At 73.0% G+C, this 56,747-nt stretch carries 49 protein-coding genes and 4 pseudogenes (2 of these 53 cut by a window edge); 35 read left to right on the top strand and 18 right to left on the bottom strand.

The window, feature by feature from the left end; genetic code table 11:
* On the bottom strand, window positions 1-682 hold the 5' portion of the coding sequence (locus ACIPXC_RS20155) for a SigB/SigF/SigG family RNA polymerase sigma factor (protein ID WP_401619829.1). It extends 209 nt beyond the left edge of the window; 682 of the gene's 891 nt are visible here — the first part of the coding sequence; its start codon is at window positions 680-682; its stop codon lies off the left edge, out of view.
* Window positions 683-1,133: 451 nt separating this feature from the next.
* Between ACIPXC_RS20155 and ACIPXC_RS20150 the strand changes: the two genes are divergently transcribed.
* The 4 genes from ACIPXC_RS20150 (at window position 1,134) to ACIPXC_RS20135 (ending at window position 7,986) form a co-directional block, all read left to right on the top strand.
* Window positions 1,134-1,646 (top strand): DUF6328 family protein, encoded by a 513-nt coding sequence (locus tag ACIPXC_RS20150; protein ID WP_401619826.1) that lies wholly within the window; start codon window positions 1,134-1,136, stop codon window positions 1,644-1,646.
* A 182-nt stretch (window positions 1,647-1,828) separates the two neighbouring features.
* Window positions 1,829-5,845, top strand: coding sequence for a Pls/PosA family non-ribosomal peptide synthetase (locus tag ACIPXC_RS20145; protein ID WP_401619823.1), 4,017 nt, complete (start codon window positions 1,829-1,831; stop codon window positions 5,843-5,845).
* A gap of 96 nt (window positions 5,846-5,941) precedes the next feature.
* Entirely contained in the window at window positions 5,942-7,264 is a 1,323-nt protein-coding gene (locus ACIPXC_RS20140) for a M1 family metallopeptidase (protein ID WP_401619820.1), read from the top strand.
* Between the two features lie 233 nt (window positions 7,265-7,497).
* Window positions 7,498-7,986, top strand: coding sequence for a hypothetical protein (locus tag ACIPXC_RS20135; RefSeq protein WP_401619817.1), 489 nt, complete (start codon window positions 7,498-7,500; stop codon window positions 7,984-7,986).
* Window positions 7,987-8,255: 269 nt separating this feature from the next.
* Here ACIPXC_RS20135 and ACIPXC_RS20130 read toward each other — a convergent pair.
* Window positions 8,256-8,420: pseudogene (locus ACIPXC_RS20130) on the bottom strand (serine/threonine protein kinase); the annotation flags it as partial.
* 194 nt (window positions 8,421-8,614) lie between these two features.
* On the opposite strand from ACIPXC_RS20130, the gene ACIPXC_RS20125 reads away from it, so the two are divergent.
* Together ACIPXC_RS20125 and ACIPXC_RS20120 are read left to right on the top strand one after the other, a co-directional pair.
* Window positions 8,615-10,489 (top strand): VanW family protein, encoded by a 1,875-nt coding sequence (locus ACIPXC_RS20125; RefSeq protein ID WP_401619814.1) that lies wholly within the window; start codon window positions 8,615-8,617, stop codon window positions 10,487-10,489.
* 182 nt (window positions 10,490-10,671) lie between these two features.
* A complete protein-coding gene (locus ACIPXC_RS20120; protein ID WP_401619811.1) occupies window positions 10,672-13,305 on the top strand; it encodes a SpoIIE family protein phosphatase in 2,634 nt (877 codons plus the stop codon).
* Between the two features lie 84 nt (window positions 13,306-13,389).
* Here the strand turns inward: ACIPXC_RS20120 and ACIPXC_RS20115 are convergent, their stop codons facing one another.
* Complete coding sequence (locus tag ACIPXC_RS20115; protein WP_401619808.1) at window positions 13,390-15,492, bottom strand: SpoIIE family protein phosphatase; 2,103 nt, start codon at window positions 15,490-15,492, stop codon at window positions 13,390-13,392.
* A 371-nt stretch (window positions 15,493-15,863) separates the two neighbouring features.
* Here ACIPXC_RS20115 and ACIPXC_RS20110 point away from each other — a divergent pair, with 371 nt between their 5' ends.
* Window positions 15,864-16,217 (top strand): hypothetical protein, encoded by a 354-nt coding sequence (locus ACIPXC_RS20110; RefSeq protein ID WP_401619805.1) that lies wholly within the window; start codon window positions 15,864-15,866, stop codon window positions 16,215-16,217.
* 58 nt (window positions 16,218-16,275) lie between these two features.
* Here ACIPXC_RS20110 and ACIPXC_RS20105 read toward each other — a convergent pair whose 3' ends face one another.
* Window positions 16,276-16,533 (bottom strand): hypothetical protein, encoded by a 258-nt coding sequence (locus ACIPXC_RS20105; RefSeq protein WP_401619803.1) that lies wholly within the window; start codon window positions 16,531-16,533, stop codon window positions 16,276-16,278.
* Window positions 16,534-16,575: 42 nt separating this feature from the next.
* Complete coding sequence (locus ACIPXC_RS20100; protein WP_401619800.1) at window positions 16,576-17,103, bottom strand: flavoprotein; 528 nt, start codon at window positions 17,101-17,103, stop codon at window positions 16,576-16,578.
* An 86-nt stretch (window positions 17,104-17,189) separates the two neighbouring features.
* Between ACIPXC_RS20100 and ACIPXC_RS20095 the strand changes: the two are divergent.
* The 9 genes and pseudogenes from ACIPXC_RS20095 to ACIPXC_RS20055 all read left to right on the top strand — a co-directional run.
* A pseudogene (locus ACIPXC_RS20095) lies at window positions 17,190-17,384 on the top strand (SgcJ/EcaC family oxidoreductase); the annotation flags it as partial.
* 746 nt (window positions 17,385-18,130) lie between these two features.
* On the top strand, window positions 18,131-18,775 hold the full coding sequence (locus tag ACIPXC_RS20090; RefSeq protein ID WP_401619797.1) for a DUF4360 domain-containing protein: 645 nt from the start codon (window positions 18,131-18,133) through the stop codon (window positions 18,773-18,775).
* 48 nt (window positions 18,776-18,823) lie between these two features.
* Window positions 18,824-19,507, top strand: a complete 684-nt coding sequence (locus ACIPXC_RS20085) for a DUF4360 domain-containing protein (RefSeq protein WP_401619794.1) — start codon at window positions 18,824-18,826, stop codon at window positions 19,505-19,507.
* A gap of 248 nt (window positions 19,508-19,755) precedes the next feature.
* Window positions 19,756-20,295: a GNAT family N-acetyltransferase gene (locus tag ACIPXC_RS20080; protein ID WP_401619791.1), complete on the top strand. Its 540-nt coding sequence runs from the start codon at window positions 19,756-19,758 to the stop codon at window positions 20,293-20,295.
* Between the two features lie 210 nt (window positions 20,296-20,505).
* Window positions 20,506-21,597, top strand: a complete 1,092-nt coding sequence (locus tag ACIPXC_RS20075; RefSeq protein WP_401619788.1) for a hypothetical protein — start codon at window positions 20,506-20,508, stop codon at window positions 21,595-21,597.
* A gap of 260 nt (window positions 21,598-21,857) precedes the next feature.
* Entirely contained in the window at window positions 21,858-22,688 is an 831-nt protein-coding gene (locus ACIPXC_RS20070; RefSeq protein WP_401619786.1) for a class I SAM-dependent methyltransferase, read from the top strand.
* 177 nt (window positions 22,689-22,865) lie between these two features.
* Window positions 22,866-23,300 (top strand): Ig domain-containing protein, encoded by a 435-nt coding sequence (locus ACIPXC_RS20065; RefSeq protein WP_401619783.1) that lies wholly within the window; start codon window positions 22,866-22,868, stop codon window positions 23,298-23,300.
* Between the two features lie 59 nt (window positions 23,301-23,359).
* Entirely contained in the window at window positions 23,360-23,983 is a 624-nt protein-coding gene (locus ACIPXC_RS20060) for a nucleoside/nucleotide kinase family protein (protein ID WP_401619854.1), read from the top strand.
* A gap of 138 nt (window positions 23,984-24,121) precedes the next feature.
* The gene (locus tag ACIPXC_RS20055; protein WP_401619780.1) at window positions 24,122-24,661 is read left to right on the top strand and encodes a hypothetical protein; all 540 of its coding nucleotides are present in this window, start codon (window positions 24,122-24,124) and stop codon (window positions 24,659-24,661) included.
* Window positions 24,662-24,787: 126 nt separating this feature from the next.
* Here ACIPXC_RS20055 and katG read toward each other — a convergent pair whose 3' ends face one another.
* Window positions 24,788-26,977 (bottom strand): catalase/peroxidase HPI, encoded by a 2,190-nt coding sequence (gene katG / locus ACIPXC_RS20050; protein ID WP_401619777.1) that lies wholly within the window; start codon window positions 26,975-26,977, stop codon window positions 24,788-24,790.
* 316 nt (window positions 26,978-27,293) lie between these two features.
* Between katG and ACIPXC_RS20045 the strand changes: the two genes are divergently transcribed.
* Window positions 27,294-27,740 carry a Fur family transcriptional regulator gene (locus ACIPXC_RS20045; RefSeq protein ID WP_401619851.1) on the top strand — a complete coding sequence of 149 codons (447 nt, stop codon included), beginning with the start codon at window positions 27,294-27,296 and terminating at the stop codon, window positions 27,738-27,740.
* A gap of 128 nt (window positions 27,741-27,868) precedes the next feature.
* Here the strand turns inward: ACIPXC_RS20045 and ACIPXC_RS20040 are convergent, their stop codons facing one another.
* The gene (locus ACIPXC_RS20040) at window positions 27,869-28,093 is read right to left on the bottom strand and encodes a hypothetical protein (protein WP_401619775.1); all 225 of its coding nucleotides are present in this window, start codon (window positions 28,091-28,093) and stop codon (window positions 27,869-27,871) included.
* Between the two features lie 62 nt (window positions 28,094-28,155).
* Here ACIPXC_RS20040 and ACIPXC_RS20035 point away from each other — a divergent pair, with 62 nt between their 5' ends.
* The gene (locus ACIPXC_RS20035) at window positions 28,156-28,755 is read left to right on the top strand and encodes a 2'-5' RNA ligase family protein (RefSeq protein WP_401619773.1); all 600 of its coding nucleotides are present in this window, start codon (window positions 28,156-28,158) and stop codon (window positions 28,753-28,755) included.
* Between the two features lie 270 nt (window positions 28,756-29,025).
* On the opposite strand, the gene ACIPXC_RS20030 is transcribed toward ACIPXC_RS20035, so the two are convergent.
* Window positions 29,026-29,220: an antitoxin gene (locus ACIPXC_RS20030; RefSeq protein WP_401619770.1), complete on the bottom strand. Its 195-nt coding sequence runs from the start codon at window positions 29,218-29,220 to the stop codon at window positions 29,026-29,028.
* Between the two features lie 265 nt (window positions 29,221-29,485).
* Here ACIPXC_RS20030 and ACIPXC_RS20025 point away from each other — a divergent pair, with 265 nt between their 5' ends.
* The gene (locus ACIPXC_RS20025; protein WP_392579253.1) at window positions 29,486-29,722 is read left to right on the top strand and encodes a hypothetical protein; all 237 of its coding nucleotides are present in this window, start codon (window positions 29,486-29,488) and stop codon (window positions 29,720-29,722) included.
* A gap of 228 nt (window positions 29,723-29,950) precedes the next feature.
* Here ACIPXC_RS20025 and ACIPXC_RS20020 read toward each other — a convergent pair whose 3' ends face one another.
* On the bottom strand, window positions 29,951-30,397 hold the full coding sequence (locus ACIPXC_RS20020; RefSeq protein WP_401619848.1) for a C40 family peptidase: 447 nt from the start codon (window positions 30,395-30,397) through the stop codon (window positions 29,951-29,953).
* A 334-nt stretch (window positions 30,398-30,731) separates the two neighbouring features.
* Here ACIPXC_RS20020 and ACIPXC_RS20015 point away from each other — a divergent pair, with 334 nt between their 5' ends.
* The 5 genes from ACIPXC_RS20015 to ACIPXC_RS19995 all read left to right on the top strand — a co-directional run bounded on the left by ACIPXC_RS20015 (window position 30,732) and on the right by ACIPXC_RS19995 (window position 37,220).
* Window positions 30,732-32,222, top strand: a complete 1,491-nt coding sequence (locus ACIPXC_RS20015) for an MFS transporter (protein WP_401619767.1) — start codon at window positions 30,732-30,734, stop codon at window positions 32,220-32,222.
* Window positions 32,219-33,427 (top strand): anhydro-N-acetylmuramic acid kinase, encoded by a 1,209-nt coding sequence (locus tag ACIPXC_RS20010; protein WP_401619764.1) that lies wholly within the window; start codon window positions 32,219-32,221, stop codon window positions 33,425-33,427. Before ACIPXC_RS20015 ends, ACIPXC_RS20010 begins: the two co-directional genes overlap by 4 nt.
* On the top strand, window positions 33,412-33,966 hold the full coding sequence (locus ACIPXC_RS20005) for a YbaK/EbsC family protein (protein ID WP_401619761.1): 555 nt from the start codon (window positions 33,412-33,414) through the stop codon (window positions 33,964-33,966). The genes ACIPXC_RS20010 and ACIPXC_RS20005 overlap by 16 nt, the downstream gene beginning before the upstream one ends.
* 381 nt (window positions 33,967-34,347) lie before the next feature.
* Window positions 34,348-35,547 (top strand): serine hydrolase domain-containing protein, encoded by a 1,200-nt coding sequence (locus tag ACIPXC_RS20000; RefSeq protein ID WP_401619759.1) that lies wholly within the window; start codon window positions 34,348-34,350, stop codon window positions 35,545-35,547.
* A 143-nt stretch (window positions 35,548-35,690) separates the two neighbouring features.
* Window positions 35,691-37,220: a glutamate synthase subunit beta gene (locus ACIPXC_RS19995; protein WP_401619756.1), complete on the top strand. Its 1,530-nt coding sequence runs from the start codon at window positions 35,691-35,693 to the stop codon at window positions 37,218-37,220.
* 108 nt (window positions 37,221-37,328) lie between these two features.
* On the opposite strand, the gene gap is transcribed toward ACIPXC_RS19995, so the two are convergent.
* On the bottom strand, window positions 37,329-38,327 hold the full coding sequence (gene gap, locus ACIPXC_RS19990) for a type I glyceraldehyde-3-phosphate dehydrogenase (protein ID WP_401619753.1): 999 nt from the start codon (window positions 38,325-38,327) through the stop codon (window positions 37,329-37,331).
* A gap of 118 nt (window positions 38,328-38,445) precedes the next feature.
* Entirely contained in the window at window positions 38,446-39,402 is a 957-nt protein-coding gene (locus tag ACIPXC_RS19985; RefSeq protein ID WP_401619750.1) for a GlxA family transcriptional regulator, read from the bottom strand.
* Window positions 39,403-39,512: 110 nt separating this feature from the next.
* Between ACIPXC_RS19985 and ACIPXC_RS19980 the strand changes: the two are divergent.
* Window positions 39,513-40,289: pseudogene (locus ACIPXC_RS19980) on the top strand (FAD-dependent monooxygenase); the annotation flags it as partial.
* Window positions 40,290-40,469: 180 nt separating this feature from the next.
* Here the strand turns inward: ACIPXC_RS19980 and ACIPXC_RS19975 are convergent.
* The 6 genes and pseudogenes from ACIPXC_RS19975 to ACIPXC_RS19950 all read right to left on the bottom strand — a co-directional run.
* A pseudogene (locus ACIPXC_RS19975) lies at window positions 40,470-41,174 on the bottom strand (acyl-CoA dehydrogenase family protein); the annotation flags it as partial.
* A gap of 564 nt (window positions 41,175-41,738) precedes the next feature.
* Window positions 41,739-42,311, bottom strand: a complete 573-nt coding sequence (locus ACIPXC_RS19970; protein WP_401619747.1) for a PadR family transcriptional regulator — start codon at window positions 42,309-42,311, stop codon at window positions 41,739-41,741.
* Between the two features lie 91 nt (window positions 42,312-42,402).
* Window positions 42,403-43,779, bottom strand: coding sequence for a carotenoid oxygenase family protein (locus tag ACIPXC_RS19965; RefSeq protein ID WP_401619745.1), 1,377 nt, complete (start codon window positions 43,777-43,779; stop codon window positions 42,403-42,405).
* 85 nt (window positions 43,780-43,864) lie between these two features.
* Window positions 43,865-44,377 carry an SRPBCC family protein gene (locus ACIPXC_RS19960; protein WP_401619742.1) on the bottom strand — a complete coding sequence of 171 codons (513 nt, stop codon included), beginning with the start codon at window positions 44,375-44,377 and terminating at the stop codon, window positions 43,865-43,867.
* A gap of 30 nt (window positions 44,378-44,407) precedes the next feature.
* On the bottom strand, window positions 44,408-45,913 hold the full coding sequence (locus ACIPXC_RS19955; protein WP_401619739.1) for an MFS transporter: 1,506 nt from the start codon (window positions 45,911-45,913) through the stop codon (window positions 44,408-44,410).
* An 82-nt stretch (window positions 45,914-45,995) separates the two neighbouring features.
* Window positions 45,996-46,562 (bottom strand): TetR/AcrR family transcriptional regulator, encoded by a 567-nt coding sequence (locus tag ACIPXC_RS19950; protein ID WP_401619736.1) that lies wholly within the window; start codon window positions 46,560-46,562, stop codon window positions 45,996-45,998.
* Window positions 46,563-46,669: 107 nt separating this feature from the next.
* On the opposite strand from ACIPXC_RS19950, the gene ACIPXC_RS19945 reads away from it, so the two are divergent.
* Window positions 46,670-47,002: a hypothetical protein gene (locus tag ACIPXC_RS19945; RefSeq protein WP_401619733.1), complete on the top strand. Its 333-nt coding sequence runs from the start codon at window positions 46,670-46,672 to the stop codon at window positions 47,000-47,002.
* 38 nt (window positions 47,003-47,040) lie between these two features.
* Window positions 47,041-48,009: an alpha/beta fold hydrolase gene (locus tag ACIPXC_RS19940; protein WP_401619730.1), complete on the top strand. Its 969-nt coding sequence runs from the start codon at window positions 47,041-47,043 to the stop codon at window positions 48,007-48,009.
* Between the two features lie 267 nt (window positions 48,010-48,276).
* Here ACIPXC_RS19940 and ACIPXC_RS19935 read toward each other — a convergent pair whose 3' ends face one another.
* On the bottom strand, window positions 48,277-48,525 hold the full coding sequence (locus ACIPXC_RS19935) for a hypothetical protein (RefSeq protein WP_401619728.1): 249 nt from the start codon (window positions 48,523-48,525) through the stop codon (window positions 48,277-48,279).
* Here ACIPXC_RS19935 and ACIPXC_RS19930 point away from each other — a divergent pair.
* The 8 genes from ACIPXC_RS19930 to ACIPXC_RS19895 form a co-directional block, all read left to right on the top strand.
* Window positions 48,512-50,503, top strand: coding sequence for a DUF6777 domain-containing protein (locus ACIPXC_RS19930; RefSeq protein WP_401619725.1), 1,992 nt, complete (start codon window positions 48,512-48,514; stop codon window positions 50,501-50,503). The two genes, ACIPXC_RS19935 and ACIPXC_RS19930, sit on opposite strands and share 14 nt — an antisense overlap.
* A 230-nt stretch (window positions 50,504-50,733) precedes the next feature.
* Window positions 50,734-51,168, top strand: coding sequence for a hypothetical protein (locus ACIPXC_RS19925; RefSeq protein ID WP_401619722.1), 435 nt, complete (start codon window positions 50,734-50,736; stop codon window positions 51,166-51,168).
* 450 nt (window positions 51,169-51,618) lie between these two features.
* The gene (gene sigK, locus ACIPXC_RS19920; RefSeq protein ID WP_401619719.1) at window positions 51,619-52,221 is read left to right on the top strand and encodes an ECF RNA polymerase sigma factor SigK; all 603 of its coding nucleotides are present in this window, start codon (window positions 51,619-51,621) and stop codon (window positions 52,219-52,221) included.
* Entirely contained in the window at window positions 52,218-52,970 is a 753-nt protein-coding gene (locus ACIPXC_RS19915) for an anti-sigma factor domain-containing protein (RefSeq protein WP_401619716.1), read from the top strand. The genes sigK and ACIPXC_RS19915 overlap by 4 nt, the downstream gene beginning before the upstream one ends.
* A gap of 144 nt (window positions 52,971-53,114) precedes the next feature.
* Window positions 53,115-54,380, top strand: a complete 1,266-nt coding sequence (locus ACIPXC_RS19910) for an NAD(P)/FAD-dependent oxidoreductase (protein ID WP_401619713.1) — start codon at window positions 53,115-53,117, stop codon at window positions 54,378-54,380.
* Complete coding sequence (locus ACIPXC_RS19905; RefSeq protein ID WP_401619845.1) at window positions 54,374-55,123, top strand: DUF1365 domain-containing protein; 750 nt, start codon at window positions 54,374-54,376, stop codon at window positions 55,121-55,123. Before ACIPXC_RS19910 ends, ACIPXC_RS19905 begins: the two co-directional genes overlap by 7 nt.
* Complete coding sequence (locus tag ACIPXC_RS19900; RefSeq protein ID WP_401619711.1) at window positions 55,120-56,469, top strand: class I SAM-dependent methyltransferase; 1,350 nt, start codon at window positions 55,120-55,122, stop codon at window positions 56,467-56,469. Before ACIPXC_RS19905 ends, ACIPXC_RS19900 begins: the two co-directional genes overlap by 4 nt.
* Before the next feature lie 61 nt (window positions 56,470-56,530).
* A protein-coding gene (locus tag ACIPXC_RS19895) for a DUF1295 domain-containing protein (RefSeq protein WP_401619708.1) crosses the window boundary here: on the top strand, window positions 56,531-56,747 show its beginning. 608 nt of this gene lie beyond the right edge of the window; the window shows 217 of its 825 coding nt (coding positions 1-217); its start codon is at window positions 56,531-56,533; its stop codon lies beyond the right edge, outside the window.

Below are 56,747 nucleotides of genomic sequence, written 5' to 3'. Positions count from 1 at the left end.
GCTTGAGCGTCTCCAGGTCCTCGATGCGTTCGTACGCCGCCTCCTCCGTGCCCAGGGAGCGCGGCGGGGAGCCCCCGTCCGCGTCCTGCCCGCCGGTGGTGCTGAGGGACTCGGCGACGTAGCAGTTGGCGGCCTGCCGGCCCTCGGCCAGGGCGTCGTCACTGACGCCGAGGTGTTCGGCGAGCTCGTGGTCGGTCGGCCGGCGGCCCAGGTCCTGTTCCATCGCGTCGCAGGACTTCGCCATGTCCAGCCGGAGTTCCTGGAGGCGCCGGGGCACCTTCACGGACCAGCTGGTGTCCCGGAAGAAGCGCTTCATCTCGCCCGTGATGGTCGGCACGGCGAAGGTGGCGAACTCGACCCCGCGCTCGACGTCGTACCGGTTGATGGCCTTGATCAGGCCGATCGTGCCGACCTGGACGATGTCCTCGAAGGGTTCGCTGCGGTTGCGGAACCGCCGGGCCGCGTACTTCACCAGGCTGAGGTTCAGCTCGACCAGGGTGTTGCGCACGTAGGAGTACTCCGGTGTGCCCTCGGCCAGGGAGCGCAGCCGGTGGAAGAGCGCCACGGACAGGCTCCGGGCGTCGTCCGTGCTGACGGCGAGGGGGTTCTCGGGAATCTCGATGGTGTCCGCCGCAGACCGGGTACGGACGGGGTCCGCGGTGTCGCGGGGCAGGGGGGTCATCAGTTTCCTCCGACGGGTCGGGGAGCCGCGCGCGGGGCGCGACGGGGCCGTCGTGGGTTACCCGTCGGGTTATATACCCGATCGGGGCGCCCTGACCCTTTCGGGGACCGGAGGGGGAACGTGACGCCGTCGCCCTCCAGGACGTCGGGCGCCGATGGGGCCGGGCACGGCCGGGGTGCGTGCGGGGCAGGAGGCGTGACCGGGTGCTCCCGGGGTAGGCGCCGGACGAGCCGGGCCCCCGACGCTCCCGTATACCGTCCGGGCCCGCCGACCCTCCGAGAGACGAAAGGACGAACCGCGCCGCCGAGCTGCTGCGCGAGCTCGACCCCAGGGGCCGGCGGGTGCTCCTGGTGACGTCCACGAGCGCCGACGACCGGGGGCGCCGGCAGCAGTACTCGGGCACGTGCGTCAGGGCCACCCGGCCCGCCGCACACGAACCCAGGGAGACAGCATGCCCGACGCCATCGCCGAGCGGGACGAGAACCAGAACGAGGACGAGAACCAGAACGAGAACGAGAAGGAGCGCGCCGACCGGCAGTGGCAGGAGCTGATCCAGGAGATCCGCGTCGCCCAGACGGGCGTACAGATCCTCTTCGGCTTCCTGCTGACCGTGGTCTTCACCCCGCTCTTCCACGACCTTCCCCAGACCGACAGGACGATCTACATCGTCACCGTCGTCCTCGGTTCCCTGGCGACCGGTGCCCTGATCGGTCCCGTCGCCTTCCATCGCGTCGTATCGGGACGGCAGATCAAGCGCGAGGCCGTGGCCTGGGCCTCACGCCTCACCTTCGTCGGCCTCGTGCTGCTGCTGGCCACGTGCACGGCGGCGCTCCTGCTCGTCCTGCGGGTGGCCACCCACGACGCACTCGTGCCGTGGCTGGTGGCCGGAGTCGTGGCCTGGTACCTCCTGTGCTGGTTCGCCCTGCCCCTGTGGGCGCGGGTCCGCTACACGGTCGAGAAGTGAAGGCTTCCGGTCCCCGGCGGCCGGTCGGCCGTCGTCAATCGGCCACACCCGAAGCTTCGACGGGAAAATTCTTGACCGCGCACTAGGCTGTTGGGTTGTTCGGCTACAGACCGGGACAAACGGGGTGAATCCGGTCTCAGCCGAAGAACCGGACCAACTGCCGGAACGACACGCGAGGGCCGATGCCAGCCACACCCGATCGCACTGAACTCGCTCTCCTCGACGACCGCGGCACCCACACCGCCCCGGACGGAGGAACGGGAACGCACGAGGAGCCCGGCAAGTCCGCCCGCTTCCGTGCCGGACCCGCCGCCCCGCCCCGCACCCTCCTCGACATCCTCAAGGCCTCCGTACGGGCGTACCCCGACGAGCCGGCCCTCGACGACGGCACCACCCGCCTCACCTACCGCGCCCTGGCCGCCGAGACCGACCGCGGCCGCCGCGCCCTCGCCGCCGCCGGGGTCGCGGCCGGGGACCGGGTCGGCGTACGCGTCCCGTCCGGCACCAACGAGCTGTACGTGGCGATCCTGGCCGTCCTCGCGGCCGGCGCCGCGTACGTGCCCGTCGACGCGGAGGACCCCGACGAACGGGCCGACCTGGTCTTCGGCGAGGCCGGAGTCCGGGCGGTCCTGGGCGCCGGCCTGCGCATCGACACCGTCGACCCCGTCGACGCCGTCGACCCCGTCACCGCTGTCGACCCCGTCACCGCCGTCGACGCCGTCGGCCTCCCCGGGACCACGTCCGGCCGCGGCGGTGCCGACAGCCCCGCACGTCCCGGCCCCGAGGACGACGCGTGGATCATCTTCACCTCCGGCTCCACGGGCAGGCCCAAGGGCGTCGCCGTCACCCACCGCAGCGCCGCCGCCTTCGTCGACGCCGAGGCCGCGCTCTTCCTCGCCGAGGAGCCGATCGGGCCCGGCGACCGGGTCATGGCCGGCCTGTCCGTCGCCTTCGACGCCTCCTGCGAGGAGATGTGGCTGGCCTGGCGCTACGGAGCCTGCCTCGTGCCCGTCCCGCGCAGCCAGGTCCGCAGCGGCGCCGACCTCGGTCCCTGGCTGGTGGAACAGGAGATCACCGTGGTCTCCACGGTCCCCACGCTGGCCGCGCTCTGGGAGCCCGAGGCCCTCGGCGAGGTCCGGCTGCTCATCTTCGGCGGCGAGGCCTGCCCGCCCGAACTGACCCAGCGCCTGGTCACCGAGGGCCGCGAGGTCTGGAACACCTACGGCCCCACCGAAGCCACCGTCGTCGCCTGCGCCGCACTCCTGACCGGCGAGGAACCCATCCGCATCGGCCTCCCGCTGAACGGCTGGGAACTCGCCGTCGTCGACGCCTGCGGAGACCCGGTCCCGATGGGCGGCAGCGGCGAACTCGTCATCGGAGGCGTCGGCCTGGCCCGCTACCTCGACCCCGCCAAGGACGCCGAGAAGTACGCCCCTCTCCCGTCCCTCGGCTGGCAGCGCGCCTACCGCAGCGGCGACCTCGTCCGCGCGGACGAGGAAGGGCTCGTCTTCCTCGGCCGAGCCGACGAGCAGATCAAACTCGGCGGACGCCGCATCGAACTCGGCGAGGTCGACGCCGCCCTCCAATCCCTGCCCCACGTGGCCGGCGCCGCGGCCGCCGTCCGCACCGCGCGCAGCGGCAACCAGCTGCTCGTCGGCTACCTGGTCACCCAGGACGGCTGGGACCGCGCAGCGGCCGTCGAACGGCTGCGCGCCGAGCTGCCCGCAGCCCTCGTACCGCTCCTCGCACCCGTCGCCGAGCTGCCCACCCGCACCTCCGGCAAGGTGGACCGCGACGCCCTGCCCTGGCCACTGCCCGACCTGGAGACCACCGGCCCCACCGAAGAGCTCCACGGCACCGAGGCCTGGCTCGCCGAGCAGTGGCGAGAAACCCTCGGCGCGGCCGTCACCAGCGCCTCCGACGACTTCTTCGCGATCGGCGGCAACAGCATCGCCGCCGCACAGCTCACCACCCGGCTGCGCACCCGCTACCCGAGCGCCGCCGTCCTCGACATCTACCAGCAGCCCACCCTGCGCAAGCTGGCCCGCCGCCTGGAGAAGTCGGCACCGGACGGCGGCCCGGCCCGACCGGTGGCGCCCGTTCCGCTGCGCTCCCAGGTCCTCCAGGCGCTCCTGCTGCTCCCGCTGCTCACCGTGCTCGGCCTGCGCTGGACGGTCGCCCTCCTGGCGCTGGGCAACGTACTGCACCGGTTCGGGCCCTACCCGTGGGCGCCGACCGCCTCCTGGTGGCTCGTCGCCGCCGGCGCCGTCCTCCTCTTCAGCCCCCCGGGGCGCCTGGCCGTCGCCGCCGGCGGCGCACGCCTGCTCCTGCGCGGGGTGAAACCCGGACGGCACCCGCGGGGCGGCAGCGTCCACCTCAGGCTCTGGACCGCCGAACGGCTGGCCGAGTACGCGGGCGCGACCTCCCTGACCGGATCCTGGCTCGAACGCTACGCCCGGGCCCTCGGCGCCAAGGTCGGCCCCGAGGTCGACCTGCACGCGCTGCCCCCCGTCACCGGCATGCTCAAGCTCGGCCGCGGCTGCGCCGTCGAGTCCGAGGTCGACCTGTCCGGGCACTGGCTGGACGGGGACCAGCTGGAGATCGGCCCCGTCAGGGTCGGCGCGGGAGCGGTCGTCGGCACCCGCAGCATGCTCTTCCCCGGCGCACGGATCGGCAAGCGGGCCGAGGTGGCCCCCGGCTCCGCCGTGGTCGGGACCGTCCCGACCGGCCAGCGCTGGGCCGGCGCCCCCGCCGTCAAACTCGGCAGGGCCAAGCGGAACTGGCCCGAGGAACGCCCACCACGCGCGGTGCACTGGCGGGCCATGTACGGCGCCACCGGCTTCGGCCTCACGGCGCTGCCCGTCCTCGCCACCGTGCCCGCCCTGCTCGTGCTGAGCCGGTTCGTCCCCGCGGACGCCGGGGTCGCCGAGGCGCTGCGCGGAGCACTGGTCGCCGTGGTGCCCGCGGCCCTCGCCTTCGGCCTCGCCTACGCCCTGCTCCTGCTGGTCGCCGTACGCCTGCTGAGCCTCGGCCTGCGGCCCGGCAACCATCCGACGCACAGCCGCATCGGCTGGCAGGCCTGGACGGTCACCCAGCTGATGGACCTGGCCCGGGAGACCCTCTTCCCGCTCTACGCCGGACTGATCACCCCGGTCTGGCTGCGGCTGCTCGGCATGAAGATCGGCCGCGGTGCCGAGGTGTCCACCGTACTGGCGCTCCCGAGCCTGACCACCGTGGGCGAGGGCGCCTTCCTCGCCGACGACACCCTCACCGCCCCCTTCGAGCTGGGCGGTGGCTGGGTGCGCATCGGTCACTCCGCGATCGGCCGCCGGGCCTTCCTGGGCAACTCCGGCATGGCCGCGCCCGGCCGCACCGTGCCCGACGACGGGCTGGTCGGAGTCCTGTCGGCCGCGCCGAAGAAGGCCAAGAAGGGCAGCTCGTACCTGGGCCTGCCACCGGTCAAGCTGCCCCGGTCCAGCGCCGACGCCGACCGGAGCCGGACCTACGATCCGCCCGCACGCCTGCTGTGGGCGCGCGGACTGGTCGAGCTGTGCCGGCTTGTCCCCGTCTTCTGCTCGGCGGCCCTGGCCGTACTGACCGTGGCGGCCCTGTGCGCACTGACCGCGTGGAGCGGCCCGGGCGTCTGGGTCGCCGCGCTGCTGTCCGGAGCGGTCCTGCTGGCCGCCGGTACGGCCGCGTGCTGCGTCGCGGTCACCGCGAAGTGGGTCCTGGTCGGCCGGCACCGGCCCGGCGAGCACCCGCTGTGGAGCGGCTTCGTATGGCGCAACGAACTCGCCGACACCTTCGTCGAGGTCCTGGCCGTGCCCTGGCTCGCCGGATCCGTACCCGGAACGCCGCTGATGGCCCTGTGGCTGCGCGGGCTCGGCGCCCGCATCGGCCGCGGCGTGTGGTGCGAGAGCTACTGGCTGCCGGAGACCGACCTGGTCACACTGGGTGACGGCGTCAGTGTGAACCGCGGCTGTGTGTTGCAGACACACCTCTTCCACGACCGGATCTTGAGGACGGATACTGTGATCCTCCGTGAGGGCGCCACCCTGGGCCCGGGCGGAATCGTCCTGCCCGGGAGCACGGTCGGGGCACGCAGCACCCTGGGCCCCGCCTCCCTCGTGATGGCCGGGGAGTCCGTCCCCGCCGACACCCGCTGGCTGGGCAACCCGATCGAGGCGTGGCGGTCCTGAGGGGCGGCGGCGCAGGCCGGGACGGAGGCAGCCGGCGGGCACGGCAGGGGCACAGCAGCACGTCGTACGAGCACGGCGCAGGGAGCGGAAGCGGCAGTGAGCGGCCAGACCACAGCGGTATCGGACCCGTACTTTCCGGCCAACGGCGACGCTCGCTACCGCGTGCACCGGTACGAGATCGCCCTGGACTACCGTCCCGGCCCCAACCGGCTGGCCGGGACCGGCCGCCTCAGCGCGATCGCCGGACGGGCGCCGCTCACCGAGTTCCACCTGAACCTGGCCGATTTCAAGATAGGCCGCGTCCTGGTCAACGGGCGGGCCCCGCAGTACACCCACCGCGCCGGCAGGCTGCGCATCCGGCCGGCGAAGCCGCTGCCGGCCGGGGCCGCCTTCACCGTCGACGTGACCTGGTCGGGCAACCCCAAGCCGGTGCGCAGCCCCTGGGGCGGCCTCGGCTGGGAGGAACTGACCGACGGCGCGCTCGTGGCCAGCCAGCCGGTCGGCGCCCCCTCCTGGTACCCGTGCAACGACCGCCCCGCCGACAAGGCCTCGTACCAGATCTCCGTCAACACGCCGTCCGCCTACACGGTCGTGGCCGGCGGCCGGCTGCTCACCAGGACCACCAGGGCCAGCACCACCACCTGGGTCTACGAGCAGCCGGCCCCGACCTCCAGCTACCTCGTCGGCCTGTCCATCGGCATGTACCAGACCGTGCTGCTGGGCGACCCCGGGCTCGGCGGCGTGACGCAGAGCGCCCACGTGCCCCCCCACCTGCTGTCGCGCTTCGCCCGCGACTTCGCCCGGCAGCCCGCCATGATGCACCTCTTCGAGGAGCTCTTCGGCCCCTATCCCTTCGGCGAGTACGCGGTGGTCGTCGCCGACGAGGAACTCGACGTGCCGGTGGAGGCCCAGGGCCTCTCCCTCTTCGGCGCCAACCACGTCGACGGCGTGCGCGGGTCGGAACGCCTCATCGCCCACGAGCTCGCGCACCAGTGGTTCGGCAACAGCGTGACCATCGCCGACTGGCGCCACATCTGGCTCAACGAGGGCTTCGCGAAGTACGCCGAATGGCTCTGGTCGGAGCGTTCCGGCGGCCGTACCGCCCACGAGCAGGCGGCCGCCGCGCACCGCTCGCTGACCGCCCGGCCGCAGGACCTCCGCCTGGTCGACCCCGGCCGGAAACTGATGTTCGACGACCGCCTGTACCAGCGTGGAGGCCTCGCTGTGCACGCCCTGCGCCGCGCACTGGGGGAGGAGGACTTCTTCCGCATGCTGCGCGACTGGGCCACCGTGCACCGCCACGGCGTGGTGAGCACCGCGGCGTTCACCGCCCACGCCGCCCGCTACACGGCCGATCCGCTGGACGACCTGTATTCGGCCTGGCTGTACGAGGCCGCCCTGCCGCCCCTGCCCGTGTAGTTTCCGGACACGCTGCGCTCCTTCCCGTCCACCTGTCCTTGGCGATCGTGCAGGTCGGAGCCTTGCCCGGAGCGGCCGGAAGTCGGCGGCGAGGGCAGGGTCGCCCTTGCCGGGTGACTATGCGGCTGCCAGCATTCCAGCGCGCGCCCCGGGGAGGTCCCGGAAGGGAGCAGATCCCGGCACCTCCCACCGCATGGTTCCGTCCGGTGAACAACGAGCCAGGAGTGCATTCCGTGATCCGATCGAAACTGCGTACGCTGCTGCTCGGTGGCGGCAGTGCGGCCGTCATGCTGGCCACCGCCCTCGTCCCCGCCACCGCGTCCGCCTCCCCCGCAGCCGAGTCACCGGCGGCCGAGTCACCGGCCGCGGCCGCCGCCGGCTTCTGGTCCTGCACCGTGCCGCCCGGCTACACCTATTCCTCCACCCAGAACACCCTCTCCTGCGGGGGCAGCGGCTTCCGCACCTACTACTTCGTCCAGCCGCCCGCCGACAACCTGTGGGCCTGCACCGCGCCCAGCGGGTTCACCTACTCCAGCACGCAGAACACGCTCGACTGTTCGACCAGCGGCGGCTTCCGCACCAAGTACCTGCTGCGCACCCCCAAGACCGGCCTGTGGGCGTGCACCGTCCCCAGCGGATTCACCTACACCAGCACGCAGAACACGCTCGACTGTTCGACCAGCGGCGGCTTCCGTACCAAGTACCTCCTGCGGGCCTTCTGATCCCTCCTCCCCGCTGCCTGCCGGAGTGCGACACGCACTCCGGCAGGCCCGGCGGTACGGGGGGTCGGGGCGGCCCCGGCGCGGGCGTCGGCGGTGCGGTGGAGCCCGCCGGGTCCAGGCAGGTCAGGGACATCACCACCGGAGCCTGGAGGCATTGCGCGGCCTCCGGGGACGGGCGGCTCGCCAGGACGGTCCAGTTGCCCTTCGTGAGGGTCGGCGTTCCGCCGCCCAGGTCGGGGCCCGCCTGCCGGCCGTGCTCGGATCGGGCGGGTCAGCATGACGTTCGAGGGCTTGAGATCGCGGTGCACCATGTCCCGGGCGTGCACCGGGGCCAGGCCCGCGGCCGCCTCCCGCAGCAGCAGCCACAGCGCGTCCGCGGGCAGCGGGCCGCCGTGCAGGGCGATGGCCTCCCGCAGCGTGAGACCGGGGACGTGCCGTCCGGTCCGGCGCCCGCACGCCCCGGGCGGAGGGCCGCCGCTCGCGTACGGGCCGGTCCCGGATCGTGAGAACCGTTACATTCGTCCCTCAATTGCCCCTTTTGGGGGAATCATGAATCCCGGATCTGTCGTCTATGTGCCGCGTGAGCGGCCTGCGCCGTCCGGGGACGGTCGGCGCCACTGGGAGTGACATGGGACGCGTGCGCGGCTGGACGGGCAACCGGCGGATGGCCCTGCCGATGGTTGCGGGCGGAGCCGTCGTCCTCGGGCTGGGCGGCCTCTACGTCACCGGACTCGTGGCGGGCGGCGACGTCGAACGGGGCACTCGCGTGCGCGGCGTGGACATCGGCGGCCTGCCCGTCGCGCAGGCCCGGCGGGTACTGGACCGGGAGCTCGGTCCCGCCGCCGCCGCACCCGTCGCCATGAAGATCGGCGACCACGTCGAGAAGGCCGATCCCGCGACGCTCGGCCTCTCGCTGGACACCGCCGCGACCGTCGACCGCGCCGTGCGCAAGGGCTACGACCCCGTCACCGTCATCGGCGGCCTCTTCGCGTCCGGCCGACGCGACGTCGAACCCGTGATCCGTGCCGACGAGCAGAAGGGCCGGGCCGCGGTCGACCGCATCGCCGGAGCCACCGCCCGCGCACCCCGCGACGGCGCCATCGCCTTCGAGAAGGGCGCCGCCAAGGCCGTCGCCCCCCTCACGGGCGTCACCCTCGTCCAGGACCGGGCCTTCGACACGCTCCGTGACGCCTACCCGCGGACGGACACCGGCCCGGTCGTACTGCCCGTCGAGCGCACCGAGCCGGCCGTCGGCGCCGAGGAGACCGGACGGGCCCTGCAGCAGTTCGCCCGGCCCGCCATGTCGGGGCCCGTCGCGCTCACCGTCGCCGGGAAGAGCGTGTCCATCACCCCCGCGGTGCTGGGCGAGCACCTGAAGATGCGGCCCGACGCCCAGGGCCGTCTCGTACCCGCCCTCGACTCCAAGGGTCTGATGGCCGAACCCGCCGTGGCCGGCCCCATCGAGGAAGTCAGCCGTCCGGCCCTCGACGCCGCCCCCCGCGTCGGCCCCGACGGCACCGTGGTCATGGCCCAGCAGAGCCGTGCGGGACGCAAGGTGACCGAGGAGGCGCTCGGCAGGGCCGTGCTGCCGCTGCTGACCCGCACGGGCGCGGCCCGCAGCGGCGAGGTCGCCACCGTGGCCGTCCAGCCGGAACTCTCCAGCGAGGAGGCGCGACGGATCGGCATCAGGGAGAAGCTCTCCTCCTTCACCGTCGATTTCCCGGCCGCCCCGTACCGCAGCACCAACATCGGCCGGGCCGTGGAGCTCATCAACGGCTCCCTCGTCCAGCCGGGCAAGGAGTGGAGCTTCAACCGCACGGTCGGTGAGCGCACCAAGGAGAACGGTTTCGTCGACGGCATCATGATCAATGACGGCCGGTACGTGAAGTCGCCCGGCGGCGGCGTCTCCGCGGTCGCCACGACCATGTACAACGCGGTCTTCTTCGCCGGCCTCAGGCCCGTCGAGTACGGTGCCCACTCCTTCTACATCGAGCGCTACCCCGAGGGCCGCGAGGCCACCGTTGCCTGGGGCACCCTCGACCTGCGCTGGATCAACGACTCCGGCCACGCCGTCTACGTACAGGCCGAATCCACCGACACCTCGCTGACCATCACCCTCCTCGGCACCAGGAAGTACGACGAGATACGCGCGACCAAGGGGCCGCGCACCAACGTCACGCCGCCCGCGAAGCGCACCGGCAGCGGGCCGGCCTGCGAGGTCCAGACCCCGCTCGAAGGCTTCGACGTGACGGTGGGCCGCGTCTTCGTCCAGGGCGGCAAGGAAGTCCGCACCGAGGAGTTCAAGACCCACTACACCCCCCGCGACGAGGTCGTCTGCACCCCGGAGGCCCCCGAGGGAGCCACGACCCCGGCCCCGACGGCGCCCGCGGCGCCCGCGAGCCCGGCGGCGCCCGGTACCGCCGGTACCGCGCGGACGGCACAGGCCGCGCCCGCCCCTGCCGGAGCCCCCGCCGACGGCGCCGGCGCACCCCGCAGGTCCTGAGGGACAGCGGGGACGAGGTGTGACACTCCCGGCGCGCATTGTGCATGCCGGGAGCCATGGAGGCCCGGAAGTGCTACAACTGGGTTCGTGACCATTCCTTGCCACCCGTGCCGGGCACGTCGGTGCGGTCACCTCTAGGCAACCGATTCAGAAGCGTCGCCGGCCAGGTATTCGTCCTCCAGGTGGCGATCGTGGTCCTGCTCGCCGCCGGGTCCCTGCTGGCGCTGGTGCTGCAGTCGCGGCACGACATCGACCGCGAGGCACGCAACCGCTCGGTAGCCGTCGCCGAGACCTTCGCCCACCAGCTGGGCCTCCAGCCCGCCCTGAAGACGTCCGACCCCTCCGCGGTGCTGCAGCCCCTGGCCGAGCAGACGCGCAAGGCCGCCGGGGTCGACTTCATCGTGGTGATGGACACCAACGGCATCCGCTACAGCCATCCCCAGCCGGACCGCATCGGGAAACGGTTCGTCGGAACCATCGAGCCCTCGCTGGAGGGCAAGGTCCACACCGAGAGCGTCGACGGTCCCCTGGGCAAGGAGATCCAGGCGGTGGTCCCGGTCAAGGACCCCAACGGCGAGGTCGTCGCCCTGGTGTCCGCCGGCCTGACCGTCGAGAACGTCACCGGCGCCCTCGACCGCCAGCTCCCGGTGATCCTCCTGGCCATCGCCACGGGCCTGGCCCTGGCCACCGTCGGCACCTGGCTGATCAGCAGACGCCTGCGCCGCCAGACCCACGGGCTCGGCACGCAGGAGATGACCCGCATGTACGAGCACCACGACGCGGTGCTCCACGCCGTCCGCGAAGGGGTCCTGATCACCGACGGCGACGGACAGCTCCTGCTCGCCAACGACGAGGCCAAACGCCTCCTCGGCCTGCCCGAGAACGCCGAGGGCCGCCCCATCGGCGACGTGCCCGGCCTGGCGCGCCGGATGGCCGACCTGCTGCTCTCCGGCCGCGAGGCCACCGACGAGGTGATCGGCTCCGGCGACCGGCTGCTCGTCGTCAACCAGCGGCCCACCCACCCCCGGGGCCGGCCCGAGGGTGCGGTCGTCACCATCCGCGACTCCACCGAGATGCAGATCCTGACCACCCGGGCCGAGACGGCCCGCAGGCGCCTCAAACTGCTCTACGACGCGGGCGGCGACATCGGGACCACCCTCGACGTGGTCCGTACGGCCGAGGAGCTCGCCGCTGTCGCCGTACCCCGCTTCGCGGACTTCGTCACCGTCGACCTCGCCGACCAGGTCATCGACGGCGACGAGCCCGCCCCGGGCGCCGACATGCGGCGCACGGCCATCAGCGGCATCCGCTCCGACCACCCCCTCTACCCCGTCGGGCGGCTCATCGACTTCCTGCCGTCCACCCCGCAGGCCCGCGGCTACGGCACCGGGCGGGCGGAACTGGTACCCGACCTGTCCGAGGCCCCCGGCTGGCAGGCCCAGGACCCGCCGCGGGCCCGCGCCATCGTCGACTACGGCATCCACTCGCTCATCGCGGCCCCCCTGATGGCCCGGGGCGTCGTCCTCGGCGTGGTCAACTTCTGGCGCTCGCAGAAGCACGAGCCCTTCGACGAGGACGAGCTGTCCCTCGCCGAGGAACTCGTCGCCCGCGCGGCCGTCAGCATGGACAACGCCCGCCGCTACACCCGCGAACACGCCCTCGCCGTGACCCTCCAGCGCAGCCTGTTGCCGCGCGCCCTGCCCGAACAGAGCGCCATGGACGTCGCGCACTTCTACCTGCCCGCCCAGTCCGGCGTCGGCGGCGACTGGTTCGACGTGATCCCGCTGCCCGGCAGCCGGGTCGCCCTGGTCGTCGGCGACGTCGTCGGCCACGGCCTGCACGCCGCCGCCACCATGGGCCGGCTGCGCACCGCGGTGCACAACTTCTCCTCCCTCGATCTGCCGCCCGACGAGATCCTCGCCCGCCTGGACGACCTCGTACAGCGCATCGACCACGACCACAACCAGGACGCCGAGGACGCGGACGGCGGCGTACTCGGCGCCACCTGCCTGTACGCCGTCTACGACCCGGTGTCCCAGCGCTGCACCATGGCCCGGGCGGGGCACCTGCCCCCGCTCCTGGTCGCCCCCGACGGCACCACGCAGATCGTCGAGCTGCCCGCGGGGCCCCCGCTGGGACTGGGCGGCATGCCGTTCGAGACCGCGGAACTGGAACTGGCCGAAGGCAGCCAGCTGGTCCTCTACACCGACGGGCTGGTGGAGGAACGGACCCGGGACATCAGCGAGGGGCTGGAACTGCTCCGGGCGGCGCTCAGCCACCCCGACCGGGACCCCCACGACAGCTGCCGGGCCGTCCTGGACATGCTGCTCCCCGCCCGGCCCACCGACGACGTGGCCCTGCTCATCGCCCGCACCAGGACCCTCGGCCCCGACCGGGTCGCCCAGTGGGACGTGGCCTTCGAGCCGAGCGCGGTCGGCGGCATGCGCAGCGTCGCCGCCAAGAAGCTCGACGAATGGGACCTGACGGAACTCGGCTTCGCCGCGGAACTGATCCTCAGCGAGCTGATCACGAACGCCCTGCGGCACGGAAGCGGACCGGTGCGGGTACGGCTGCTCCGCGACCACAACCTGACCTGCGAGGTCTGGGACGGCAGCAGTACGGCCCCCCACCTGCGCTACGCCGCCACCACGGACGAGGGAGGGCGCGGCCTGTTCCTGGTCGCCCAGCTCAGCGAGCACTGGGGCACCCGCTACACCCCCGAGGGCAAGGTCATCTGGGCGGAACTGGCCCTGCCGGGCACCCCGGGCGGCGGCGAGACCGTCCTCTCCGCCTTCCTCGACGTGGACCCCCTCTGACGGCGCGCGCCTACCGGGCGCCCTCCGAAGGCGCCGCCGACGTCCCCGGCCGGCTGCTCGCCCGCAGTACCGGGTCCGCAGGACTCAGCGGCCCGTCGGGTGGTGCGTACCGTTCGAATGGTTCATGCCGATACGGGCGGTCAGCAGGGCGATGTCGTCGTCGGCGGACGCCGGGACGAGGTGGGCGATCAGCGAGTCGCACAGGTGGTCGAGCGGCTGGAGGGGCTCGGTGAGCAGGCCGGTCAGCTCGCCCAGCCGCTCGTCGATGTCGCGGTTGCGGGCCTCGATCAGGCCGTCCGTGTAGAGGACCAGCAGGCTGCCCGGCGGGAGCGTGAGGTCGGTGGTGGTGAAGGTGACCCCGCCGACGCCCAGCGGGGCCCCGGGCGGGGTCTTGACCAGGTAGACGGTGCCGTCGGGCTCGGCCACGGCCGGCGGCGGGTGTCCGGCCCGGGTGATCGTGCAGCGGCCGGTCGCCGGGTCGCAGACCACGTACAGGAACGTGGCGAGCATCGGCTCCGCGAGGTCGGCGAGGGTTGCCTCCAGCTGGTGCAGCAGCGCCGTGGGCGGCATGTCGAGGCGCGCCAGGGCGCGGACGGTCGCGGACAGGCGCCCCATCACCGCGGCGGCCGCGATGCCGTGCCCCATGACGTCCCCCATGAGCAGGCCGGCCCTCCCGCCGGCGAGGGGGACGACGTCGTACCAGTCCCCGCCGACCTCGTTGACGTCGCTGGCCGGCAGGTAGCGGTGGGCGATCTCGATGCCCGGCGGCGGGGTGACGTGCTGCGGCAGCATGCTGCGCTGGAGCACGACGGCGGTCTCGTGCTCGTGGTGGTAGAGACGGGCGTTGTCGATGCTGACGGCGGCCCGGGCGGCGAGTTCCCCGGCGAGGGTGACGTCGTCGGAACCGAAGGGTTCGAAGGGCTTCGTGCGGTAGAAGGCGGCCACGCCCAGGACGAGCCCGCGCGCGACCAGCGGGACCATCATGAACGAGTGCACACCCGTCTCGACGAGCTGGGCGGGCTTCGGGGTGTGTCGGGAAGCCGGGGCGATCGCCATGGAGTCGAGGTGGGCGATCAGGTAGGGCTGACGGGCTGCAAGCGCCTGGGTGTACGGCGCGGTCGCGGGGAAGGTGAGGGTCCGGCCCAGCGGGGCGAGGATCTGCGTGACCGGGGAGCCCGTCAGGGGGGCCTTGCCCAGGCGGCGCAGCGCCACACCCCCGGTCAGCCCCATGCCCGGTTCGTTGCCGCGCGCCAGCGAGTCCAGCACGTCGACGGTGACGGCACTGGCGAGGTGCGGGACGGCCAGGTCGGCCAGCTCCTGCGCGGTGCGTTCCAGGTCGAGGCTGGCGCCGATCCGGGAGCTGGCCTCGGTGAGCAGGGCGAGCCGGCGGCGCCCGGCCTCCGCCTCGGTGTGGTCGCGCTGCTGCGAGGTGATGTCGAGCAGGGAGGCGATCACGCCGATCGGCCGGCCGGCCGGGTCCTCGACCCGTACGTAACTGCACGCCCACACATGGTCGTGGTCCGGGTCCGCCGGGGTCCGGCCGGTGCGCCGGCGGTTGAGGACCGGCTCGCCGGTCGCCAGGACCTGGCGCATGGCCTCCTCCATCTCGCCCGCGTTCACCTCCGGCAGCACCTCGGCGAGCCGACGGCCCACGTGGGCGGACTCCGTCAGCCCGTTCATCGCCTCCAGCGCCGGATTGACCTGGAGGAACCGCAGCTGCGTGTCGAGTACGGCGATCCCCACGGGGGAGCGGGCGAACAGGCCGTCCCACACCGCCGAGGACCCGCGGATCCGGCGCGCCGCGTGCGCGTCCGCGGCGAACACCAGCACGGCCGAGGCGCCGTGCCGCCGGTCGGGTACGGGACAGGCCCAGATCTCCAGCTCCAGCGGGTGGCCGCCTCGGTGCCAGGCGGTCACCGTGCCCATCACCCCGCGGCCGGTGGCGGCCGTCTCCCACAGGGACCGGCCCAGGCTGCGGTCGGCGCCGGGGTGGAGGAGATCGGCGATGTGCCGTCCGAGGACCTGGGGCGGGTCGTAGCCCAGCAGTTCCTGCGCCCCGTGGTTCCAGCGCACGATCATGCCGTCGCCGCTGGTGGCCACGAGCGCCACCGGCAGGGCGCCCAGCCACCCGCCGGCGTCCTGGGCCGCGCCGCTGATCAGCTCTTCGAGGGGCCTCTCCTCATGCATCCCGCACCCGCTCCTTCCGGGCGTACCCGGCGCCGCCGCGCGGCGGCCCCGTCTCGCGGCGGCGCCGTGTCCGCCGGCCGCTCGCCCCGTGCGGTCCGCGGCTGCGCTCCACCCCTTTCATCACCTTCATCCTCGCTCCGGGCGACCGGCGGCGCTCCCCGGCCGCCGGACCGGGCCCCGGAACCGGCCGTCGGCCCCGGAACCGGCCGCCGGACCCGGACCCGGCTCCGCAGACGCGGCGTCGGCGGGTGCGGCAAGGCGGCCCCGCGCCCTCCGTTCATCCGGTCGGCCGAGCACAGCGGGCCCCGCGCGCCACCCCGGGCCACGCTGTGGGCAAGGACCGACACCACCGCACAGACGAGGACCGCACCATGTCCCACAGGCGACGTATCGGGATCACCGCGGGGGCCGCAGCGCTGCTGCTCGGCGCCACCGCTTGCTCGGGTCTGGGTCGAAGCACCGTCGGCCAGCTCAGCTTCCGCGGCCACGACTCGCCGGTCGAGATCAACTACAACAACACCCTCGTCACGGGCTGCCACCGGATCGCCATCCCCGACGGGGCCACCCACGTCGAGAACAACACCCTCGTCGACGTCATCCTGTACCAGAACTTCGACTGCAAGCAGACGGACGATCCGAACAACGGGATCTACGTGGCGACGACCCTGTCGAACGTGACGGCCCCCAGGACCAACCCCTGGCGCAGCTTCAGCGTCGTCCACTGACGCGGCCGGCGACGACGGCGGTACGAGGGCCGCGACGACAGGGGGCGGACAGTCGGAGTCAGAGGCCGGTGGCGGCCCGGCGGACCGCGTCCAGGGCGCGCGCCACGTCGTCCTCGTTCGTGGACCAGTTGCTTACCGAGATGCGCATGACGCGCCGGCCGTGCCAGGTGGAGCCGCTGATCCACGTCGTACCGTCGTCGAGGAGCCGGGTGAGTACCCGCTCGGTGCGTTCGTCGTCGCCGAACTCCGCGCACACCTGGGTGAACACCACCTCGTTGAGCACCCGGGCACCCTCGATCCCGGCGACGCCGCGCAAGCCGCGGCCGGTACGCTCCTTCCCCTTCCGCGGCCCGCGCGCTCAGTGCTGGGCGGGCGCGGGGTCGAGGGCGCCCAGGGCCGTGGCCCAGGGGAAGGGGGCCGGGGCTTCGGTGGGGGTGTTGTCGTGCGGGAGGAGGCGGACCCCGGCGTTGCGCAGGGTGGCGAGGGAGATGTCGTACTGGGGATGCGCGGCGAGCGCGGTGTTGGTGCAGGAGATGGCGGTGACGGGAGTGCTGTTGCCGAGGGCCTCGGCGGCGAGGCCGACGGTCAGCCGGTCGGTGAGGCCGAGGGCCCAGGCGTTGACCGTGTTGAAGGTGGCGGGGGCGTAGAGGATCGCGTCGGCGGCCGGCCACTGCTCCGGTTCGCCGGGGAGCCGGTACTGCCAGAGCACGGGGTGGCCGGTGAGGGCGGCGAGCCCGTCGAGGCTCCCGGCGAGCCAGTGCGCGGCGGTGGGGGTGAGGCCGAGGCACACGTTCCAGCCGCGGGCCTGGGCGTCTTCGATGACATGGGCGACGTCGAACACGGGTGGGGCGGCGGAGCAGAGCAGGTAGAGGGTCTTCATGGTCATGCCGCATTATGATCATATTGCTTGACCTCAAGTGTGGTTGAGGGAGCAGGTTCGAGCCCATGGACGAGCACGCGGCCACGGCCGCCGACATCAAGGCGATCGAAGAGGTCGTCCACGTGCGGTTCCTGCGCCCGGACGTCGCGGCGGTGAAGGTGCGCCAGGTCTACCACGCGCCGGACGGCGGCGAGGGCGTGCCACTGTACGTGATGACGCGGGAGGCGGACGGGCCCTGGCTGCTGACCGCCTGTCAGAACACCCAGGTGGTGCACGACCCGGCCTGATCCCCGGGTCAGGTGGGGGACCGTGGCGCTGTGGCCGACGCCGACGCGGTGGCGGCCGAACTGTACGGGCTCGGGCCGGAGGAGTTCACGGCACTGGGGGGCGGCGCTGTGCGAGGCGCACCGGGTGCTGTCGGGGGAGGAGCTGCGGGGGGCTCTCCCGCCAGGAGAACGTGGTGATCGCCGCCATGGCCGGCGGGGAGGTCGAGCAGGTACTCCGCGGCGTCCTCGCCGATCCCGAAGCCGCGGGGTGTCCGGGTACGGGGAGCGCCGGCGAAGGCGGAACAGGCGCGGGGGGTGCCGCTAGGGCCTGTATTGAGTTGCCCCGCGGCGTCGCGACGGGGCGGAGCCTGGGGCGGGTCCCGCGGGCCGGCCCGGATGCGACGGCCCGGATGCGACGGCTCGGCCGTACCGGCTTTCGGACCGGGGCGGCCGGCACGCGTACCCCGTCACGCGAACGGCCGGGCCGGGCAGCACGGCCGGTCCGGCCAAGTTGGGCGCCCGGTGCCTCGCGGTGGGCGCCCGCGGGGTCGGCCCGCGGCCCGCCGTCCGACCTGCGTAGTGACGTCCCGGGGCCGGATGCGGTGAAATCCGGTGCCTCGCCGCCCTGGTGGAATTCGGCCAGCGAAGGGGTGCGCGCACCGCCGGGGGGCGGTTGTCCATATCCCGTCCTTTCGGCGCAGGCGGGTCCGTGGTGGCATGTCCATGCCGAAATTGATCGGCGGCCCCTGATGAATGGAGAAACAAGGATGTTGCTCCGCAGGCTGACCGTCGGCGCGGCGGTGGTGGCGTTGTCCACCCTGGCCATGCCGGCACAGGCACACGACGCCACCTATCCTCCCGGGAGAATCACGGTCGACGTCGTCGGCGTGAACGGCTCGGGATGCCCCCAGGGCACGGCGAGCGTCGCCGCCGCCTCCGACAACACCTCGTTCACGGTCACGTACAGCGACTACCTCGCCAAGACCGGCGCCGGCTCCGGCGGAACCGACTTCCGCAAGAACTGCCAGCTCGCCCTCCAGATCCATGTGCCGCAGGGCTTCACGTACGCCATCGCCCGCGCGGACTACCGCGGTTTCGCCCACCTCCAGCGCGGGGCCTACGGCCAGGAGCGCGCCAACTACTACTTCCAGGGCATGGCACAGACCACCCGCAGGACCCACCAGTTCAACGGCCCCTACTCCGACAACTGGCAGGCGAGCGACCAGACGGAGTACGCCGACCTGGTCTGGGCGCCGTGCGGCGAGGAGCGCAACCTCAACGTCAACAGCGAACTGCGCGTGTACGCCGGAACATCGAGCCCGCAGGCCCTGAGCTTCATGAGCATGGACTCCACGGACGGCAGCGTCAGCACGGTCTACCACTTCGCATGGAAGGAATGTCCCGCGGTCTGACACGGCGTGAGCCCCGGAACCAGCACATCACGGTCAGGAGTGACAACGATGTCCCCTTCCCTGCCCCGCACCCTGTTCACCGGTGCCGCGGCCGCGGCACTGATCGTCACGGCTACCCCGGCAGGAGCCGCTGGCCCGAACCCGCAGATCACCGCACCCCCCGACAGGATCGTGATCGAACTCGCCACGGTGAACGGGTCCGGCTGTCGGGAGGGCACCGCCGAAGTGGCCGTCGCACCCGACAACACGGCCTTCACCGTCACCTACAGTGACTACCTCGCGCAGGTCGGACCGGGCGCGCCACCGACGGGATTCCGCAAGAACTGCCAGCTCAATCTGCGGGTCCACGTTCCCACGGGATTCACGTACGCCATTGTCCAGGCCGACTACCGGGGATTCGCATTCCTCCAACCGGGAGCGTGGGGCCAGGAGAAGGCGAACTACTACTTCCAGGGAATGCCGCAGACCACCCAGCGCACCCATCAGTTCAACGGCCCGCTCAACGACAACTGGCAGGCGACCGACAGGACGGAGTACGCGGATCTCGTCTGGGCGCCGTGCGGCGAGAAACGCAATTTCAACATCAACACCGAACTGCGCGTGAACGCCGGCACGTCCAATCCGCAGACCGCGACCAGCTTCATGACCATGGACTCCACGGACGCGAGCGTGAGCACGCTCTACCACCTCGCCTGGCAGGCCTGTCCCGCACCCCGGCCGCGTTCGCATTAGGACGCGCGCGTCAGGTCCGTCGGGATGGTCAGGCCGTCGGGCCCGACGGACCGACGGACCGACGGCCCGTCGTCGGAGGTCCCGCCGGGCGCGGGACCTCCGGCCACGCCGTCGGGCGCCGCGCTCAGGCGGCGCGCCGCACCCACACCAGGACCTCGGCCGCCACGGCCGCCGCCGGGAGGGTGCGAACGGGACGTCGAGGTCCCCCGACCCCGGCCCCGGTGAATGCGATCGGATAGTTTGAAGGGATGTCCGAACTGCGAACAGAACGTCTTGTCCTGCGCCAATGGCGGGAGTCCGACCTGGGCCCCTGGGCGGCGATGAACGCCGATCCCGAAGTCCGCGAACATCTGGACGGCGTCCTCACCCGTGAGCAGAGCGAGGCGTCCGCGGCCCGCTTCCGGGCCGCCATCGAGCAGCGCGGCTGGGGCTGGTGGGCGGTCGAGGTGCGGGATACCGGCGAGTTCATCGGTTTCACCGGTCTGGACCCGGTGGACGAGGACATGCCGTTCACCGGGGTGGAGGCCGGCTGGCGGCTGGCCCGCTCGGCCTGGGGGCACGGCTTCGCCACGGAGGCCGCCCTGGCGGTCGTGGCCTTCGGTTTCGAACGCCTCGCGCTGCCCGAGCTCCTCGCGGTGACCACGGCCACCAACCTGCGCTCCCAGGCGGTGATGCGCCGCATCGGCATGACCCGGGACCCGGCCGACGACTTCGACGACCTCACCGTGCCCGAGGGCCCGCTGCGCCCGAGCGTGGTGTACCGCATGGCGCGGGTCCGGACAGGCTGACCTGCACGGGAGGAGGCGACGGCGGCCCGGGGCCCGTGCACGGCCGCGGCCCGCGGCGGGTTACCGTGTTCCTTCATCCGAGGGGGAACACAGATGTCGCAGAACACGGGGTGGGCACAGCACCCGGGACAGCCGATGCCGCAGTGGGGAGGCGGCTGGGTGCCGCCGTCGGCGCCCACACCCGGCGTCATACCGCTTCAACCGCTCAGCGTGGGCGACATACTCGGCGGTGCGTTCTCGTCCTTCCGCCGGCACTGGAAGCCCCTGGTCGGCATCATGCTCGCCGTACAGGGCGCGGGGATCCTGCTCGTGGCCGTCGCGACCGGCATCGCCGTCGCGGTCGCGCAGGACCGGCTCGCCGCCGTCTTCGACCTCGGGCCCGGCGAGAGCGTCGCCGGCGAGGATGTGATGGGCCTGCTCCTGGCCTTCGTGCCCGTCGGAGTGCTCCTTCTGGTCACGGTGACCGTGGGCGCGGCGCTGATCAGCGCACTGGGCCCGGCCGTGATCCAGGAGGCCGTGCTCGGCCGTTCCACGACGTTCGGCGCGATGTGGCGCCGCTGCTGGTCCCGGCTGCCCGCGGTGCTCGGCACCGTGCTCCTCGCCGGGCTGATCGCGGGCGCGCCGATGCTCCTGGTCTACGCGGTCGGCGTCCCGCTGGTCATCATGTCCGTCGACGGATCCGGCTCGCCGGCTGCCCTGTTCCTGCTGGTCCTGGCCCTCCTGGTCTGCCTGCCCGTATCGGTCTGGCTGGCCACGCGACTCAGCCTGGCGCCCGCCGCCGCGGTGTGCGAGGGACTCGGCACCGTCGCGGCGCTGCGGCGCTCCTCCCACCTGGTCAAGGACGGCTGGTGGCGTGTGTTCGGCATCACCATGCTGGGATATCTCGTGGCGGGGGCCGTGGGTTACGCCATCCAGATGCCCTTCGGATTCGTCGGCATGGCCGCGTTCCTGCCGAGCATGATGGCGATGGGCGAGTCGGACCCGGATCCGGAGGTGGCGATCGTCGGGCTGCTCGTGTACGTGATCTGCATCGTCATCGGCGGTCTGATCAGCGGACTCTTCCAGTTCGGCTTCCCGCCGCTGGTCACGGCGCTGCTTTACGTCGACCTGCGGATGCGCAAGGAGAACCTCGCGGAGTCCCTGATCGCCGCAGCGGCCCCGACCGCGCCGCCGACCGCGCCGCCGACCGCGTCCGCGCCCGTCGTCGCCGATCCGGCGGGTCCGGCGGGTCCGGCCGATTCGACGGATCCGGCCGACCCCACCCCGCCGCCTGCCGCCGGCCCGGCTCCTGACCGTACGTAACATCCCCTGCTCGGCAGGCCGGACGACCGCCCCTGGACCGGGCCGTCGAACCCGGCCCGATCGGTGTGGACGGCCCGGCTCACCGGCCGACGCGGCGTAGAGCATCAAGCGCACGAGGTCTCTCCCTGCCCGGCCGAACCCCCCGGGCCTGGCGCACCGCGCTGTCGGCCCGGGCCGGCGGAGCCCGAGGGCGAGGCACCCCCGCGTCCGGCCGGGGGCGACGCCACGCGCGCCCGGCCGATCGAGGGGACAATTGCCCCATGGCTGACACAGGGCTGCCGTCGGGCGGTGCGGGTTCCCCGGGCGAGGGGCGCTACGGCGAGCGGGTCTTCCGGCCGGATCGGAGCGGCGAGGGCGACCGGATCGATCTCGGAGCCCTCGCCTACGACGACACCAGCATGGCCCGGTTCCGCGCGCTCGGGGTGGGGCCCGGCTGGACCTGCCTGGACGTGGGGGCGGGCACGGGCACGATCGCCCGCCGCCTGCTGGCGGAGGCGGGTGTCGCGGAGGTCCTCGCCGTGGACCGCGACGTCCGGTTCCTCGCCGCGCAGCCCGTGACCGGACTGACCGTGCTCCAGGCGGACGTCACCGCCGACGACTTCGCCCCGGGCCTCTTCCGGCTCGTCCACGCCCGGTTCGTGCTCATGCACCTGCCCTCCCCGCAGCGCATGGTGGCCGGACTGAGCCGTCTCCTCGCCCCCGGCGGCGTACTCGTCGTCAGCGACGCGGTCGACCTGACCACGGACTCCGCGCCCGGTACGCCGTACACCCGCGCCATGCGGGCCATGTGGCAGGGACTGCGCGACACCATCGGTACGGACGTCTCGCAGGTGCCCCGCCATCCCGAGCTGCTGTTGGCGGCCGGCCTGGAAGCCGTGGCGGCCGAGATCCACGTACCGCCCCTCCTGCCGGGGAGCCCGATCAGCAGGTTCTGGGCCGACACCTGGGAGCGGGCCCGTGGGGCCATGGTGGCAACCGGTCTCGTCGACGACGGACAACTCGACGAAGCCGTCCGCCATCTGGCGTCCCCCTCCTGCACGGGCCTGTCACCCGGCATGCTCACCGCCTGGGGCTGGAAACCGGTTTCCTAGGCCGTGTTCTGCCGCTCGGGCCGGATCACGGTGCGGGGGCATCGACGCCGGGCGCGGGGCCGCCTATGATTCCGACGCCCCATCGCACCTCGAACGGACATATCCCATAAGGGAGTTGACGGCGTCCGGGACTCGTACCGGAATCCGCCGTGACGCCCGACGAGTTCGGAGGTCCCGTTGAGCACAGCCTTACGCACCCCGCGCAGACTGGCGGCCCTGACCATCGGCCTGGCCGCCCTCCTGGTCGCACCGGCCGGTCCGGCCCTCGGCGCGTCACAGACCGCAACCGCAACCGCAACCGCAACCGCCGCCGTGGCCGTGGACGGTGCGGTGGCCGCACCGGTCGTGGCCAACCCCGGCAACCAGGTCAACTTCCAGTGGGACGCGGTTCGCCTGCAGATGAGGGCCGCCGGTGGCGTGACGCCGTACACCTGGTCGGCCTCGAACCTGCACCTCGGCACGACGATCAACCCCTCGACCGGCCTGATCTCGGGCGTCACGCGCGGCAGTGGGACCCGCACGGTCACCGTCACCGTCCGCGACGCCGCGGGCGCCACGGCCTCGACCACCTTCAGCTGGCGCGTCATCCGCGACGCCTGCCCCCGCTGCTGACCCCGGCCCGGCCCGCCCCTTCGCACGGTCCGATGCTGGGGCAGGATACGCACGTGCAGATGATCACGGAGCTGGTGGAGAAGGTGGCCGGGCTGGCCAGCCGCGGCGGCCGGCGGATCCTCGGCCTGGCCGGGCCGCCCGGCGCCGGGAAGTCGACCCTGGCCGCCCGGCTCGCCGAAGCGCTCGGCCCGCGGACGGCCGTGGTCGTGCCCATGGACGGATTCCACCTCGCCCGGGCCGAGCTCGACCGGCTCGGGCGGGCCGACCGCAAGGGCGCCCCTGACACCTTCGACGCGGCCGGGTACGTGGCCCTGCTGGCCCGCCTGCGCGCCTGCGCCGGATCCGGCGGCACCACGGTCTACGCGCCCGCCTTCGACCGGACCGTCGAGGAGCCGATCGCGGGCAGCATCGCCGTTCCCCCCGGAGTCCCGCTGGTGATCACCGAGGGCAACTACCTGCTGCACGACGCGGGGGAGTGGGCCGGGGTGCGGCCGCTGCTGGACGAGGCCTGGTACTGCGCCCCGGACGAGGAGACGCGGGTGCGGCGCCTGGTCGAGCGGCACGTGCGCCACGGCAGGGAGCCCGCTCTCGCACGCGCGTGGGTGGCCCGCTCCGACGAGGCCAACGCCCGGCTCATCGCCCTCGGCCGCCACCGCGCCGACCTCGTCGTCGACCCCGGCTGAGCGCACCCCGAACGGTGTGCGGGACAGACGTGCACGGCCCCGGGCGTGGCGGAATCGAGTTGTCCGAATCCGCTGTTAGGGTGACGTGTGCTCGTCAAAACGAGCTGTTTCAGTACGGACACACCAACGGGGTAGAACGTGAAGTTTCGTCATGTCCGCGCGATAGCCGTCTTCGGTATCGCCATCGTCGCGCTCACCGGTGCCCGCGGATCCCACGGCGCCGGCTGCGGCGGCAGCCACTCCAGCTCCAGCAGCAGCGGTGGCACCAGCGGTGGTAGTGGCAGCGACAGCACCAGCAGCGGAGGCAACGCAAGCAGCGGAAGCGACAGCACCACCACCGGCGGTACGAGCACCACCACCACCGGCGGTTCCGGCCGGGACAAGGCCGAACGCGACATCAGGATCGACAGCTGCAAGCTGGACAGCACCGGCAAGAACCTGGTCGCCCGGCTCACCGTCACCAACAGCGGTTCGCTGGACCAGACCTACAGCATCACCATGAAGTTCAACCCGGCCGCCGGGTCGAGCGCGGTCGCGGCCCAGGCCAGGGTGACCGGTCTCAAGGTCAAGGCGGGTGCGTCCCAGCAGACCGAGGCCACCGCGCCGTACACCGGCAAGGGCGACGGCAGCGAGTACAAGGAGTGCGTCGTCTCCAGCGCGTCGAAGAACTCCCTCTGACACGCCCTCTGCCCGCCCTCTGACCCGCCGTCCGGCACACCGCCCGGTTCGGCGTCCGGTTCGGCGTCCGGCACACCGTGCCACGTCCCGGCCGGCCGTTATGAGCGGCCGGCCGGGACGGCCGCGTCAGGCCAGGTCGAACCGGTCGAGAGTCATGACCTTGTCCCAGGCCGCCACGAAGTCACGGACGAACTTCTCCCTCGCGTCCTTGGACGCGTAGACCTCCGAGAGGGCCCGGAGCTGGGAGTTCGAACCGAAGACGAGGTCCACGGCGGTGGCGGTCCACCGGGGCTCGCCCTTGCCGCCGCTGCGGCCCTCGAAGACGTTCTCCTCCGTGGCCGATGCCGTCCACTGCGTACCCATGTCCAGCAGGTTGACGAAGAAGTCGTTCGTCAGGGTCTCCGGCCGGTCGGTGAGCACGCCGTGCCGGGACTGCCGGAATCCGGTGTTCAGGGCCCGCATCCCACCGACCAGCACCGTCATCTCGGGTGCCGTCAGGTCCAGCATGCTCGCGCGGTCCAGCAGCAGGGTCTCCGGAGGCAGCTTCTCGCCCGCCGGGAAGTAGTTGCGGAACCCGTCGGCCCGCGGTTCGAGCACGGCGAACGACTCCACGTCGGTCTGTTCCTGCGTGGCGTCGGTGCGTCCGGGCGCGAACGGGACCGTGATGTCGTGCCCCGCGTTCTTCGCGGCCTGCTCGATCGCCGCGCACCCGCCGAGGACGATCAGGTCGGCGAGCGAGATCTTCGTTCCCCCGGCCTGCGAACCGTTGAAGTCGCGCTGGATCCCCTCCAGGGTCCCCACCACCTCGGTCACCTCGGGCAGGTCGTTGACCTCCCAGTCCTTCTGCGGCGCGAGCCGGATCCGGGCCCCGTTCGCCCCGCCGCGCTTGTCGGTGCCGCGGAAGCTGGCCGCCGACGCCCAAGCCGTGGTCACCAGCTGGGAGACGGTCAGCCCTGAGGCGAGGATCCGGCCCTTGAGGGCGGTCACGTCCCCGGCCGAGACCAGCTCGTGGTCGACCGCGGGCACGGGGTCCTGCCACAGCTGCGGTGCGGGGATCCACGGCCCCAGGTACCGCGACAGCGGCCCCATGTCGCGGTGCAGCAGCTTGTACCAGGCCTTGGCGAACGCCTCGGCGAGCTTGTCCGGGTTCTCGTGGAAGCTCTTCGCGATCGGCGCGTAGACCGGATCCAGCTTCAGCGAGAGGTCCGTCGTCAGCATCATCGGGGCGTGCCGCTTCGACGGATCGTGCGCGTCCGGCACCGTGTCCTGCGCCGAGGCGTCCGTGGGCGTCCACTGCTGCGCTCCGGCCGGGCTCCGCGTCAGCTCCCAGTCGTACCTGAACAGGTTGTCCAGGTAGCCGTTGTCCCACTTCGTCGGCTCGGTCGTCCAGGCGCCTTCGAGCCCGCTGGTGATCGTGTCGACGCCCTTGCCGCTGCCGTACGAGTTGTGCCAGCCGAGGCCCTGCTGCGCGAGCGGACCGGCCTCCGGTTCCGGACCGACGTACTCGGGATCGACCGCGCCGTGGCACTTGCCGAAGGTGTGGCCGCCGACGATGAGGGCGACCGTCTCCTCGTCGTTCATCGCCATGCGCCCGAACGTCTCGCGAATGTCCTTGGCCGCGGCGATCGGGTCGGGATTTCCGTTGGGGCCCTCGGGATTGACGTAGATCAATCCCATCTGCACCGCTCCGAAAGGCCCGGTGAGTTCCCGGTCGCCGCGGTAACGCTCGTCGCCGAGCCAGGTGTCCTCGGGTCCCCAGAAGACTTCCTCCGGCTCCCAGATGTCCTCCCGGCCGAAGCCGAATCCGAAAGTCTTGAACCCCATCGACTCCATTGCGCAGTTGCCTGCGAACACCAGCAGGTCGGCCCAGGAGATCTTCCGGCCGTACTTCTGCTTGACCGGCCAGAGCAGACGCCGCGCCTTGTCCAGACTCGCGTTGTCCGGCCAGCTGTTGAGGGGCGCGAAACGCTGTGCTCCGGAACCGCCGCCGCCACGGCCGTCGGCGATGCGGTACGTACCCGCGGCGTGCCAGCTCATCCGGATGAAGAGCGGCCCGTAGTGGCCGTAGTCGGCGGGCCACCAGTCCTGCGACGTCGTCATCACCTCGAAGACGTCCCGCTTCAGCGCGTCGACGTCCAGGGCCGCGAACTCCTCCGCGTAGTCGAAGTCCTCGCCCATCGGACTGGCCTGGGGCGAGTTCTGGTGGAGGACCTGGAGGTCGAGCTGGTTCGGCCACCAGTCCCGGTTCGTCCTGGGACGAGGGGGAGCGGGGGTCGGGGAGGGGATTGCGGGGTTCTCGCTTTCGCTGCCGGACACGTCCGTCCTTCTTCCTGTCTCGGTGCTTCCATCTGCTGGATGCTCGCTCTTGACGGCGTCCGTATGGTCGCGCACCGCGGACCGCGGGGCTGAGAGAACACGCAGGGCGCGCTCGCCCAACCGGCATTACCGGTATGCCGCCGGCACGGGAAAGGAGGCAAAGGCGGAGATCGTACGATCATCGTTATCACTCCGCCGCCGTGGAAAGCACCGGCGGCCATTCCCTGCCGGTAATCTGTAGCTCGCTTTTCGGGTCGTGGCGGGGCCCGCCCACTCCTCAGTCCCTTGTCCCGACGACCATGAACCGGTGAGCCGAATGAGTGACCTGCTGGAGCGGCTGCGGGGACGCGGCTGGCGCATGACGTCGCAGCGGCGTGTGGTCGCGGAGGTCCTCGACGGCGAGCACGTGCACCTGACGGCCGACGAGGTGCACGCCCGCGCGGCCGGGCGGCTCCCGGAGATCTCCCGGGCCAGCGTCTACAACACCCTGGGCGAGATGGTCGCCCTGGGCGAGGTCGCCGAGCTCTCCGCGCACGGGCGGGCCAAGCGCTACGACCCCAACGCGCACCGCCCGCACCAGCACCTGGTGTGCTCCGGATGCGGCCTCATCCGCGACGTCCACCCGACCGGTGACCCGCTGGCCGGCCTCCCGGCGCACGAGCGCCACGGCTTCGCCGTCTCCGGGGCCGAGGTCGTCTACCGCGGGCTGTGCCCCACCTGCGCGGGCGGGCCGACCGTGCCGGCCGGCCCGACGAGCGCCTGACCGCGGAGGGCATCCGTACGGCCACGGCTACAGCCACGTCCGGGCACCGGCCACGTCCGGGCACCGGCCACGTCCGGGCACCGGCCACGTCCGGGCACCGGCCACGGCCGGGCAGCGGGCGCGGGGCGCTACCACTCGGGGTGGACATCACGGCTGTCGTAGCGGTCGCCGGCGGCGGTGATCCATGGCCGGAAGCGGCCGGGACCGGTGCCGTCATGGGCGTAGGTGACCGGCTCCCGCGTGTCGTCGGTGACGACGACGGCCCCGGCCCGCATGCGCTGCGCAGCGCATGCGTCGACCCGGGCCGGGGCCGGCCGGTTCGCGGCCGGGGCCGGACGCCACGGCTCCTTCACCGACTGAGCGGCCTACGGGCGGGTCCGGCGGCCGGGCGGGCGCGGAGGGGCATCATGGCCGTGTGAACGCGTTCCCGGCCGTCGGCGGCGGAGCCGGCGTCCCAGGTTTCCTCGGCGTGGCCCCCACGCCCCGTACCGCCGTGGTCTGGCTCCCGCCGGCCGGGCTGTGGCCCGCGATCCAGGCCGTCCGTGCCGAGCACGACCCGCAGATCCGCCGCTGGCCCCCGCACGTGAACCTGGTCTTCGGCTTCGTCCCGGATGCGGATTTCGCCCGGGCCGCACCACTGCTGGCCGACGCGGCGACCACCGTCGAACCCTTCGACATCCGGCTCGGCGGAGTGCGGGCGTTCCGGCACCGCGGCTACGCGACCGTCTGGCTGGACCCCGCCGCGGCCGGCCTCGCCCCGTGGAGGGAACTCCAGGAGAGCCTGGTGGAGCCGTTCCCCGCATGCCGCGGCCGGTTCCCGGTGTTCACGCCGCACCTCTCCCTCGGGCGCACCCACGATCCGCGCGGCCTCGCCGCGGAGTGCGCGGCCCGGCTGGGCACCGTGGCCGCGCGGGTGGACGAGATCGTGCTGCTCTCCCGTCGTGGTGACGGGCCCATGCGGCCCCGGGCCGTGATCGGCGTCGGCACGGGCACGGTCACGTGGTCAGCGCGGTGAGCCCGGGCCGGTAGCTGCGCTCTCGCCCTCGCTCTCACCGTCGGGAACGTGGGGCAGGCCTCGCGCAGGCGGTCCGGGGGCCCGCGCCGCATTGGGGCGCCGGGGCCCGACCGCCCGACGGCGCGGCTCGGCCGGTGGCCGGGCTCGCCCCGCACCGGCCCGGCTCGCCCGGCACCGGCCCGGGTGCGCACGGGACCGGCCCGGGTGCGCACGGGACCGGCCCGGGCCGGCCGGGAGCCGGTCGGCACCGGGCCGGTGTCCGCGTGCGGGTCAGGACTGGGGCGGCGGGGGGTTGCCCTGGTCGCGGCGCAGCTGTTCCTTGAGCTTGTCCTGGGCCGTGTCGACCTGGCTGCTGTACTTGCCCTGGGTCTTGCCGTCGACGTAGTCACCGGCCTTGTCAATGCCCTGTTCGGCCTGGCTCTCGTGGCCGCGCAGCATCTGCTTGAGCTTGTCCATCATCGACACGACGGTCTCCTTTGCGTCCGTCCCCCACGGCCAGGGTTGCCGACGATCGACCGGACCGCATCCGCGAGGCGCTGACCTGGACGGATACCGCCGCCGACCACCGATCACCCCTGTCACCGGCGCCCATGAGCAGCGGGAACGCCGCCGAGCCGAGGTACCCCTCGACAACCAGTCGCCGAAGGTGATGCCGCCCCGCGCCTCGGCAGCACGGCCGACGCGCCGCCAATCGGCGGGAGACGGGGGTCGGCATGGAACGATTCTCCGCATGACAGAGAGCATGAGCCCGTACATGTCCTCGCCGCGGATCACCGTCCTGGGTGTGCAGCCCGGCGACCCGCCGTTCCGGATCGTCGAGATCGACGGGGAGATGGTCCGTATGGCGACATCCATGACCGACGTGATCCTGGCTGCCGCGGACGCGGGGATCACCGTCCACGACCTCGACGACCCGGACGTGGTCCGCTGGGTGGGCGGCGGGAAACTCACCTGGCGGCTGCACTAGGGGGTGTCGCCCCGGGGCCCGCGAGCCCGGCCTGACCGGTAGGACACCCCCATGGAGGTGTGCCGGGCGGCTGCGCCGTGCCGTCGCCCGCTTCCAGGTCACGCGTACCACCGAGAGAGGATCGGTGACCCGGGTTCGACCGACGTGCACGCGCGCATACGGCTGCCACTGCGGGTGGGGGTAACGGGGGTGAGCGCGAGTGCGCGGGCGGGCGCGGGGGACTGCCGATCAGGTGGCGCGTCCGTAGCGGACCGCTTCGCTCCAGATCTGCTCCAGACGCACGGTCGTGCCGGGGCGGGGAGCGTGCCAGATCTTGTTGTCGCCGGCGTAGATGCCGACGTGGCCCATGGTCGCCCCTCGGGGGAAGAAGACCAGGTCACCGGCCGTGCGATCGGCCTTGGGGATGTGGCGGGTGTGCTCGTACTGCTGGTCGGCCGTGCGTGGAAGGCGTTTACCGGCCTTCTTGAACGCGTAGAGGGTCAGCCCCGAGCAGTCGAAGCGTTTGGGTCCGGTGGCGCCGTAGGCGTACGGCGAGCCCTGTTTGGAGGCGGCCACCGCCACGGCCTTCTTGCCGTACGACGGTGCTGCGTGAGCCGGGTCCGCGGGAGCGGTCAGGGCGCCGGCCGCCAGGAGCAGTATGAAGAAGAAGGCGCGTGCTCTGGGGCAACAGCACATCGGAGAAGTGCCCTCGGGGGCCTTTCGGAAGTCGGTCCTGGAGCAGGACATCGTGACACCTCCGCAATCGGTTGGCAGGCGACGATTCAGATCAGCGGCCTGGTCCTGTTCTCGGTGGCAGTCGTCTTGGCTCTGACGGCGGACCAGTTTTCCCGGACGTCCCGGATCGACCCCATCGGACACGACGTCATTTGTCCCGATTTTGCGTTCGATTCGAGATGATAGGTAAGGCGGATCGTCATACCACGACGGCGTGGTGACGGAGCCACCGCCGATGTGCTGAATCGGGGTACCGGCAGGCATCGGCCCGCCGCGGAACGGGCACGCAGCACGGGTGACCACGACCGACCTGCTTCCGGCGCCGCCGCCGCACGCCGCGGCCCGCCGGGCCCTGCTCGCCGGTTCGGCCGGCAACCTCGTCGAGTGGTACGAGTTCGGCGTCTACGGCTGCTTCGCCACCGTCATCGCGGCCAACTTCTTCACCACGCAAGGGGGATCGGGGACGGGCGCGGCAGCGGAAGGTCCGGCAGGCGGTGCCGAGGCGCTGGTCGCCACGTACGCCTCGTTCGCCCTCGCCTTCTTCTTCCGGCCGGTCGGCGCCCTCCTGTTCGGGCGTATCGGCGACCGTTTCGGCCGCCGTCCCACCCTCGTCCTCGTCATCGGCCTCATGACGCTCGCCACCACCCTGATCGGGCTCCTCCCCACGCGCGCCGACATCGGCGCCGCGGCCCCGTGGCTGCTGACGTTCCTGCGCGCCGTGCAAGGGCTGTCCGCCGGAGGGGAGTTCGGCGGTGCGGTGTCCGTGATGGTGGAGCACGCGCCGCCGGGCCGCCGCGGCCTCTACGGCGCATGGCAGTCCTTCACCGTGGCCCTCGGCCTGCTGGCCGGCGCCGCAACGGCCGCCGCGCTGGGGACGGTTCTCTCCTCCGCGGCGCTGTACGCGTGGGGGTGGCGGGTCCCGTTCCTGCTGGCCCTGCCGCTCGGGCTGGTCGCGTTGTGGCTGCGCACGGCGCTGGAGGAACCCCCGGACGCGCCCCCATCCGCGCCAGGGACGGTGGCGACGGCGGCGACGGCCGGGTCGGCTGCGAAGGCGGCGGCTACCGAGGCGACCGCGGCGACCGCGACGGCGGCGACGGCGGCGACGGCGGCGGCCGCGACAGCCGCGACGACCGAGGCGACCGCGACGGCCGGTTCGGCCGGGTCGGCTGCGACGGCCGGTTCGGCGACCGTACGGGAGCAGGTGCGTGCCGTCGGGCTCGGCATCGGGCGGATCATGGGCTGGTCGGCCGCCGGGTACACCTTCCTCGTCGTCCTGCCCTCCCACCTCCAGTCGGCCCTGGGGGCGTCCTTCCGGGACGCCCTGCTGGCCACCACCCTCGTCAACCTCGGCTTCGCCGCGTCGATCCTGCCCGCGGGCCTGCTCAGCGACCGCGTCGGGCGGCGCCCCGTCATGCTCGGCGGCGCACTCGGCGTCGCCGTGTCCGCCTTCCCCCTCCTGCACGTGCTCCAGTCGCCCGCGGCGTCCCCGCAGGCCCGGGCCGCAGCCGTGCTCGCAGCCGGCGCGCTGGTCGGCCTGCTCGCCGGACCCGGGCCGGCCATGCTGGCCGAGATGTTCCCAAGGCGCGTCCGCTGCACGGGACTCGGTCTCTCCTACGCCCTCGCCAACGCCGTCTTCTCCGGCTGCGCGGGGCTCTTCGTCACCGCACTCACCGCCCGGACCGCAAGTACCGTCGTTCCCGCCCTCTACGCCGCCACGGCCTGCGCCCTCAGCGCACCGGCGCTGCTGACCCTGCGCGCCGACGACCACCAGGAGCCACTGCGATGAGAGTGATCGGCCTGATGTCCGGGACCTCGTACGACGCCGTCGACGCCGCCGCCTGCGACCTCGCCCACCGGCCCGGGGGCGGCGCACTGCACCTCACCCCACTGGGCATGGTCAGCGAGCCCTACCCGGCGGACCTGCGGACCGCGCTCGCCGACGCCCTGCCGCCCGCCGCCACCACCCTCGCCGACGTGTGCCGGCTCGACACCCGGATCGGGCAGGCCTTCGGGCGGCTCGCCGTCCGGGCCGACCGCGAACTGTGTTCCGGACGAGCCGAGTTGGTCGCCTCCCACGGGCAGACCGTGTACCACTGGGCGGCCGACGGGCAGGTCCACGGCACCCTGCAGCTCGGTGAGGCCGCCTGGATCGCCGAGGCCACCGGCCACCCCGTCGTCTCCGGCTTCCGGCCCCGGGACGTCGCCGCCGGCGGGCAGGGCGCACCCCTGGTCGGCCTGATCGACCTGATGCTGCTGCGCGGCCGTCCCGGCGTACCGGCCGCCCTGAACATCGGGGGGATCGCCAACGTCACCGTCGTGCCCGGGAACGCGGCCCCCGTGGCCTTCGACACCGGCCCGGGCAACGCGCTCATCGACGCCGCTGTACGCGAACTGAGCGGCGGGCGGCTCGCGTACGACGAGGGCGGCGCCCTCGCGGCCTCCGGGCGCGTGCACGAAGGGCTGCTGGGACGCATGCTCGCCGAGCCGTACTACCGGTTGCCGCCGCCGCGGACGACGGGCAAGGAACTCTTCCACCCGGGGTATCTCCGTTCCTGCCTGGCCGAGTTCGGTCGGATCCCGCCGCAGGACCTGGTCGCCACGCTCACGCGCCTCACCGCCCGGACCGTCGCCGACGCGCTGCGGCCACTGGGAGCCACCGAGGTCTTCGCCTCGGGAGGCGGGGTGCGCAACCCGACGCTCACGGGGATGCTCCGTGCCGAGCTGGCCGGCGCCCGGCTGCGCACCTCGGAGGAGCTCGGGCTGCCCGCCGCGGCGAAGGAGGCGTACGCGTTCGCCGTGCTCGGATACCTGACGCTGCACGGCCTGCCGGGCAACGCCCCCGGCTGCACCGGGGCCGCGGGCCCCCGCGTCCTGGGCTGCGTCACCCCGGGCAGCCGGCCGCTCCGGCTGCCCGCGCCCTCGCCGATCGCCCCCTCCTCCCTCCTCGTCCGCGCGGACGGTGTTAGCGTGCGGGCATGCGCGCTCCGATAGGGCCCTTCGACAACGCGGTGCCGGCCCCCGACTGTCTCGCGGAACTCGTCGCGCCCGTGGCCGGGGCGGTCGCGGGCTGGTCCGGCGCCGTCCCCGCCGAGCAGATCCTCTACGTGGACACCGACCCCGCCATCGCGGACACCGGCGCCTTCGTCGCGCACTACGGGCAGGACCTGCTCGGCCGGTCGGCGAACTGCGTGGTGGTCGCCGCCCGGCGCGGCGGCGGGACCACCCTCGCGGCCTGCCTCGTGCCCTCCGCGGGCCGGGTCGACGTCAACGGCGCCGTACGGCGTCACCTGGGCGCGCGCAAGGTGTCCTTCGCCCCGATGGGAACAGCCGTGGAGCTGACGGGCATGGAGTACGGCGGCATCACTCCGGTGGGCCTGCCGGAAGACTGGCCGCTCCTGGTGGATCCGGCGGTCGTCGGCATGCCGCACGTGCTCGTCGGCAGCGGACGCCGTCGCGGCAAACTGATCGCCCCCGGCCCGCTGTTCGCACAGCTCCCCGGCGCGGAACTCGTCGAGGGCCTGTCCCTCTGAGAGCCTGGCCGGGGGCCGTCACCGTCACCTGTCGACGATCTTGCGCACGTTCTCGATGCTGCCGCAGTCCGACGCGAGCTGCTTCCCCCGCTCCTCCAGGAAGGCGGCGGACGGGCAGGACCTCGTCCTGTACTGCCCGGGAGCGAAGGAAGGGATATGTGGATCGTAGATCGAATCAGCCTTCCAGTCTTCGAATATGATGCTGTGTTCATGAATATGCGATGAAGGCAAGGTCGCCCCAGAGGGAGTCGGGCGTTGCGTACATCCGCCAGGGCCGGATGGGCCACGCCCGACCGAGCGCGGCCGTGCCTGCCGGGGCATCGCCGCGGCTCCTGCCATCGTGGGCACCGCGCTCCGTGTCTCCCTCTGGAGGTATCCGCCGTGTCCCCACGCCCGTACGGCCACCCCCGCCGGATCCGCCCGTCGCTGCGCCTGGTCGCCGCGACCGCCGTGTGCGGCGCTCTGCTCGGCGCCTCCGTACTGCCGGCGCGGGCCGCCGCGGACCGCAAGCCGCCGCCGGACCGGGGCGCGGCCCTCCGTCAGGAACTGCGGGAACTGGTCGAGCGCCCGGACGGGCCCCCCGGGGTCATCGCCGTCCTGCGCGATGGGGACCGCAGCACGGTCTACCGTGCGGGCGTGGCCGACGTGGAGAGCGGCCGGCCGCCGAGGGCGAGCGACCACATGCGGATCGCCAGCGTCGCCAAGGCCTTCAGCGGAGCGGTGGCCCTGAGTCTCGTCGACCGCGGCCGGCTGCGCCTGGACGACACGATCGGCGAGGTGCTGCCCGAGCAGCCGGAGGCCTGGCACGATGTGACGCTACGTCAACTCCTGAACCACACCAGCGGACTGCCGGACTACTCCGCCTCCCAGCCGTTCCTCGACATCGTCACCGAGGACCCCCGCCACCACTTCGACTCCCGGCACCTGCTGGAGTTCGTAGCCGACGAGGACCTCGCATTCGAGCCGGGCAGCCGCTACCTCTACTCCAACTCCGACAACATCGCCGTCGCGCTGATGGCCGAGGCCGCCACCGGACGCCGGTACGAGACGTTGCTGCGCGAGCTCGTGTACCGGCCGCTGGGCCTGACCGACACCAGCCTTCCCCAGGGCTACCGACTGCCCGAGCCCTTCCTCCACGGCTACCAGATCGACCCGCAGGAGGGTCCCGTCGACGTCAGTGAGGCCGTGAGCGCCTCGGGGGCCTGGGCCGCGGGCGGCATCGTCTCGACACCGAAGGACCTGACCGCCTTCATCCGTGGCTACGCGGGCGGCGCCCTCGTCTCGGACCGCACCCGCCGGCAGCAGTTCACGTTCATCCCCGGCGCGCTGTCCCAGCCCCCCGGCCCCGGCCGCACCGAGGCGGGCCTGGCCGTCTACCGCTACACCACCCGCTGCGGCACGGTGTACGGCCACACCGGCAACACCCCCGGCTATACGCAGCTGGCGGCGGCCACGGCGGACGGCAGGCGCTCGCTGAGCTTCTCGATCACCACCCAGACCTCCCTGACCGACAACCCCGAGCTGCTCGCCCGGGTCCGTGAGATCCAGGAGGACTTCGTCTGCGCCCTGCTGCGGGGGTGACCCCAGCGGGTGCGCAGGCCGCACGGCCCGCGCACCCGCCACCCGGGCGGCGTAACCTGGTCGGACCGCCACTTCACGCGCGCGCCGGGACCGCGGTGCGCACCCCCGTACACCCCGCCGCGAACGATCCAGGGAGGCGGCGAGTGACCGATCCCTTCGGCTTCCTCAGGATCCCCCGCGAGCCCGTCCCGCCCCGGCCCGTGGAGGAACGGCTCGGCGACTGGCGCGAGGTCCACGCCGGCCAGGCGCTGCTCCCGCTCGTCTCCCGGCAGGCCGACCGCTGCATGGACTGCGGCATCCCCTTCTGCCACACCGGCTGCCCCCTGGGGAACCTCATACCCGAGTGGAACGCGTACGCCGCCCACGCCGACTGGCGCGCGGCCTACGAGCGGCTGCACGCCACCAACAACTTCCCGGAGGCCACCGGCAGGCTCTGCCCCGCCCCCTGCGAGGACGCCTGCGTCCTCACCATCAACGCGGACCCGGTGACCATCAAGAACGTCGAGCAGACGATCGTGGACGAGGGGCTGCGGCGCGGCTACATGACACCGAGCCCCCCGGAGCGGCACAGCGGCAGGACGGTGGCCGTCATAGGCTCCGGTCCGGCCGGGCTGGCGGCCGCGCAGCAGCTGACCCGCGCCGGGCACGCGGTCACCGTCCACGAGCGGGCCGACCGGATCGGCGGGCTGCTGCGCTACGGCATCCCCGAGTTCAAGATGGAGAAGGCACACCTGGACCGCCGGATCGAGCAGATGCGGGCCGAGGGCACGGAGTTCGTCACGGGACAGGACGTGGGAGGCACCGACGACGACGGCGTCGCAGCGGCCGATGCCGCCGCACTACGGGGCCGCTGCGACGCCGTCGTCGTCGCCGTCGGAGCCGGCGAGCGCAGGGAGCTGCCCGTCCCCGGCCGCGAGCTCCACGGAATCCACCAGGCCATGGACTACCTGACCTGCGAGAACCGGGTCCGGGAGGGCGACTGGGCAGAGTCGCCCATCACCGCCGAAGGCAGGCACGTCGTCATCGTCGGAGGCGGTGACACCGGCTCCGACTGCATGGGGACGGCCCTGCGGCAGGGCGCGATCTCGGTGGTCCAGCTCGACATCAACCCCGAGCCCGGACCGGACCGGACCGACGACGAGCCCTGGCCGGTGTACCCGAAGACGTACCGGATCTCCCACGCCCACGACGAGGCCCGCGGACGCGCGGGCCGCGATCCGCGGCTGTTCGCCTGCGCCACCCTGCGGTTCGACGGGGACGCCTCGGGCCGGGTACGGGCCCTGCACCTGACCGCCGTCGAGCCGGTGGGCCGCAGCCCCCTGACGGGCACGGAACGGGTCCTCCCGGCCGGGCTGGTCCTGCTGGCCCTCGGCTTCTCCGGCCCCGAGCGGGCGGGAGGCCTGCGCGAACAGCTGGGCCTGGAGCTCGACGAGCGCGGCAACTTCGCGCGGGACGCCGGCTTCGCGGCGTGCGGCGGGCGCGCGCCCGGGGTGTTCGTGGCGGGCGACGCGGGCCGGGGCCAGTCACTCGTGGTGTGGGCCATCGCCGAAGGACGGGCGGCGGCCGCCGCCGTGGACCGCTACCTCACGGGCTCCACGTGCCTCCCCGCCCCGGTCGCCGCCCACGACCGGCCGATGACGGCTCTGGGCCGCATGCGCTACGGGGACCACTGACGGCGGGACCTCCCCACGCCGGCCCCGGCGCGACGGCTGTGAAAACGGCACGCTCCGGCCGGCCCGAGGGCCGGCCGGAGCGCGGGTCACTGACGGCGGGGCTGCTGCTCAGCCCGCGGCCAGGAGCGTGAGGGTGTCGATCACACGGTTCGAGAAGCCCCACTCGTTGTCGTACCAGGCGACGACCTTGACGTGGCGGCCCTCGACGCGGGTGAGCTCCGAGTCGAAGATCGACGAGGCGGGGTTGCCGGTGATGTCCGAGGACACCAGCGGGTCGTCCGAGTACTCCAGCACGCCGGCCAGCGGGCCCTCGGCCGCGGCCCGGTACGCCTCCAGGATCTCCTCGCGCGTCACCTCGCGGGCGACGGTCGTGTTGAGCTCCACGATGGAGCCCACCGGGACCGGTACGCGGATCGAGTCGCCCTGCAGCTTGCCGTCGAGCTGCGGCAGCACCAGACCGATCGCCTTCGCGGCGCCCGTGGAGGTCGGGACGATGTTGACGCCGGCCGCCCGGGCGCGGCGGGGGTCGCGGTGCGGGCCGTCCTGCAGGTTCTGCTCCTGCGTGTAGGCGTGCACCGTGGTCATGAAGCCGTGCTCGATGCCCGCGAGCTCGTCGAGCACCGCGGCCAGCGGGGCGAGCGCGTTGGTCGTGCAGGACGCGTTCGAGACGATCGTGTGCACGGCCGGGTCGTAGGCGTCGGTGTTCACGCCGTACGCCAGCGTGACGTCGGCACCGTCCGAGGGGGCGCTGACCAGGACCTTCTTCGCTCCCGCCTTCAGGTGGGCGCGGGCGGCGTCGGCCGACGTGAAGCGGCCGGTGGCCTCCAGCACGATGTCGACGCCGAGCTCGCCCCACGGCAGCTGCTCCGGCTCGCGCTCGGCCAGCACCGCGATCCGGCGGCCGTCGACGACCAGGGTGTTCCCGTCGACGGTCACCGGGCGACCGAGCCGGCCGGAGGTGCTGTCGTACGCCAGCAGCCGCGCGAGGGCCTTCGGCTCGGTGAGGTCGTTGACGGCGACGACCTCGAGGTCGCTGTCGCGTTCGAGCAGCGCGCGCAGCACGTTGCGTCCGATGCGGCCGAATCCGTTGATGGCGATGCGAGTCATGAGCGAGTCCCTTTCGTTCGCCATCAGGTTCGCCGCCCGCGCCCGCCCGTGACAGCGGCGTGATCGCCACTGTTCAAAAGGATCTCGCCACGGCGGGCGTGGCGAGATCCTCACGGACCTATTCGCCCTTCGTGAAGGTGCGCCGGTACTCGGTCGGCGTGGTCCCCAGGATCCGCTGGAAGTGCAGCCGCAGGTTCGCACCCGTGCCCAGGCCGACGTCGGCCGCGATCTGCTCGACCCCTCGTTGGGAGCGTTCGAGCAGCTCACGGGCCACATCGACGCGGGCACGCATGACCCACTGCATCGGCGTGTACCCGGTGTCCTCCGCGAACCGCCGCGAGAACGTACGGGGCGACACCCCGGCGTGCCGGGCGAGGGACTCCAGGGTCAGGGGCTCCCCGAGCCGGATCAGCGCCCACTCGCGCGTGGCGGCGAACCGCTCGCCGAGCGGCTCGGGCACGCTGCGCGGCACGTACTGCGCCTGACCCCCGCTGCGGTACGGGGCGGCGACCAGACGGCGCGCCGCGTGGTTGGACGCGGCCACACCGAGATCGCTGCGCAGGATGTGCAGGCACAGGTCGATGCCGGATGCGGCGCCCGCCGAGGTCAGGACGCTGCCCTCGTCGACGAACAGGACGTTCTCGTCGACCCGGACGAGCGGGTGCTTGGCCATCAGGGCCCGGGCGTAGTGCCAGTGCGTCGTCGCGCGTTTCCCGTCGAGCAGGCCCGTCGCGGCGAGCGCGAACGCGCCGGTCGAGATCGCGGCGAGCCGTGAGCCCCGCTCGTGGGCGGCGACCAGCGCGTCGATGACGGGCCGCGGCGGATCCTCACGGTCCGGGAAGCGGTAGCCGGGGACGAAGACGATGTCGGCCCACGCGAGGGCGTCCAGGCCGTGCGTCACATGGTACGACAGGCCGTCGCCGCCGGCCACGAGACCGGGTGCCGCACCGCACACCCGTACCTCGTAGGGCATGCTCGCGCGGGTCGTGAAGACCTGGGCGGGAATGCCGACGTCGAGCGGCTTCGCGCCTTCGAGGACGAGTACGGCGACGCGGTGGAGACGGGAGGCTGACACGGGTCGAGCCTACGCGGGACCCGGGAGCGCGCGTTCCGCCGGGAGAGCCGCCCCCGGTGCGGTATACGTCCCCTGGGGATCGCCCGTTCCCCGCGAAGGGAGTGGTTGCCGTGGAGCGAACGACCTGCTGCGTGGTGGGGGGCGGCCCGGCCGGAATGGTGCTGGCCCTGCTGCTGGCCCGCGCCGGGGTGGAGGTGACGGTGCTGGAGAAGCACGGCGACTTCCTGCGCGACTTCCGCGGCGACACCGTGCACCCCACCACCCTGTGCCTGTTGGACGACATCGGCCTCGCCGAGCGCTTCGCCCGGCTGCCGCAGCGCCGCGTCACCACAGTGCAGCTGCCCATCGGACCCGACCGGTCCCTGGTCGTACTTCATCGCCTACGGCGCCCTCCGCGAGCGGCCCCCGAGCGAGTCCCTGCGCTGACCGGCGACCGGCGACCGGGGCCCGGGCCGCGGGTCCCGGCGGTCCGCACGACGGGGTCGTGGGGACCGCCGGGGGCGGTGCGGCTACCGCCCCATCTCGTACGCACCGGAGAGGGCCTCGACACGGGCCCAGACGCGGGCCGAGCGGGCCTCGTCGACGACCGGGCGGCGGACGGCGGCCAGCGCCCAGGCCTGCTGCTCCGGCGTGCTCGAGTCCTTGCCGTGCAGTTCCACGGCGTGCTGAGAGAAGTCGCGGACGAGCACCGAGAACAGCTCGTCCAGCACGGATTCGTCCAGGTCCGTCAGACGGGCCTGCTCCAGGATCAGCTGACCGTGCACGACCAGGGCGAACAGCTGCCCCACGGCCAGCAGGAAGTCCAGATCGCGGCCCTGGGCCTCGTCGGGTGCGATGGTCGCCGCGAACTCGGCCAGCGCGTCGGCCTGTTCGCGGAAACGGGCGACGTTCGGCACGGCGGCGTAGGCGTCGTACGCCGGGCGCCAGTCGTGGAAGCGCACCGAGCCCAGACCACGGGCCGGACCCTGCCGGAACAGGAAGTCGTCGTCGGCCGCGTCGAGGCGCGTCGGTACGGGCTCGTACGCGGCCGGCGCCAGCAGGTGGTTGCGCATGAACTTGAGGATCAGCGCCAGGTTGACGTGGACCGTGCCCTCCAGCTTCGGCAGCCCGCGGATCTCGACGGCGGCCTGGGCGAAGTAGTTGTCCTTCTCGAAGCCCTTGGCGGCGATCACGTCCCACATCAGGTCGATGACCTTCTCGCCCTCCGTCGTGACCTTCATCTTGGTCATCGGGTTGAAGAGCAGGTAGCGGCGGTCGTCGGGGCCGGCGGAACGGAAGTAGTCGACGGCGCGGTCGCTGAACAGCTTCATCCCGACGAGGCGGACGTAGGCGTCGGCCAGCTCCCGGCGGACGTGCGGGAAGGCGGTGACGGGCCGGCCGTAGAGGATCCGGTTGTGCGCGTGCGTGACGGCCTCGTACATCGCGTGCTCGCAGATGCCGATCGAGGCGGTGCACAGGTTGAACTTGCCGACGTTGACGGTGTTGAGCGCGGCGTCGAAGGCGGCACGCCCGGTGTGCAGGACGTCCTCGGCGGTGACCGGGTAGTCCTCCAGGCGGAACTCGCTGACGTACTTGGAGGAGTCGACGACGTTCTTGACGAGCCGGTACGCCGGGTGACGGCTGTCGGCGGCGAAGAAGACGTAGCCGTCGGGGCCCTCGACGTCGGCGCGGCGGCCGAAGACGGAGACCAGGCCGGCGGCGTTGCCGTTGCCGATGTAGTACTTGGAGCCGGTGGCGCGGAAGCCGCCGTCGCCGGTGGGCTCCAGCAGCATGTCGGTGGAGTAGATGTCGGCGCCGTGGCTCTTCTCGGACAGGCCGAAGGCGAACACCTCGCCCTCCGACAGCAGCCCCGCGGCACGCTCCCGGGCGGCGGCGTTGTCGCTCTGCCACACGGGGCCGAGCCCGAGGACGGTGACCTGCCAGGCGTACCAGTAGTCGAGGCCGTAGAAGCCGAAGATCTCGTTGAGGGCCGCGATCCGTGCGGTGTCCCAACGCTTGTCCGGCTCGTCCTCACCGGCGGCGGAGGCCGGGGTCAGGAAGGTCGCGAAGAGCCCCTCCTTGGCGGAGAAGGCGAGGAAGTCGGCCAGCCAGGCACGGGTGCGGTAGTCCTCGATGATCCGCCGCTTGCCGCGGGCCTCGAACCAGTCGACGGTGGCGCGCAGCAGCCTGCGGGTCTCCGGGTCGAAGTGGTCGGGGTCGTAGGTGTGCGGGTGGAACAGCAGGGGGTCGGACACGGCGGATCACCTTCCGAGGGTCGGAGTCGAGGTCCGCGCGGCTGCGCGGAGGGAGGAGGAGGGGGGGAGGAGGGAGGAGTGCGGGGGACGGCCGGCCGCGGCTCAGCCGTTCACGGGCGGCGCCGTCCGGCCGAGCCGGTGGAGGGTGGCCAGCACGTCGTCCAGCCAGGCGATCGTCATCCGTTCCTGCGCGATCCCCCCGCGCAGCACGACGTGTTGGAGTTCCTGGCCGGCGTCGAGCGGGGCCGGGGCGTCGGGGCCGGTGAAATCGCGCAGTTCACCGGCGAGATAGCGGGCGAGACGGTCGCGGTGGGCCTGCTGGTGCCGTTCGACCTCAAGGATCAGCGAGGCCGGGTCGTCGAAGGCGGCCCCGCGGATTTTCACGGCCAGGTCGTGCCGCAGGCTCTCGGGCTCGATCGGCTCGTGCAGCCACTGCGCGAGGGCGGCCCGGCCGGGAGCCGCGGCCGAATACTCCTTCTTGTCCGGCCGGCCCTGCTGCGGGACCGTACGGACGGCGAGCATGCCGTCCCTCTCCATGCGCCCCAGCACGCGGTAGATCTGCTGGTGCGTGGCCGTCCAGAAATAGCCGATCGACCGCTCGAACCGGCGGGCCAGCTCATAACCGGAGCCCGGCTTCTCCAGCAGGGAGACGAGGATCGCGTGTTCGAGCGCCATACCCCGATCCTGCTATGCAACTCGTTGCATAGACAAGCGGCGCCGCCCAGGTGAGACGCGGCTCACCCGGCGCGGCGCCCGGGGGACGGGATCAGGCGGCTGCGTCGGGGATCCAGGAGCCGTGGATCATGGCCGGGACCCGGCGCGGCAGGTGGATGGTGGCCACCGGCGGGACCGTCAGGTCGGAGGCGTCCAGGACGAGCAACTGCGAGGCGTCCGCGTTCAGGTCGCCGACCACCGTCAGCAGGTACCCGGCGTCCTCCTGCGACGCGCCCGCGCCCTCGGCGGGTACGAACACGGCCTCGCTCGGGAGCCGGCCCGGGGTGAACGGCAGCAACTGCCGGGCACCGGTGGTGCGGTCGTACTTGACGAGGGTGTGGGCGGCGGTCCCCAGGTCGTCGGGGAAGGCGAGGGCGTACTGGTAGCGGTGCTCGATACCGAGGAATGCCTCGTTGATCGTGGGGAACTCCACAGTGAGGTCGTCGGTCACTTCCTCCCTGACGGATCCGGCCGCCAGGTCGACGGTCCAGCGGGTGCTGCGCGAACCGGAGTTGGGCTCGGCCCCGCGGTCCTCGGCGCCGACCCACCAGTTCCAGGAGCGCCGCCAGCCGTCCCGGCCGACGGCCGGGCCCTCGACGACGATGCGGCCGTACGGGTCCTCGTAGGCGTTGGCGACGTGCATCCCGTAGCCCTGCCCGATCTCGAACCAGCGGATCTCACGGGCCCGGCCGCCGGTGCCCGCAGCGGTGCGCGGCAGGACGCCGATCCGGGAGATCTGCTCGTCGTCCCAGCCGTACGGGATGCCCGAGTGCTCGGTCGGGTCGAAGGTCACGGAGCCCTCCAGGAACACCACGTAGTGCTCGGTGATCGCGAAGTCGTGCTTGAGGGCCGCGCTCGCGCCCGGTACCTCCTGGCTCTCCAGCACCTTCCCGTCGGCGGAGGCGACGTGGTGGATCAGGTACGGGGGGAAGGGGGAGGAGGCGAAGAAGTGCAGTTCGCCGGTGACCGGGTCCTCCTTGGGATGGGCGGTCATCGCCGAGGTCAGCCTGCCCCCGAAGTCGTACGCCCCGACGGTTTCCAGATCCGCCGTCAGTTCGAAGGGCAGGGCCGCCTCGCTCAGGGCGAGGAGCCGACCGGCGTGTTCGATGACGTGGGTGCCGGCCGTGCTGGCGGTGAGGTCGGGGCCCTTGTCGGTCATGTAGGGGGCGCCGTCGAGGGCGGGGGTGTGGACCCAGCGGTTGCGGTACCACTCGGCGCGGCCGTCGCGGAGCCGGATGCCGTGGACCATGCCGCTGCCCTTGAACCAGTGGGTGGGGGTGATGCCGGGCTTCGGGTTGTGGCTGTTGCGGATGAGGCGGCCGGTCAGCTCGGGCGGGATGGTGCCCTCGACGGTCAGGCCGGTGGCGGTGATCTCGTCGGTGACGGGGGTGTAGTGGCCGGTCAGGTAGGGCTTGGCGGTGCTGCTCATGACGGTCTCCTCGGCTATCGGGCGGGGGGAAACGGAACGAAGGGGGAGCAGGGGGCGGGGTGCGGGGGCTGTGCGGTGGGGACGGTCAGCCGCGCCCGGCGGCGGCGCGGGCCGCGGGGTTCGCCACGGCCGTGGCCTCCGCCGCCGCTTCGGCCTCGGCCGTGCTCTTGAGGGCGGTGAGCCAGGCCTCCAGCGACTGCCGCAGCACCTGTTCCATCTCGGCGCGGCCGGCCTCGACGGGCGCACCGCTCCAGGACTCCTCCGTGCGGACCGTCACGATGCCCGGCGCCGTCTCCCGGAAGGTCCAGACGTGGATGCCGTCGATGCCGTGCGCCGGGCCGCCCCAGACGATCCGCTCGCCGGGAACGACCTGGTGGACGGTGGAGGTGATGTCGAGACCGTGGGTCAGCCAGCGGAACGCGGTGCCGGGGGCCAGTGGACCGGCGTACTCCACCCGGTCCACGTCCGTGTTCCAGTCGGCCCAGGCGGCGATGTCGGTGTGCAGGTCCCAGACGGTGCCGAGCGGGGCGTGCACGGTGGTCTCGAGGCGGACGACGACCGGGGCTTCGCTGTCGACGGTGGTGGGGTGCGTGGTCATGGGAGTGCTCCTTCGGTTGCGGTGGGGTGATCAGCGGGTTCGGGAGGACGTACAGGGGACGGCGCGCGGCGGGGGAGTGGAGTCGGGGTCGGGCGTGCGCACCGGCCGGGCTCTGCGGGCGACCAGCGGGGTGAGGACCGCCCCGAGGCCCAGGACGGCGGCCGAGAGGAGGAACGCGCCGCGATACCCCTCGGTGAGGGCCGCGGTGCGGGGCAGGTCGGCCGAGGCTGAGGCTGAGGCTGAGGCGGTGCGGGCGGCGGCGAGCGTGCCCAGTACGGCTAGGCCGACCGCGCCGCCGATCTGGCGGGTGGTGTTGACCAGGCCGCCGGCCAGTCCCGCGTGGGCGGGCTCCACCCCGCTGACGGCCGCCCCGGTGAGCTGTACGAAGGCCACCCCGAGGCCGGCTCCGACGAGCAGCACGGGGCCGAGCAGGTGGGTGAGGAAGGTGCCGTCCGCCGTGATCCGGGCCAGCCACAGGAATCCGGCGGCCTGGGTCACCAGGCCGGCGAGGAGCGTGCGGTGCGGCCCGATGCGGCGGGTGAGTGCGGGCGCCAGGCCCGAGCCGAGCATGTTCGCCGCGGCCAGGGGGAGTTGGGAGAGCCCGGCTTCCAGCGGGCCCGCGCCGAGGACCTGTTGCTGGTAGAGGGGGAGGAAGAAGAACAGGCCGACCCAGACCGCGCCGAGCAGCGCCATGAGGAGGTTGGCAGGGCCCACGGCGCCGTGAGTGAGCAGCCCGGACGGCAGGAGCGGGGCGGCGTGGCGGCGTTCGACCAGGACGAAGAGGGCGAGCAGGACCGTCGCCGCGGCGAGGGAGCCCAGCACCAGGGGGTCGGTCCAGCCGGACCGGCCGGCGGCCGTGAGCCCGTACACGAGCGAGACCAGCCCGGCGGTGACGGTGAGCGACCCGGCCACGTCGAGCCGCGGGCGGGGCCCGCCGGACTCCTCCTTCGGATCGGCCGGTACGAGGTGCACGGTGGCGGCCAGGACCAGCGCCGCGCCGATGCCGGAGGCGTGGAACACCCAGCGCCAGCCGGGGCCTTCGGTGAGGACCCCGCCGAGCAGGACCCCGGCGGCGCCACCCGCTCCGGACACCGCGCCCCATACCCCGAGGGCCCTGGCGCGGGCCGGCCCGGGCGGGTGGAGCCGCATGACCAGGGAGAGGGCGGCGGGCGCGATCGCGGCGGCGCCGAGGCCCTGGGCCGTGCGGGCGGTGACGAGCATCCAGGGGGTGCTCGCCAGCCCGGCGGTGACGGCTGCCACCGTGAAGAGAGCGAGGCCGACTGTCAGAACACGGCGTCGCCCCAGGAGATCGGCCGCCCGGCCGCCGGGCAGCAGCAGGGCGCCGAAGGCGAGGCCGTAGGCGTTGACGACCCAGGACATGCCGGCGTCGGACAGCCCTACTCCGTCGCGTACGGCGGGAAGGGCGACGTTCACGATCGAGGTGCTGAGGGTGACCGCGAACTGGGCGGCGGCCAGGGCCGCGAGGGCCGCTGTGGTCGCTGCGGCGGTCTGTCGGTGGGGCGGTGGGACGTCCATGGCTTCTCCTGTGTGTGGTTGACCACTCACTCTTTGGTCCGAAGGAAGGGCGGACCGCGTGGGTCCGCCCGGCCGCCGCCCGTCAGTAGTGCCGGATGCCGGCCGAGAGCGTTCGGGACCAGGGTGCGTCCACCTGGTGCGCGTCCAGTGACACGAGGAGGTGGCAGAGCATGCCTGTGGCGAAGAACTGCTGGACGTCGGCCTCCGCCGCACCCGACGCGCCGCGCACGTACTCCACCATGCGGGCGTACCCGGCGCGCACAGCCTCCCGTACGGCGGTCTCGGAGACGGCCGCCGCCTGGGCGTGGGTCAGGACGAGCAGCAGGTCCTTGTCGGCGATCAGGTGGGCGTAGGTATCGCCCATGGTGTCCAGCACCGCCTGGGGGCTGCTGCCGCGCGCCTGTGCGGCGCCCTCTTCGAGGCTGGCCCGTACCCGGGAGAAACAGCGCTCGACGACGGCGGTGAACAGCGCTTCCTTGTTCGGGAACAGCCGGTAGACGTAGGCCTGGGAGATCCCGGCGGCCTTGGCGACCTCGGTGGTCGTCGTGCCGAAGTAGCCGCGGGCGGCGAAGGCTCCGATGGCCGTTCCCAGGACGGTCTCGCGGCGCTCTTCGGCGGAGGAGAGATGGCGTCGTCGTTCCGTGTTCATGTGAGTAATAAACCACTCACACTTTCTCCTGTCAACGCCGGATACTCAGGACGGGTTGAGTATCCCCGCTCACGCCGCGCGGCCCCCCGCCGCGTAGCCTGCGGGCCATGAGGTCGGCGAAGCAGGACACCGCAGGGCCGGCGTACCGGGCAGAGCCGCGAACCGGAAGCACGGGATCGTTGGTCCTGGGCATCGGCGCCGTCGTGGCGTTCGGCTGTCCGTTCCTGCCCGAGGCACTCCCGCCCCTGGTCCGCTTCCTGCCGCTCTACGCCGTCGTCCCCCTCGGGATCTGCGCCGTCGTCTGGGGACTTCCCGACCTCTGGCGGGCGCGCCGCAGCGGGGTGCCGGGCCCGGTCCGCGCCCGACTCGGTGTCCTTCTCGGCTCGCCGGCCGTCCTGGCACCGCTGGTCTGGCTCTTCCGCTACGCCCGCGTCGGGTGAGACTGGCGGGGTGACCTGCCACGGGCGAAGCTGAGGGCATGCGATGGCGTGTCCCCGGCACGGTGGCGGCCGCGATGGCCGCCGTCCTGCTCGTGGCCGGCACACCCGGGCCGGGCGCCGGCGGGGACGCCGGGCAGGGCGTGGGCATCAGCAGCGGGCGCAGCCTCTACCCGCACTGTTCCGGCTCCGGCACCGGAAGCCGCTCCGGCAGTGGTCCGACCGCGGTGCTGATCTCCGGCCTGCACGAGGCCTCCGACCCGTGGTCGCTGACCGACACCACCCCGCCCGTGCCGAAGGCCCCCGCCGTGCTGCCGGGCGTCGCCGCCTTCGCCCGCGTCTGCACGTACGACCGTCCCGGCACCCTCCGCGCCACGCAGCCGCCCACCCTCACCACCCGCAGCACGCCCGTGCACGGCACCCGTACCCTGCCCGCCACGGTCCAGGACCTCGACCGGCTGCCGAGCGCCGCCCACGTACCGGGCCCGTACCTGCTGATGGGACATTCCTCCGGCGGATTGCTCGCCCTGCGGTACGCGCAGGAGCACCCGGAACGCACCCGGGGACTGGTCCTCGTCGACGCGCTGGGGCCGGCGTTGAAGCCCGCGATGGGGGCGGACTGGCCGGCGTACGTCGATGCGCTCCGCCACCCCGGTACGCCGTTCGACGCCGACCCCGCGTTCGAGCAGGTCGACATCGACGGCGGAGTCACAGCGATCGAGCGCGGCGGCCCGCTCCCGCCCGTACCGGTCGCGGTGCTGAGCAAGACCGAGCCCTTCGCCGCGCCGCCCACCATGGACAAGGGACTCCTGGCGAAGCTGGAGAAGGCCTGGCCCACGGCCCAGCGGGCGCTGGTGGCCCTGCGGCCGCAGACCCCCCACCTGTCGGCCACCGGCAGCGACCACTACGTCCGGCTCCACGACCCGGACCTGACGATCGCGGCGGTGCGCCTGGTCGCGGACCGGGCCGCGGCCGCGCCTCCGGCGGAGCCGTCGCTGCGGGTCCCGTAGCAGGATCGCGGGAGGGTTCTGTCAAGTCCCGAATGGTCGCGACATGACGCGGCCCGGGCGCGGGGGGCTTACTCGAGGGACGGGCTCACACCTCCTGCGTGACCCCATCGGTGTCGCGGGTGAACAGAGGCCCCCGTCCGGGGCCCTCCTTCGCCGACTTCCGGTCAGCGGCGCCGGTTTCCCAGATTCCCCTCCGGGATGTGGAGGCGTCGACGGCCAGAAGGAGCGAGCGCATGCGAGTCACCATCGTTGTCCCGGTGCCCCGTGTCAGGGGGCGAGTGTCGTGAGTCCCCCGTCCTCCTCGTCCTCGTCCGAGCACCCCATGGGTCCGCCGCCCGGTCCGTTGTCGGGCCGGGGTCCGCAGCCACGGCCCGCGCCTGCGCCGGAGGCCCCGCCGCCGATACCTCCACCGCCTCCGTCGTACCCGTCGGGGTCCTTCGCGCCCCCGGCCGACAGCGGGGGCGGGCTGCCCGGGCGCCGCTGGCGTTCGCGCAGGACCGTGGTGAGCGCGAGCACGGCGGCGATCGTGGTCTCGGCCGTGGTCGTCGGCTTCACCGTGCTGGGCGGCAACACCGCGGCCGGCGGGGAGGTCTTCCTGGAGGCCGCGGCGGCAGCCGGTCCCGATCCGTTCACCCCCTCGACGGCCACGGCATCACAGGAGACCGGCGCCGTCCCGCCCGGCACCACCGGGACGGCGCAGGGCGGTACGAGCGGCGCGCGCACCCTGGAGGTCGACGGCGCCCACCCGGGGCTCTACGGAGGCACGCGGAACATCGCGAGCTGCGACGTGGAGAAGCAGATCAAGTTCCTCGGGGAACACCCGGACAAGGGCAGCGCCTTCGCCGCCACGCTGGGCCTCCGTCCCACCGGGATCCCGGCCTATCTGCGGTCGCTCACGCCGGTCCGGCTGGGCTGGGACACCCGGGTCACCAACCACGGGTACAAGAACGACGCGCCCACCGGCTACCAGGCGATCCTGCAGGCCGGTACGTCCGTACTGGTCGACGGGCGCGGCGTACCACGGGTCCGGTGTGCCTGCGGCAACCCTCTGACACCGCCGGTCGCGGTGCGGGGGAAGGCCCGGATCAACGGACAGGAGTGGTCCTCCTTCCGGTCCGCCGAACTGGTCGCGGTCAGGCCGGCCGCGAAGCCGGTGAAAGCCGTGACGGTCTACGACCCGGGCCGCAAGGCGTGGTACCAGCGCCCGAGTGGTGCGGCGCGGGGACGGTCCGACCGTGAGGTCGAGCCGCCGCCGGGCCGGACCGCGGACTCGCCCTACCCGGCCCTGCCGCCGGCCCACGAGGGATCGGTCCGGACGGACACCGAACGGGCGACGGACCCCGCGCGCCCCGACCCGGCACCGGGGGTGGCACCGGGCCGGGACCCCGGCGGGGAGCCGCACGGTGTGCCGGAGAAGGAGCGAAAGGGAGGGACGAGGCCGAGCCAGGACAAGGACCCCGGCCCGGAGCCGGGGAAGAGACCGGGCACGGGCCGGGACAAGCACCCCGCGACCGTGCCGGAGCAGGGTTCAGGAAAGGCCCCGGGCGAGCACCCGGGCAAGGCGCCGGGGCAGGATGCGGGCTCGGGCCGCGGGTCGGACAAGACGCCCGGGCCGAAGCCGCACGGCCCTGGCGACGTGCCCGACAAGGCCCCCGGCCAGGAGCCCGACCGGGCCCCGGGCAAGGACTCGGGCGAGGGCGCGGGCCGGGCCCCCGGCCAGGAACCCGGTCGGGAAACGGGCAAGGGTTCCGGCGACGGCTCGGGCAAGGCGCCGGGCGACGGGTCCGGCGAGGGTACGGGCCAGGCTCCGGGCAAGGTTCCGGGTGCCCCGGACGAGGCTCCGGGCCAGGAGACGGACAGGGCTCCAGAACAGACCCCCGGCCACGGGTCGGGCAAGCCGCCGGGCAAGGGCTCCGGCGACGGCACGGGCAAGGTTCCCGGGCAGGGGTCCGGCCAGGACACGGGCGAAGCCCCCGGCCAGGGCAACGGCAAGACTCCCAGTCAGGGGACGGGCAAGGCCCCCGGCCAGGGCTCGGGCACGGCACCGGACAAGCGCGCGGGTGACGGCACGGGCAAGGTTCCCGATGAGGGATCGGGGCATGGCTCGGGCAAGGGCTCCGGCGAGGGTACGGGCCAGAGGCCGGGCCAGGGCAACGGCAAGTCCCCCGGTCAGGGCCCGGGTACGACGCCCGGTGAGGGGGCGGGTACGGGTTCCGGGCGGGATGCCGACCAGGGGACCGGCAAGGCTCCTGGCCAGGGCGAGGGGGAGTCGTCCGGTCAGGTCCGGCCCGGAGGGCAGGGGCAGGGGCAGGGGAGCGCGGATGGGACCGGGTCTCCTCGGGCCGGTACGGGCGGCGGGGACACACGCGGGCAGTCCGGCCTTCGGCCGGGGAGCGAGCGGGGCCAGGACGCCCCCGTCCAGGGGGGCACGCGACAGCAGCCGGGCCGATCCGACGGTCCCGGGGGCCGGGAGGAGGAGCCGTTGCTGAGGTAGCTCGTACGAAGCCACTGCCACTCCCGGACCCGGACCCGAGCGCACCACGGTCCGAGCAGGGTCGGCAGGGTTCACGGCACGCACTCCGAAGGGAGGAGATATGACGCTTTGAGTCTCTTGCCAATCCTTCACCCCGCTCACCACGAATCCGTGGTGACGCTCCAGATGGTGAAGGAGCAGACCAAGCCGAATGGTTGATGAACCAGTTGAAAGGGAGGAGGTGAGCCCGGATGACCGTTTCGCCGCACATGAAGCGTCTGGTCGTCGGAGTCGCATCCGCCGGGCTGCTGGCCGGTGGCTCGCTGCTGGGTCTGTCCGGTACGGCGAGTGCCGCCCCTTCGGCGGCGCCGTCGACGGTGCCCTCGGCGCCCACCGGCGACCGTGATCACGACCGTGACCGGGGCAACCGCCAGGACCACTGGAACTGTTGGTACCGCCACGACGGCTGGAACCGTTGGGACCGGCGGGACCACGATCGGTGCACCTGGGTCAAGGGCCACTGGGTGACCGACAGGTGGAGCAGGGGCCACTGGGAACGTACATGGCATCCCGGCAGCCGGCACGACGGACGGTGGAGCAAGGACCACGGGAAGGAGCACTGGGTGCCCGGCCACTCGGTGAACCACTGGGTATCCGGGCACTGGAACTGCCACGACAAGTGGTAGTGCCGACCCGGGGGCGGCGGGGGTTTCCGGGGCCCGCGCCCCGGGCCCCGGAACCTCCGCCGGTCCACCCTCCGCCGGTCCACCCTCCGCCGGTCCACCCTCCACGACCAGGAACCAGGAATCGTCATGGACGCCGCACTCGCCACCGCACCCCGCACGCGGCCGTCAACGGTGCACCACCTCTTGCCGCCGGGGCCGCAGGCCGCCCGGGAAGCCCGCCGCCCCACCTGCGTCGAGACGCCGAATTGCTCCGTTTCCCAAAAGTCCGGCCATCCGTACGCACGTCCGCTACGAAGAGGTCTTGGACACACCACACGGCCCCGCTCCCAGGACAAGGACCCGGATCCCCATGCGATGGACACCCCGCCCCCGGCCCGCCGGCCCAGGCCGCCCGTCCCCCTTGTCGCCGCAGACACAGCCGGACACGCGCCCGCAGCCGGAGCCCGCCCGGTGAACCAACCACTCCCGTTCGCGCACGGTCGTACGGGCCGGGCGAGTCACGCCGGCCGCAGTGACCTCGCCGAGGTCATGGTCGAGGTCGCCCGCGGCGACAAACAGGCCTTCTCGCTCCTCTACGACGCCCTCGCACCCATGGTCTTCGGGATCGTGATCAGGGTCGTACGCGACCGGTCCCAGTCGGAGGAGGTCGCACAGGAGGTGATGATCGACCTGTGGCGGCAGGCCGCCCGCTACCGGTCGGACGCCGGCAGCGTCACCGCGTGGGCGGCGACCATCGCCCACCGGCGGGCCGTCGACCGCGTCCGCTCCGCCCAGGCGTCCGCCGACCGGGAACAGGCCCAGGCCGCCCGAGAGCACCAGACGGCGTTCGACGAGGTCTCCGAGCAGGTCGAGACCCGCCTCGAGAGCGAACAGGTACGCCGCTGCATGCGCGGCCTGACCGAACTCCAGCGCCAGGCCGTGACCCTGGCCTACTACCGTGGCCTGACCTACCGTGAGGTCGCCGAAGCCCTGTGCACACCGCTGCCGACCATCAAGACACGCATGCGCGACGGGCTGATCCGGCTCCGCGACTGCATGGGGGTGACCACATGAAGCAACACCACTCCGACCTCCACACCCTCGCCGCCGCCTACGCCCTCAACGCCCTGGACCCCGCCGAGCGGCAGGCGTTCGGCGACCACCTGCCGCAGTGCCAGGCGTGCCGCGAGGAGGTGGCCGAGTTCGAGGCCACCGCCGCGCGCCTGGCGGACGCCTGCGCGCAGAACCCGCCGCCCATGATGAAGCAGCACGTCATGGCCGCCGTCGACGGCGTACGCCAACTGCCCCCGCGCGTTCCCGTCACCACGCAGCCGGCCGGCGCCGGCCGCGTGCTGCGGCGCCGGGCCGTGCCCCTCGCGCTGGCCGCCAGTGTGGTGGCGGCCGCCTCGTTCGCCGGCCTGGCCGCCTGGCAGAACCGGCAGAGCGAGCAGTACCAGCAGCGGGCGCTCCAGGCCGAGCGGCACCTCGACGACGTCAGCGCCGTCCTGGCCGCGCCCGACGCGCGTGCGGTGCACGGCCGCGCCGGCAACGGAGCCCTGGCCACCGTCGTCGCCTCCGAGCGGCAGAACAGGGCCGTCTTCACCGCCGCCGGACTGCCGGCCCCCGCCGCGGGCATGACGTACCAGCTGTGGCTCGACCACGACGGCACCATGCTTCCGGCCGGGTTCATCCGCAGGGACGGTACGGTCCTGCTCGACGGGGACACCGCCGACGCCGCGGCCGTCGGACTCTCGCTCGAACCCGCAGGAGGCTCCAGCCGCCCCACCACCGCCCCCCTGCTCCTGATGGCCCTGCCGACCTGACGGCGCGCCCGTCGTCCCCGGCGCCCCTGCCGTGCTCCCCGTTCCACGGCCACGACGCACCCGCACCCATCCGCCCGCCCGTCCGCTGCGAAGCACGGGTGAGCGACCGCACCCAGCGGCGCGTCGAACGGCGGGAGTGATGAGGTGGAACACCGGAAAGCAGCGGTGATCGGCGCCGGGGTCGCGGGCCTGACGGCCGCCCACGTCCTGGCGCGCTCGTACGAGGTCACCCTCTACGAGGCCGAGGGACGCCTCGGCGGTCACGCCCACACCCACGAACTCACCGGCCCGGACGGGCGGCCGATGGGTGTGGACTCGGGCTTCATCGTGCACAACGAACGCACCTATCCGAACCTGCTGCGGCTCTTCCGCGAGCTGGGGATCTCCACCCAGGACGCCGAGATGAGCATGTCGGTACGGTGCGACGGCTGCGGCCTGGAGTACGCGGGCGCCCGCGGCCCGGCCGGGCTCTTCACCGGCCGGGCGGCGCTGCGGGGCCGCTACCTGGCCCTGCTCGCGCAGGTACCGGTCTTCCACCGCAGGGCCCGAAGGCTGCTCGCCGATCCGCCCTCCCACCACGTCACCCTGGGCGACTTCCTCCGCGAAGGCCGGTTCTCCCCGTACTTCGTCAGCCACTTCGCCCTCCCACTCGTCTCCGCGGTGTGGTCGTGTCCCGCACGCACCGCGCTGTCCTACCCGGCCGCCCACCTCTTCGCCTTCCTCCGGCACCACGGCCTCCTGTCGGTCACGGGCTCCCCGCAGTGGAGGACCGTCACCGGAGGCTCCGCCGCCTACGTCGAGGCCGTGGCCAAGGGCGTGCACCGCGTGCGTACCTCCAGCCCCGTGCAGACCGTCCACCGGGCCGCACGCGGCTCCGGCGTCTGGATAACCACCGAGAACGGTGCCACCGACGGATACGACGCCGTCGTGATAGCCACCCACCCCGACCAGGCCCTCCGCATGCTCGCCGATCCCACCCCGGACGAACGGCGGCTCCTGGGCGCCTTCACGTACGAGCCCAACCCCACGGTCCTGCACACCGACACCCGCCTCCTGCCCCGCTCGCCCCACGCCCGGGCCTGCTGGAACTACCACCTCCCGGCCTGCGACCCCTCCGCCGAGTCGGTCCGCGTCAGTTACGACATGCGCCGCCTGCAGAACCTGCCCGACGGCGCCGACTACGTGGTGACCCTGGGCGCCGGCGACCGTGTGGACCCGGGCCGGGTGGTGCGCCGGATGCACTACGAACACCCCGTTTACACGCCCGCCTCGGTCGCCGCGCAGAAGGAACTGCCGCGCCTGAACACCGCCGTGACCGCGTACGCCGGGGCGTGGCACGGCTGGGGCTTCCACGAGGACGGCTGCCGCTCCGGCGCGGCAGCCGCCCGTGCCCTCGGGGTGCGCTGGTGACCGGGGAAGCGGCGCCCGCCGCCGCGCTGTACGAGTGCCTGGTCGTCCACACCCGGACCGCGCCGCTGCGGCACGACGTCCGGCACCGCACCTACCTGTGGTGCGTGGACGTCGACCGGCTCCCGGTCCTGCCCCGTCCGCTGCGCCCGCTCGCCCGGTTCGACCCGCGGGACCATTTCGCGGGGCGCGCCCCCACGATCCGCGCAGGCCTGGAGGAGTTCCTCGCCTCCCGCGACATCGACATCGAAGGCGGACGCGTGGTGATGCTCGCCCACGCCCGCGTCTTCGGATTCGTCTTCAACCCCCTCAGCGTCTACTGGTGCCACAACGCGTCCGGATCCCTGGTCTGCGTCGTCGCGGAGGTCCACAACACCTACGGGCAGCGGCACTGCTACCTCCTGCACCCGGACGCGGGCGGCCGGGCGAGGGCCGAGAAGCGGTTCTACGTCTCGCCGTTCTTCCCCGTCGAGGGCCACTACCGGATGCGGCTGCCTCTTCCCGAAGAACGCCTCGACCTCACCGTGCACCTCGACACCGAGGCCGGGCGGCCGTTCACCGCCACCGTACGGGGACAAGCCCGCCCGGCCACGGCCCGTGCCCTCCTGCGGGCAGCCGCCCGCAGGCCCTGGTCGACCGCCGCCGTCTGGGCGGGGATCCGCTTCCACGGCATCCGCCTGCTCCTGCGCGGTCTGCCCGTACAGCCCCGCCCCCGGCACGCACCGCAGAAGGGAATGGTCCCGTGACCCACCAGGCCACCACGTCCGACCACCACCAGGCACCGCTCCCCGGCCCTCGGGCCGGGACCCCTCGGCGGACGGATCCCGCACGCTGGCCCGACGTGGCCCGGCTCCCGGCGGGCGGCCCGGTCCGGACGGCCGTCGCCGCACACCTGGTCGGCCGGGCCCTGAAACAGCTCCCGCTGGACATACGCACCGGCACTGGCACCGGCACCGGCACCGGCTCCGGCACTGGCACCGGCTCCGGCTCCGGGTCCGGGCGTGCCACCGGACCGGCACGACGCCCGGACCTCACCCTCCACGACCCGGACGCCTTCTTCCGGCGCATCGGCAGCCACGGCCTCATCGGTTTCGGAGAGTCCTACATGGCCGGCGAATGGGACAGCGACGACCTGCCCGGCCTCCTGACCGTCCTCGCCACGCACGTCGACGACCTGGTCCCCGCCCCGCTGCGCGGCCTGCGACCGCTGTGGGTCGCCGCCCGGCCCGGCCGCGACCGCAACACCCGGCGCGGCGCACGCGAGAACATCCACCGCCACTACGACCTGTCCAACGACCTGTTCGCCACCTTCCTCGATCCGACCCTCACCTACTCCTCCGCCGTCTTCACCGGCTTTCCCGCCAGGTCCGAGGACCTCCCCGCCGCCCAGCACCGCAAGATCGACCGCCTCCTCGACCTCGCGCACGTCACGGACGGCACCGAACTGCTGGAGATCGGCACCGGCTGGGGAGAACTCGCGCTGCGCGCCGCCGCCCGCGGCGCCCGCGTCACCACCCTCACCCTCTCCACCAAGCAGGCCGAACTCGCCCGGGCCCGGATCCGCGCCGCCGGGTTCGGCGACCGCGTGGACGTCCGGCTGTGCGACTACCGGGACGTCGAGGGCCGCTACGACGCCGTCGTCAGCGTGGAGATGATCGAGGCCGTCGGCGCCGAGTACTGGCCCTCCTACTTCGCCACCCTGCGCTCGGCGCTCCGCCCCGGCGGGCGCATCGCCCTCCAGTCGATCACCATGGGACACCGGCACATGCAGAACACCGCCGCCACCCACACGTGGATCAGCAAGTACGTCTTCCCCGGCGGCCTGATCCCCTCCCGCCGCGCCATCGCCGAGCACGCGGCGGCGGCCGGTCTGCGCACCGAGTCCGACCTCGGGTTCGCCGAGCACTACGCCCACACGCTGCGCCTGTGGCGGGAACGCTTCACCGAAAGCCGGCAGACCGTCACCGATCTCGGTTTCGACACCGTCTTCCAGCGGCTCTGGGAGTTCTACCTGGCCTACTCCGAAGCCGGATTCCGCTCCCGCTACCTCGACGTCCGCCAGGTCGTCCTCACCGAGAGGAGCCCACGGTGACGGCCCCCGGGCACGCCCTCGTCCCGGCGGCCGGCGCCCGGAACCCGACGGGGGAGCGGTCGTGAGCGGCACGGCCTGGGGCGCCCTCGGCACCAACCTCGCGGTCTGCGCGGCCGTCGCGGCTGCCGTGCTCCTCGCCGCGTTCGCCGTGGGCACCCGACGGCGCCTGCACCGCGTCGTCGACATCGCCTGGGGCGCGGCCTTCAGCGCCGTGGCCGCCACCACCTGCCTGCTGTCCGCCGGATACGGCGACCCCGGGAGACGGCTGCTGGTCGCCG

The sequence above is a fragment of the Streptomyces sp. NPDC090021 genome (genome assembly GCF_044748225.1).
Taxonomy (GTDB): Bacteria; Actinomycetota; Actinomycetes; order Streptomycetales; family Streptomycetaceae; genus Streptomyces.
Note: the sequence above shows the minus strand (reverse complement) of the source record. Positions and strands in the feature narration are given on the sequence as shown.

What these genes read in the sequence shown, in the direction of transcription:
- gap (WP_401619753.1), bottom strand. Translation starts at nt 38,327, where the DNA reads ATGACTCGCATCGCCATCAACGGATTCGGCCGCATCGGACGCAACGTG.
- ACIPXC_RS20085 (WP_401619794.1), top strand. Translation starts at nt 18,824, where the DNA reads ATGTCCCCTTCCCTGCCCCGCACCCTGTTCACCGGTGCCGCGGCCGCG.
- ACIPXC_RS20070 (WP_401619786.1), top strand. Translation starts at nt 21,858, where the DNA reads ATGGCTGACACAGGGCTGCCGTCGGGCGGTGCGGGTTCCCCGGGCGAG.
- ACIPXC_RS20100 (WP_401619800.1), bottom strand. Translation starts at nt 17,103, where the DNA reads ATGACCATGAAGACCCTCTACCTGCTCTGCTCCGCCGCCCCACCCGTG.
- ACIPXC_RS20090 (WP_401619797.1), top strand. Translation starts at nt 18,131, where the DNA reads ATGTTGCTCCGCAGGCTGACCGTCGGCGCGGCGGTGGTGGCGTTGTCC.
- ACIPXC_RS20010 (WP_401619764.1), top strand. Translation starts at nt 32,219, where the DNA reads ATGAGAGTGATCGGCCTGATGTCCGGGACCTCGTACGACGCCGTCGAC.
- ACIPXC_RS19955 (WP_401619739.1), bottom strand. Translation starts at nt 45,913, where the DNA reads ATGGACGTCCCACCGCCCCACCGACAGACCGCCGCAGCGACCACAGCG.
- ACIPXC_RS20080 (WP_401619791.1), top strand. Translation starts at nt 19,756, where the DNA reads ATGTCCGAACTGCGAACAGAACGTCTTGTCCTGCGCCAATGGCGGGAG.
- ACIPXC_RS20020 (WP_401619848.1), bottom strand. Translation starts at nt 30,397, where the DNA reads ATGTGCTGTTGCCCCAGAGCACGCGCCTTCTTCTTCATACTGCTCCTG.
- ACIPXC_RS19965 (WP_401619745.1), bottom strand. Translation starts at nt 43,779, where the DNA reads ATGAGCAGCACCGCCAAGCCCTACCTGACCGGCCACTACACCCCCGTC.
- ACIPXC_RS20145 (WP_401619823.1), top strand. Translation starts at nt 1,829, where the DNA reads ATGCCAGCCACACCCGATCGCACTGAACTCGCTCTCCTCGACGACCGC.
- ACIPXC_RS20115 (WP_401619808.1), bottom strand. Translation starts at nt 15,492, where the DNA reads ATGCATGAGGAGAGGCCCCTCGAAGAGCTGATCAGCGGCGCGGCCCAG.
- ACIPXC_RS19940 (WP_401619730.1), top strand. Translation starts at nt 47,041, where the DNA reads ATGCGATGGCGTGTCCCCGGCACGGTGGCGGCCGCGATGGCCGCCGTC.
- ACIPXC_RS19945 (WP_401619733.1), top strand. Translation starts at nt 46,670, where the DNA reads ATGAGGTCGGCGAAGCAGGACACCGCAGGGCCGGCGTACCGGGCAGAG.
- ACIPXC_RS20150 (WP_401619826.1), top strand. Translation starts at nt 1,134, where the DNA reads ATGCCCGACGCCATCGCCGAGCGGGACGAGAACCAGAACGAGGACGAG.
- ACIPXC_RS19960 (WP_401619742.1), bottom strand. Translation starts at nt 44,377, where the DNA reads ATGACCACGCACCCCACCACCGTCGACAGCGAAGCCCCGGTCGTCGTC.
- ACIPXC_RS20045 (WP_401619851.1), top strand. Translation starts at nt 27,294, where the DNA reads ATGAGTGACCTGCTGGAGCGGCTGCGGGGACGCGGCTGGCGCATGACG.
- ACIPXC_RS19970 (WP_401619747.1), bottom strand. Translation starts at nt 42,311, where the DNA reads ATGGCGCTCGAACACGCGATCCTCGTCTCCCTGCTGGAGAAGCCGGGC.
- ACIPXC_RS19915 (WP_401619716.1), top strand. Translation starts at nt 52,218, where the DNA reads ATGAAGCAACACCACTCCGACCTCCACACCCTCGCCGCCGCCTACGCC.
- ACIPXC_RS19925 (WP_401619722.1), top strand. Translation starts at nt 50,734, where the DNA reads ATGACCGTTTCGCCGCACATGAAGCGTCTGGTCGTCGGAGTCGCATCC.
- ACIPXC_RS19950 (WP_401619736.1), bottom strand. Translation starts at nt 46,562, where the DNA reads ATGAACACGGAACGACGACGCCATCTCTCCTCCGCCGAAGAGCGCCGC.
- ACIPXC_RS20005 (WP_401619761.1), top strand. Translation starts at nt 33,412, where the DNA reads ATGCGCGCTCCGATAGGGCCCTTCGACAACGCGGTGCCGGCCCCCGAC.
- ACIPXC_RS20110 (WP_401619805.1), top strand. Translation starts at nt 15,864, where the DNA reads ATGTCCCACAGGCGACGTATCGGGATCACCGCGGGGGCCGCAGCGCTG.
- ACIPXC_RS20060 (WP_401619854.1), top strand. Translation starts at nt 23,360, where the DNA reads ATGATCACGGAGCTGGTGGAGAAGGTGGCCGGGCTGGCCAGCCGCGGC.
- ACIPXC_RS20025 (WP_392579253.1), top strand. Translation starts at nt 29,486, where the DNA reads ATGACAGAGAGCATGAGCCCGTACATGTCCTCGCCGCGGATCACCGTC.
- ACIPXC_RS20125 (WP_401619814.1), top strand. Translation starts at nt 8,615, where the DNA reads ATGGGACGCGTGCGCGGCTGGACGGGCAACCGGCGGATGGCCCTGCCG.